Source organism: Streptomyces lunaelactis (genome assembly GCF_003054555.1).
In the GTDB taxonomy this organism is placed as follows: Bacteria; Actinomycetota; Actinomycetes; order Streptomycetales; family Streptomycetaceae; genus Streptomyces; species Streptomyces lunaelactis.
In genome coordinates this window covers 2,906,332-2,964,002 of record NZ_CP026304.1, presented here as the reverse complement: position 1 = coordinate 2,964,002, position 57,671 = coordinate 2,906,332, and the positions used below count along the sequence as shown (strand labels likewise).

Annotated in this window: 45 protein-coding genes, 2 tRNA genes and 3 pseudogenes (2 of these 50 only partly in view); 39 read left to right on the top strand and 11 right to left on the bottom strand. The window is 69.4% G+C overall.

What is annotated here, in order from left to right; genetic code table 11:
• On the bottom strand, positions 1 to 631 hold the 5' portion of the coding sequence (locus SLUN_RS13430; protein WP_257153719.1) for a hypothetical protein. The gene continues 44 nt to the left of window position 1, outside the view; the window shows 631 of its 675 coding nt (coding positions 1-631); the start codon lies at positions 629 to 631; the stop codon falls past the left edge of the window.
• Between the two features lie 199 nt (positions 632 to 830).
• On the opposite strand from SLUN_RS13430, the gene SLUN_RS13425 reads away from it, so the two are divergent.
• A complete protein-coding gene (locus SLUN_RS13425; RefSeq protein WP_170146574.1) occupies positions 831 to 2,462 on the top strand; it encodes a serine/threonine-protein kinase in 1,632 nt (543 codons plus the stop codon).
• Here the strand turns inward: SLUN_RS13425 and SLUN_RS13420 are convergent.
• Positions 2,426 to 3,910, bottom strand: a complete 1,485-nt coding sequence (locus SLUN_RS13420) for an amino acid permease (protein ID WP_108148712.1) — start codon at positions 3,908 to 3,910, stop codon at positions 2,426 to 2,428. The two genes, SLUN_RS13425 and SLUN_RS13420, sit on opposite strands and share 37 nt — an antisense overlap.
• Positions 3,911 to 4,105: 195 nt before the next feature.
• On the opposite strand from SLUN_RS13420, the gene SLUN_RS13415 reads away from it, so the two are divergent.
• Both SLUN_RS13415 and SLUN_RS13410 read left to right on the top strand, forming a co-directional pair.
• Positions 4,106 to 4,594: a ribose-5-phosphate isomerase gene (locus SLUN_RS13415; RefSeq protein ID WP_108148711.1), complete on the top strand. Its 489-nt coding sequence runs from the start codon at positions 4,106 to 4,108 to the stop codon at positions 4,592 to 4,594.
• Between the two features lie 2 nt (positions 4,595 to 4,596).
• Positions 4,597 to 5,406: an Fpg/Nei family DNA glycosylase gene (locus tag SLUN_RS13410; protein WP_108148710.1), complete on the top strand. Its 810-nt coding sequence runs from the start codon at positions 4,597 to 4,599 to the stop codon at positions 5,404 to 5,406.
• 18 nt (positions 5,407 to 5,424) lie between these two features.
• On the opposite strand, the pseudogene SLUN_RS13405 reads toward SLUN_RS13410, so the two are convergent.
• Positions 5,425 to 6,652, bottom strand: a pseudogene (locus SLUN_RS13405) (GNAT family N-acetyltransferase).
• Positions 6,653 to 6,758: 106 nt separating this feature from the next.
• On the opposite strand from SLUN_RS13405, the gene SLUN_RS13400 reads away from it, so the two are divergent.
• On the top strand, positions 6,759 to 7,904 hold the full coding sequence (locus SLUN_RS13400) for a PP2C family protein-serine/threonine phosphatase (protein WP_108148709.1): 1,146 nt from the start codon (positions 6,759 to 6,761) through the stop codon (positions 7,902 to 7,904).
• A 135-nt stretch (positions 7,905 to 8,039) separates the two neighbouring features.
• The gene (locus tag SLUN_RS13395; RefSeq protein ID WP_108148708.1) at positions 8,040 to 9,209 is read left to right on the top strand and encodes an amidase; all 1,170 of its coding nucleotides are present in this window, start codon (positions 8,040 to 8,042) and stop codon (positions 9,207 to 9,209) included.
• Here the strand turns inward: SLUN_RS13395 and SLUN_RS13390 are convergent.
• Positions 9,206 to 9,475, bottom strand: coding sequence for a DUF397 domain-containing protein (locus SLUN_RS13390; RefSeq protein WP_108148707.1), 270 nt, complete (start codon positions 9,473 to 9,475; stop codon positions 9,206 to 9,208). The two genes, SLUN_RS13395 and SLUN_RS13390, sit on opposite strands and share 4 nt — an antisense overlap.
• Positions 9,435 to 10,283 carry a helix-turn-helix domain-containing protein gene (locus tag SLUN_RS13385; RefSeq protein ID WP_108148706.1) on the bottom strand — a complete coding sequence of 283 codons (849 nt, stop codon included), beginning with the start codon at positions 10,281 to 10,283 and terminating at the stop codon, positions 9,435 to 9,437. Before SLUN_RS13385 ends, SLUN_RS13390 begins: the two co-directional genes overlap by 41 nt.
• Before the next feature lie 151 nt (positions 10,284 to 10,434).
• On the opposite strand from SLUN_RS13385, the gene SLUN_RS13380 reads away from it, so the two are divergent.
• Together SLUN_RS13380 and SLUN_RS13375 are read left to right on the top strand one after the other, a co-directional pair.
• Positions 10,435 to 10,809, top strand: a complete 375-nt coding sequence (locus SLUN_RS13380; protein WP_108154714.1) for an ATP-binding protein — start codon at positions 10,435 to 10,437, stop codon at positions 10,807 to 10,809.
• A 115-nt stretch (positions 10,810 to 10,924) separates the two neighbouring features.
• Positions 10,925 to 11,440, top strand: a complete 516-nt coding sequence (locus SLUN_RS13375; RefSeq protein ID WP_108148705.1) for an HD domain-containing protein — start codon at positions 10,925 to 10,927, stop codon at positions 11,438 to 11,440.
• A gap of 3 nt (positions 11,441 to 11,443) precedes the next feature.
• Here the strand turns inward: SLUN_RS13375 and SLUN_RS13370 are convergent, their stop codons facing one another.
• Positions 11,444 to 12,601 carry an acyltransferase family protein gene (locus SLUN_RS13370; RefSeq protein WP_108148704.1) on the bottom strand — a complete coding sequence of 386 codons (1,158 nt, stop codon included), beginning with the start codon at positions 12,599 to 12,601 and terminating at the stop codon, positions 11,444 to 11,446.
• Between the two features lie 423 nt (positions 12,602 to 13,024).
• Between SLUN_RS13370 and SLUN_RS13365 the strand changes: the two genes are divergently transcribed.
• The gene (locus SLUN_RS13365) at positions 13,025 to 13,219 is read left to right on the top strand and encodes a hypothetical protein (RefSeq protein WP_108148703.1); all 195 of its coding nucleotides are present in this window, start codon (positions 13,025 to 13,027) and stop codon (positions 13,217 to 13,219) included.
• Between the two features lie 326 nt (positions 13,220 to 13,545).
• Here the strand turns inward: SLUN_RS13365 and SLUN_RS13360 are convergent, their stop codons facing one another.
• Complete coding sequence (locus SLUN_RS13360) at positions 13,546 to 13,950, bottom strand: DUF3592 domain-containing protein (protein ID WP_254709822.1); 405 nt, start codon at positions 13,948 to 13,950, stop codon at positions 13,546 to 13,548.
• A 271-nt stretch (positions 13,951 to 14,221) separates the two neighbouring features.
• Here SLUN_RS13360 and SLUN_RS13355 point away from each other — a divergent pair.
• The 3 genes and pseudogenes from SLUN_RS13355 to SLUN_RS13345 form a co-directional block, all read left to right on the top strand.
• Positions 14,222 to 14,881 (top strand): annotated as a pseudogene (locus SLUN_RS13355) (replication initiator); the annotation flags it as partial.
• The gene (locus SLUN_RS13350; protein WP_108148702.1) at positions 14,878 to 15,081 is read left to right on the top strand and encodes an excisionase family DNA-binding protein; all 204 of its coding nucleotides are present in this window, start codon (positions 14,878 to 14,880) and stop codon (positions 15,079 to 15,081) included. The pseudogene SLUN_RS13355 and the gene SLUN_RS13350, both read left to right, overlap by 4 nt.
• Positions 15,081 to 16,221: pseudogene (locus SLUN_RS13345) on the top strand (tyrosine-type recombinase/integrase). The gene SLUN_RS13350 and the pseudogene SLUN_RS13345 overlap by 1 nt, the downstream one beginning before the upstream one ends.
• 74 nt (positions 16,222 to 16,295) lie before the next feature.
• Here the strand turns inward: SLUN_RS13345 and SLUN_RS13340 are convergent.
• Positions 16,296 to 16,366, bottom strand: a tRNA-Gly gene (locus SLUN_RS13340).
• Between the two features lie 153 nt (positions 16,367 to 16,519).
• Between SLUN_RS13340 and SLUN_RS13335 the strand changes: the two genes are divergently transcribed.
• From SLUN_RS13335 to clpX, 5 genes are all read left to right on the top strand, one after another.
• A tRNA-Pro gene (locus SLUN_RS13335) sits at positions 16,520 to 16,596 on the top strand.
• A gap of 195 nt (positions 16,597 to 16,791) precedes the next feature.
• Complete coding sequence (gene tig, locus SLUN_RS13330) at positions 16,792 to 18,195, top strand: trigger factor (protein WP_108148701.1); 1,404 nt, start codon at positions 16,792 to 16,794, stop codon at positions 18,193 to 18,195.
• Positions 18,196 to 18,435: 240 nt separating this feature from the next.
• Positions 18,436 to 19,041, top strand: coding sequence for an ATP-dependent Clp protease proteolytic subunit (locus tag SLUN_RS13325; protein ID WP_108154712.1), 606 nt, complete (start codon positions 18,436 to 18,438; stop codon positions 19,039 to 19,041).
• Positions 19,042 to 19,114: 73 nt separating this feature from the next.
• Positions 19,115 to 19,798, top strand: a complete 684-nt coding sequence (locus SLUN_RS13320; protein ID WP_108148700.1) for an ATP-dependent Clp protease proteolytic subunit — start codon at positions 19,115 to 19,117, stop codon at positions 19,796 to 19,798.
• A gap of 145 nt (positions 19,799 to 19,943) precedes the next feature.
• Positions 19,944 to 21,227 (top strand): ATP-dependent Clp protease ATP-binding subunit ClpX, encoded by a 1,284-nt coding sequence (clpX, locus tag SLUN_RS13315; protein WP_108148699.1) that lies wholly within the window; start codon positions 19,944 to 19,946, stop codon positions 21,225 to 21,227.
• A 69-nt stretch (positions 21,228 to 21,296) separates the two neighbouring features.
• Here clpX and SLUN_RS13310 read toward each other — a convergent pair whose 3' ends face one another.
• On the bottom strand, positions 21,297 to 22,256 hold the full coding sequence (locus SLUN_RS13310; protein ID WP_108148698.1) for a hypothetical protein: 960 nt from the start codon (positions 22,254 to 22,256) through the stop codon (positions 21,297 to 21,299).
• 136 nt (positions 22,257 to 22,392) lie between these two features.
• On the opposite strand from SLUN_RS13310, the gene SLUN_RS13305 reads away from it, so the two are divergent.
• The 23 genes from SLUN_RS13305 (at position 22,393) to SLUN_RS13195 (ending at position 56,489) form a co-directional block, all read left to right on the top strand.
• Positions 22,393 to 25,029, top strand: a complete 2,637-nt coding sequence (locus SLUN_RS13305) for a valine--tRNA ligase (protein ID WP_108148697.1) — start codon at positions 22,393 to 22,395, stop codon at positions 25,027 to 25,029.
• Positions 25,030 to 25,142: 113 nt separating this feature from the next.
• Positions 25,143 to 26,633: a bifunctional tetrahydrofolate synthase/dihydrofolate synthase gene (gene folC, locus SLUN_RS13300; RefSeq protein WP_108148696.1), complete on the top strand. Its 1,491-nt coding sequence runs from the start codon at positions 25,143 to 25,145 to the stop codon at positions 26,631 to 26,633.
• Positions 26,634 to 26,639: 6 nt separating this feature from the next.
• Positions 26,640 to 26,975, top strand: a complete 336-nt coding sequence (locus SLUN_RS13295) for a DUF4233 domain-containing protein (RefSeq protein WP_108148695.1) — start codon at positions 26,640 to 26,642, stop codon at positions 26,973 to 26,975.
• A 126-nt stretch (positions 26,976 to 27,101) separates the two neighbouring features.
• A complete protein-coding gene (ndk, locus tag SLUN_RS13290) occupies positions 27,102 to 27,515 on the top strand; it encodes a nucleoside-diphosphate kinase (protein ID WP_108148694.1) in 414 nt (137 codons plus the stop codon).
• Between the two features lie 255 nt (positions 27,516 to 27,770).
• Complete coding sequence (locus SLUN_RS13285) at positions 27,771 to 28,790, top strand: rod shape-determining protein (RefSeq protein ID WP_108154711.1); 1,020 nt, start codon at positions 27,771 to 27,773, stop codon at positions 28,788 to 28,790.
• A 144-nt stretch (positions 28,791 to 28,934) separates the two neighbouring features.
• Positions 28,935 to 29,990 (top strand): rod shape-determining protein MreC, encoded by a 1,056-nt coding sequence (gene mreC, locus SLUN_RS13280; protein WP_108148693.1) that lies wholly within the window; start codon positions 28,935 to 28,937, stop codon positions 29,988 to 29,990.
• A 13-nt stretch (positions 29,991 to 30,003) separates the two neighbouring features.
• Positions 30,004 to 30,675: a rod shape-determining protein MreD gene (gene mreD / locus SLUN_RS13275; RefSeq protein ID WP_108148692.1), complete on the top strand. Its 672-nt coding sequence runs from the start codon at positions 30,004 to 30,006 to the stop codon at positions 30,673 to 30,675.
• Positions 30,676 to 30,688: 13 nt separating this feature from the next.
• Positions 30,689 to 32,857 carry a penicillin-binding protein 2 gene (mrdA, locus tag SLUN_RS13270; RefSeq protein ID WP_108148691.1) on the top strand — a complete coding sequence of 723 codons (2,169 nt, stop codon included), beginning with the start codon at positions 30,689 to 30,691 and terminating at the stop codon, positions 32,855 to 32,857.
• Between the two features lie 3 nt (positions 32,858 to 32,860).
• A complete protein-coding gene (gene rodA, locus SLUN_RS13265; protein ID WP_108148690.1) occupies positions 32,861 to 34,063 on the top strand; it encodes a rod shape-determining protein RodA in 1,203 nt (400 codons plus the stop codon).
• A gap of 215 nt (positions 34,064 to 34,278) precedes the next feature.
• A complete protein-coding gene (locus SLUN_RS13260; protein WP_108148689.1) occupies positions 34,279 to 35,811 on the top strand; it encodes a CYTH and CHAD domain-containing protein in 1,533 nt (510 codons plus the stop codon).
• A gap of 51 nt (positions 35,812 to 35,862) precedes the next feature.
• Positions 35,863 to 37,788: a TIGR03960 family B12-binding radical SAM protein gene (locus tag SLUN_RS13255; RefSeq protein ID WP_108148688.1), complete on the top strand. Its 1,926-nt coding sequence runs from the start codon at positions 35,863 to 35,865 to the stop codon at positions 37,786 to 37,788.
• An 86-nt stretch (positions 37,789 to 37,874) separates the two neighbouring features.
• Complete coding sequence (locus SLUN_RS13250) at positions 37,875 to 38,408, top strand: GNAT family N-acetyltransferase (protein ID WP_108148687.1); 534 nt, start codon at positions 37,875 to 37,877, stop codon at positions 38,406 to 38,408.
• Between the two features lie 6 nt (positions 38,409 to 38,414).
• Positions 38,415 to 39,599, top strand: coding sequence for a hypothetical protein (locus tag SLUN_RS13245; protein WP_108148686.1), 1,185 nt, complete (start codon positions 38,415 to 38,417; stop codon positions 39,597 to 39,599).
• 126 nt (positions 39,600 to 39,725) lie between these two features.
• Positions 39,726 to 40,505 (top strand): TIGR03936 family radical SAM-associated protein, encoded by a 780-nt coding sequence (locus SLUN_RS13240; protein WP_108148685.1) that lies wholly within the window; start codon positions 39,726 to 39,728, stop codon positions 40,503 to 40,505.
• A gap of 232 nt (positions 40,506 to 40,737) precedes the next feature.
• Positions 40,738 to 44,682 carry an Rne/Rng family ribonuclease gene (locus tag SLUN_RS13235; RefSeq protein ID WP_108148684.1) on the top strand — a complete coding sequence of 1,315 codons (3,945 nt, stop codon included), beginning with the start codon at positions 40,738 to 40,740 and terminating at the stop codon, positions 44,680 to 44,682.
• A gap of 341 nt (positions 44,683 to 45,023) precedes the next feature.
• Positions 45,024 to 46,142: a DegT/DnrJ/EryC1/StrS family aminotransferase gene (locus SLUN_RS13230; protein WP_108148683.1), complete on the top strand. Its 1,119-nt coding sequence runs from the start codon at positions 45,024 to 45,026 to the stop codon at positions 46,140 to 46,142.
• Complete coding sequence (locus tag SLUN_RS13225) at positions 46,139 to 47,161, top strand: Gfo/Idh/MocA family protein (RefSeq protein WP_108148682.1); 1,023 nt, start codon at positions 46,139 to 46,141, stop codon at positions 47,159 to 47,161. Before SLUN_RS13230 ends, SLUN_RS13225 begins: the two co-directional genes overlap by 4 nt.
• Complete coding sequence (locus tag SLUN_RS13220; protein ID WP_175313080.1) at positions 47,151 to 48,716, top strand: glycosyltransferase family 4 protein; 1,566 nt, start codon at positions 47,151 to 47,153, stop codon at positions 48,714 to 48,716. Before SLUN_RS13225 ends, SLUN_RS13220 begins: the two co-directional genes overlap by 11 nt.
• Positions 48,713 to 50,350 carry a glycosyltransferase family 2 protein gene (locus SLUN_RS13215; protein WP_108148681.1) on the top strand — a complete coding sequence of 546 codons (1,638 nt, stop codon included), beginning with the start codon at positions 48,713 to 48,715 and terminating at the stop codon, positions 50,348 to 50,350. The genes SLUN_RS13220 and SLUN_RS13215 overlap by 4 nt, the downstream gene beginning before the upstream one ends.
• Positions 50,347 to 51,630 carry a nucleotide sugar dehydrogenase gene (locus tag SLUN_RS13210; protein ID WP_108148680.1) on the top strand — a complete coding sequence of 428 codons (1,284 nt, stop codon included), beginning with the start codon at positions 50,347 to 50,349 and terminating at the stop codon, positions 51,628 to 51,630. Before SLUN_RS13215 ends, SLUN_RS13210 begins: the two co-directional genes overlap by 4 nt.
• 190 nt (positions 51,631 to 51,820) lie before the next feature.
• Entirely contained in the window at positions 51,821 to 53,116 is a 1,296-nt protein-coding gene (locus tag SLUN_RS13205) for a glycosyltransferase (protein WP_175313082.1), read from the top strand.
• A complete protein-coding gene (locus SLUN_RS13200) occupies positions 53,113 to 55,260 on the top strand; it encodes a glycosyltransferase (protein ID WP_108148679.1) in 2,148 nt (715 codons plus the stop codon). The genes SLUN_RS13205 and SLUN_RS13200 overlap by 4 nt, the downstream gene beginning before the upstream one ends.
• A gap of 92 nt (positions 55,261 to 55,352) precedes the next feature.
• Complete coding sequence (locus tag SLUN_RS13195; protein WP_108148678.1) at positions 55,353 to 56,489, top strand: PLL family lectin; 1,137 nt, start codon at positions 55,353 to 55,355, stop codon at positions 56,487 to 56,489.
• Positions 56,490 to 56,542: 53 nt separating this feature from the next.
• Here the strand turns inward: SLUN_RS13195 and SLUN_RS13190 are convergent, their stop codons facing one another.
• A complete protein-coding gene (locus tag SLUN_RS13190; protein ID WP_108148677.1) occupies positions 56,543 to 57,139 on the bottom strand; it encodes an acyltransferase in 597 nt (198 codons plus the stop codon).
• Positions 57,140 to 57,194: 55 nt separating this feature from the next.
• Positions 57,195 to 57,671: the 3' portion of a hypothetical protein gene (locus SLUN_RS13185; protein WP_175313084.1), read on the bottom strand. 1,341 nt of this gene lie beyond the right edge of the window; only the last 477 of its 1,818 coding nucleotides appear in the window; the start codon falls outside the window, past its right edge; the stop codon is at positions 57,195 to 57,197.

Here is a 57,671-nt window from a genome sequence, read left to right as displayed (position 1 = left end):
CGCCGAGCGCGAAGAGCGCGAGGGCGGCGAGAGCGAGCGGCAGCGTGCTGCCGGCCGGCCCGGTGCGCGGCAGATCGTCCGCGGCCGGCGGCTTCTCGGGCCCGAAGGGCACATTGTCGGTGCCCAGGAGGAGGGGAGTGTCGGGCGCGTTCGGCGTCGGCTGCGAGGTACCGAAGGGGACGGGCCCCTGCTGCCAGATCAGCTTCTCGCTGGTGCCCTCGGTGACGGGCAGACAGATCTTGCCGGTCTTCTGCAGATCGAAGGTAGCTGCCACCTCGTACGAACGGTGCTTGCCGGCCGCGATGTTGTCGATGACGCAGGCGTAACCGCTGTTGGAGCCCTGGGGCAGCCGGCCCTCCGGAATCGGCACGCAGCCCTCGACCGCCGTGATCTTCATTCCGTCGAAGCCCACGACGGAGAGGGTGACCGGACCGCTGTCCTTGGTCCCGCCGTTGGCGACCGTCGCGGTGACGGTGGTCTTCTCGGTTGTGTTGTCGACCGTGATTTTCCCGGGCAGTTCGGTCGTGATCCTCACATCTGCGGGTGCGGCGGGCCCGGGCGTGCCCCCCTGGCTGCTCCCGGGCTCCGGATGGTCGGCGTATGCGCTGGACGGCAGAATCAGTACGCCCACGGCAATGGCCGCGACTATGGAGCCCGATACTGATCGCGATAGTGATCCCGAGCGTTTTCCGTGCATTCCCAGCCCCCTTGACGCGCGTCGTGCAGTGCGTAGAAGAAGGGTTCCACAAGATTGCGCGGAACTGTGCTGTCATGGGGGCAAGTTCATGCTTCTGTCCTGGTCGCAGTAGGTGCCGAGGGGGCGGACGGGAATGCCGGGTATTCCGGGGCTATTGGTGGCGGGGCGATACCGGCTGGACGAAAGCATTGGGCAGGGGGGAATGGGGCGGGTGTGGCGGGCGGCGGACGAAATGCTGGATCGTCCTGTCGCGGTCAAAGAGATGCGGATGGACGACGCGGACGCGGAGGACACCCGCATCCGCCGCGAACGCACCCTGCGCGAGGCGCGCGCCACGGCCCGGATCGACCACCCCAATGTGGTGCGGGTCTACGACGTGGTCGAGGAGAGCGACCGGCTGTGGATCGTGATGGAGCTGGTGGCGTCCCGCTCGCTGGAGCAACTCCTCGTAGAGGACGGCCCGTTGCCGCCGGGGGAGGCGGCGCGGATCGGCATGGGCCTGGTCGCGGCCCTGCGCGAGGTGCATGCCGTCGGGGTCCTGCACCGCGACATCAAGCCGGGCAATGTGCTGCTGGGAGCGGGCGGGAGGGTCGTCCTGACGGACTTCGGCATCGCGGCGATCCAGGACGCGGCGCAGCTGACGGTCGCGGGGATGCTGATCGGCTCGCCCGACTACATGGCCCCCGAACGGGTGGGCGGCCACCCGGGCCCGCCGTCGGACCTGTGGTCGCTGGGCGCGACGCTGTGCGCGGCGGTGGCGGGCAGGTCGCCGTTCACCCGCCCGACGACGCTGGCGACGCTGCACGCGGTGCTCTACGAGGAGCCGGAACTCCCGCCGGAGGCGGGCCCGTTGTCGGAGCTCCTGACCTCCTTGCTGCTCAAGAACCCGGCGGAGCGGCCGGGTCTTGAGGAGGTGTACGAGGCCCTGGAGCGGGTGGCGGCGCCGCGGATGCCGGAGCCCGCGCGCTACGTCCCCACGCTCCCGATCCCCACGCCCGAGGCCCCTGCTGCCCGCCCGGACCCGGAGCCCCCGGCCCCGGCGCCTCAATCGCCGGAAAATCAAGCCCGTCCGGCGATTGAGGACACGGCCGAAGGCCGTGGGCCCGGGGCCTGCCCCGGTTTCGGGAAGGGCGGGCAGGGAGCAAGAACGAACCGGCCCCGCACCCGCACCGGCCCCCGCACCCGGACCCTCATCGCCGCCACAACCCTCGCCGCCCTCACCCTCGGCACCGCCGCCGTCATCCTCCTCACCGCCCAGGACCCCGACGGCACAGGCGTCAGCAGCAGCAACACCCCCACCGTCGCCGGCACTTCTCACGCGCCACCACCCACGACCCCCCGAGCGAGCCCCGGCACCCGCAACGAGACGGGTTTCGCCTGGGCACCCCCCAAAGCCTGGACCCGCAGCGCCAAGAGCCCGTCCAACGTGCACTACCACTCGCCCGACGGACAGCAAGAAATCGCCGCCTCGTACGCACTCGTACGAGGCGGCGATCTCCTCACCCAATGGCAGCAGTTCGAGCGCGACAGCGCCGACGCCCCCGGCTACCGCAAGATCCGCCTGGAGCGCACCACCTTCCGCGGCCGCCCGGCGATCATCTGGGAGTACGTCTTCACCCAGGGCGGCACCCCCTGGCGCGCCCGCCAGGTCGGCTTCAACACCGGCGGCAAGTCGTACCAGCTCAACGTCTGGTACGCCGCCGCCTCACAGAGCGCCGCCCTGACCACCTACGACCGGGTGACCGAGTCCTTCACGCCACTCTGAACGCCGTCGTCGGACGCATCCGCACCGCCCTTGCCGAGCACCTGCCGCAACACCGCGATCCCGATCACCAGAGCCGCCACCAGCAGCGACAGCAGCACCTGATCACGCGCGTCGCCACCGTCGTAGACCATGTAGCCCAGCACGAACAGGATCATCGCGATCGTCAGCCAGGTCAGATACGGGAACAGCCACATCCGCACCACAAGCTTCTCCGGCATCTCCCGCAGGATGATCCCGCGCATGCGCAGCTGCGTGACGCAGATGACCAGCCACACGAACAGCGCGACCGCGCCGGACGAGTTCAGCAGGAACGCGAACACGGTGTCGGGCCACTTGTAGTTGAAGAAGACGGCCAGGAAGCCGAAGACCACGGAACCGAGAATGGCCGCCTGCGGCACGCCGCGCGAGTTCGTACGGCCGAAGGCCTTCGGCGCATCGCCGCGCTGCCCGAGCGAGAACGCCATCCGCGAGGCGGTGTACAGCCCCGAGTTGAGGCAGGACAGCACCGCCGTCAGCACGATCACGTTCATGATCTGCCCGGCGTGCGCGATACCGATCGAGTCCAGCGCCGCGACGTACGAGCCCTTGTCGATGATCGACTTGTCGTTCCACGGCAGCAGCGTCAGCACCACGAAGATCGAGCCCAGGTAGAAGACGCCGATCCGCCAGATCACGCTGTTCGTCGCCTTGGTGACCGCACGCTGCGGGTCCTCGGACTCGCCCGCCGCCAGCGTCACGATCTCGCTGCCCATGAAGGAGAAGACGACCATCAGCACACCGGTCAGAATCGCGCCCGCGCCGTTCGGCATGAATCCGCCGGCGTCCGTCAGATGCGCGAAGCCCGCCCCGGGGTTGTCCGAGCCCGGCAGCACGCCGAACACGGCCAGCACGCCGATCAGCACGAACGCGCTGATCGCGACGACCTTGATGCCCGCGAACCAGAACTCGAACTCGCCGTACGAGGCCACCGACGCCAGGTTCGTGACCGTCAGCACGACCATCACGATCAGCGCCCAGCCCCACTGCGGGACGTCCGGAATCCAGCTTTCGAGGATCTTCGCGCCGGCCGTCGCCTCGACCGCCAGCACCACGACCCAGAAGAACCAGTACAGCCAGCCGATCGAGAATCCGGCCCACCGTCCCAGCGCCCGGTCCGCGTAGGCGGAGAAGGAGCCGGAGGTCGGGTTGGCGGCGGCCATCTCACCGAGCATCCGCATCACGAAGACGACCAGCGCGCCCACGAGTGCGTACGACAGAAGGATGGCCGGGCCCGCCGCGGCGATTCCGGAACTGGAGCCGAAGAACAGGCCGGCACCGATCACACCGCCGATGGCGATCATGGACAGATGCCGGTTTTTGAGTCCGGCCTGGAGACCGTCGGAGGACTGCGGCTTACCGGGTGTACCGGGCTGCTCGCCTTCCTTCGTAAGGGTCTGCTGCGAGGTCATGGACGAATCCTTAAGTTTGGGGTGCACTCGGGTCACGAGCCCCCGCATTAAAAACCCGCAGCGGCGGGGTACGGAAGGTCCGACTCCGGATCGTTAGGTGAGGATCTTGTACGGAGCCTTTGGCGGGGGCCTGAAGTCCAGCGGGTCCCGACCCCGCTGACCGCTGCCCAGCCCCTCGCGTGCCACACTCGGACCATGCGCGTGTACCTCGGCTCCGACCATGCCGGCTTCGAACTCAAGAACCATCTCGTCGAGTGGCTCAAGGCCCATGGCCACGACCCCGTCGACTGCGGTCCCCATATCTATGACGCCCAGGACGACTACCCCCCGTTCTGCCTGCGTGCCGCCGAGAAGACGGCCGCGGACCCGGACAGCCTCGGCATCGTGATCGGCGGCTCCGGCAACGGCGAGCAGATCGCCGCGAACAAGGTCAAGGGCGTACGTGCCGCACTCGCCTGGAGCGAGCAGACCGCCGCGCTCGGCCGCGAGCACAACGACGCCAACGTGATCAGCGTCGGCGGCCGGATGCACACCCAGGAAGAGGCGACCAAGTTCGTCGAGATCTTCCTCACCACTCCGTACTCGGGTGAGGAGCGTCATACGCGCCGCATCGAGATGCTCTCCGCGTACGAGGCGACCGGCGAGCTCCCCCCGATCCCGGCCCACCACCCGCAGCAGGGCTGAGCGTGCCCGAGGGGCACACGATCCACCGACTGGCCGCCGACCACTTCGAGAGGTTCGGCGGCCGGCCTGTGCGTGCGTCCAGCCCGCAGGGGAAGTTCTCCGACAGCGCGGCGCTGGTCGACGGCCAGATCCTGGAGACCACTGAGGCGCACGGCAAGCACCTGTTCCTCGGCTTCGGCCCGCTCGGCTGGGTCCACATCCACCTGGGCCTCTTCGGCAAGGTGAACTTCGGGGACGCTCCCGCGCCGCCGCCCACCGACACGGTGAGGCTGCGCCTCGCCGGCCCCACCGCGTACGTCGATCTGCGCGGCCCCACGACCTGCGGGCTCATCACCGACGGCGAGAAGCAGGCGATACACGACCGCCTCGGCCCGGACCCGCTCCGTCCCGACGGCGATCCGGACGCGGTTTGGGCCCGAATCTCCCGTTCCCGTACGACGGTTGCCGCGCTGCTGATGGACCAGAAGGTCATCGCGGGCGTCGGCAATGTCTACCGCGCCGAGGTCCTGTTCCGGCACGGCATCGACCCGTACCGCGCGGGTAGGGACCTCGGTCGCACCGAGTGGACAGCCATCTGGAATGATCTCGTGGGGTTGATGCGCGAGGGCGTACGGAACAACCGCATCGACACGGTCCGCCCCGAACACACCCCTGAGGCGATGGGCCGCCCGCCGCGCGTCGACGACCACGGCGGCGAGGTCTACGTCTACCGCCGGGCGCTGCAGCCCTGCCATGTCTGCGGCGGCGAGATCCGCACCGCCGGTCTCGCCGCACGCAATCTTTTCTGGTGCGGGGTTTGCCAACGGGGTTAGTTTCCCCCGCCGCACGCCCTAGAAGCCGTGAGGCAACCACGGCGCGACGTCCGACGCGAACGCCCCCGACGCCTCGGCCACCGCGCCCGCCCGAACCTCCCGTACCCGCCCGCCCCGCCAGCGCCGACAGCGAGATCCCGCCCAGGTACGCCGAGCCCAACTCCCTTACGGACAGCGTCAGGTCGGCTTCGTCCTCCGTCCGCTTGCACGACGCCCCCTTCGCGTCGCCCGTCAGCCGCCACCGCCCCGCGTTCCACGGACAGAAGTCGTCCTCGACGTCCATGACGACATCCACCGGCGTCCGGTACGTCCGCGCCTCCAGCGCCGCCCCCACCTCCACCAGCCGCACATGCAGCGAGTCCCGCAGCCGGACATTGCAGCGCCGGATGTCGGAGACCAGGTGCTGCCAGGGGTCGTCCACCGGACGGTTCAGCATCCGCAGCTTCGAGGTCAGGTCGATGCCGAAGAGGAAACGCCACAGCGCGGCGCACCCCGCCGGATCCAGCGCTTCCAGATCCTGCAGGATCACCGTGCCGTTCGGACCGGCCGTGTCCCAGGACGGCTTGATCCGGAACAGGGTGTACCCCACGACCTCCCCGCCCCGCTCCGCGAGCACGCACTGCAGCGGCGACGCGCCCTCCCGGTCGGCCGGCGCGTCCAGGACCGGCAGCCGCTCCCAGCCGGGCCGGCGGGCGAGCATCCCGGGCCGCCCGGCGACCAGCCGCGCGTACACCGCCTCGCACTCCGCCCCCACGTCCGTGGGCTTCACCTGCCGCAGCCGGATGTCGTCCGTGCCCTCAGGCACCGCGAGCCGCACCCGCGCCGTGTCGATCTCCGCCCGCAGCTGCAAGGTCGCGGCCCCGTAGCCGAACCGTCCGTAGATCGCGGGCTCCGAGGCCGTCAGTACGGCGAGCGGTTCGCCCCACTTTCGTACGTCATCGAGCTGACGCCGCATCATCGACGTGAGCACCCCGCGCCGCCGGTGGGTCGCCGCCACGCTCACCATCGTCACGCCCGCCGCCGGCACCACGGCCCCGCCCGGCACCGAGAGCCGGAACGAGAACGCCCCGGCCGTCCCGACGCAGTCCTCCCCGTCCCAGACCCCGATCGAGCGCTCGTGCTCGGTCAGCGAATCCCAGAGCTCCCGCTCCTCCGGGGATTCGTCGACGCCGCCGAAGGCGAGTATCAACTTCCTGTACCAGTCGTCCCATTCGGACGGACGCAGCACCCTCAGCTCTGTCGTCATATGCCATGACTACCAGGGCTACGTCGTCTGGGCGACCCGATTTCGAACGCATTGTCACAGGGGTCCCCCTGCACGGGAGCCGAGTGGGTGGATAGGGTCCAGGCCAATGGCCCGTGGCTCTGCAGCAGACGCGTACACGGCCCGGTCGCGGAAAGCGGTGCACCGGGCACGTATCGCCCTGCGCAAGTCCGGGGTCGACTACTTCCGAGGTGACGGCTCCGACTGGATCGCCCTCGCCGGACTGCTGCTCACGATCCCCGCCTTCACCTGGGGCACGATCGTGTTGCCGGTCTGGGTCTCCCCGGCCGCCCTGGTCCTGCCCATCGTGGCCGGCGGTCTGCTGCTGCGCCCGGCGAGCCTGCTGGGTCTGTACGCGGGGGCGGCGGCGGCCCTGATCATCGAGGCGGTCGTCCTCGGCCCGTACACCGAAGGCCCCGCGAGGGTCACCCCCGGCACGGTCCTGACGGTCGCGGCCTGCGGCTTCTTCGGTCTGCTCATCGCCCAGTTCAGAGCACGCGTCGGCGTGCCCTGGCGGCGGGGCGGAACGATGCTCTTCGACCTCCGCGAACGCATCCGCGTACAGAGCGCCCTGCCGCGGCTGCCGGGCGGCTGGCACCGCGAGATGTCGCTGCGCCCGGCCGGCGGCCAGTCCTTCTCGGGCGACTTCGTGGTCGCGGCCCGTACGAACGGCGGCCGCACCCTCGAAGTCGTCCTCACCGACGTCTCGGGCAAGGGCATGGACGCGGCATCCCGCGCGCTCCTGCTGTCCGGCGCCTTCGGCGGCCTGCTCGGCTCGCTCCCGCCGCACGGCTTCCTTCCCGCAGCCAACGGCTATCTGCTCCGCCAGGACTGGGACGAGGGCTTCGCGACCTCCATCCACCTTGTCCTGGACCTGGACTCCGGCGACTACGAGCTCTTGTCGGCGGGCCACCTCCCCGCCCTCCAGCTGCACGCGGGAAGCGGCCGCTGGGAGGAGAAGGACACCGAGGGGCCGCTACTCGGTGTCTACGACGGCGCCCAGTTCGACCCGGTCAAGGGCTCGCTGCGCCCCGGCGACGTACTGATGCTCTTCACGGACGGCCTGGTCGAGGCGTCGGGCCGGGACATCAGCGAGGGCATAGACCGCCTTACGGGGGAGGCCGACCGCTACGTCCTCTCGGGCTTCGAAGGCGCGGCCTGGCATCTGATCGAGGCGGTGGCAAAGGACGTCAACGACGACCGCGCGCTGCTGCTCCTGTGCCGCGAGGCGTGAAACCCAGCCCGTGAAGCCCAGCCCGTGAAGCCCAGCCCGTCCGGCGATTGAGGACATGGCCGAAGGCCGTGCTCCGTCCGCGACGGACAGGTCCAAGAGATGCTGGGCGCCACGACCGCATCCTGAGGAGTCCCGGTGGCAGCAACGGACAACGCCGTCTGGCGCGAGCACGGCAACCCCCTGGTCACCGGCTCCGGCAGTGGCCCGCTGCCAGGCGTACGCCTGGCCGTCAAAGACGTGCACGCCGTCGCTGGGCACAAACTGGGCGCCGGCAACCCCGCCTGGCTGGCCGAGGCCGAGCCCCAGCCCGCCCACTCCTGGGCCGTCGCCGCCCTCCTGGCGGCAGGCGCCGACATCACCGGCATCGCCCAGACCGACGAATTCGCCTACAGCCTCAACGGCACCAACGCCCACTACGGCACCCCGCCCAACCCCGCCGCCCCCGGCCGCGTCCCCGGCGGCTCCTCCAGCGGCCCGGCCGCCGCGGTCGCCCTCGGGGAGGCAGACGCCGGTCTGGGCAGCGACACCGCAGGATCGATCCGCGTACCGGCCTCGTACTGCGGGCTCTACGGCCTGCGGCCCACCCATGGCGCCGTCCCCGCGACCGGAATGCTGCCGCTGGCCCCCTCCTTCGACACCGTCGCCTGGCTCGCGCGGGACGCGGACACGCTGGCGCGGCTCGGCGATGTACTGCTCCCTCGGGGTGGCGACGAAGCCCCGTTCCGTACGGCCCTGGTGGCCGCGGACCTCGTCGCGCTCGCCGACGCGGGCGTACGCGAGGCCTTCGGCCCGGCATCGGCCGGACTGGCCGAACGGCTGGGCCTGCGGATCGAGCAAGTCCCGTCCCTGGGCGGCGATCCGGCGGAGCGGGCAGTGGCCTTCGCGACGGTGCAGGCCGCAGAGGTGTGGGAGTGCGACGGGGAGTGGGTGAGCGCCCACCCCGGCACGCTGGGGCCGGGCGTAGAGGCCCGGTTCGCCCGTGCGGAGGCGGTGACTCCCGAGGAACGGGCGGGCGCGGAGTCGCTACTCCACCGGACGGCCCGCGACCTGCGCGCGGCGATCCCCGACGACGCGGTACTGCTCCTGCCCGCAGCGAGTGGGCCCGCGCCGCTGATCGACGAGGACCCCGAACGGAAGGCCGCCACCCGGCAAGGCACCTTCCGCCTCACCTGCCTGGCGAGCGGCGCGGGCCTGCCGTGCGTGGTGCTGCCCCGGATGGCGGTGGACGGACTGCCGGTGGGGCTTGCGGTGATCGGCGGTCGCGGGACCGACCGCGCGCTGCTCGCCCTGGCGGGCGCCGCTTAGTTGGTGGCGGCGAATTCGACGAACGCGGCGAAGGCCGCTGCCGCGACGGTGAGGGCCGGGCCCTCGGGGTTCTTGGAGTCGCGGACGGCGACGGCGGCGGGGCAGGCGGCGACCTCGACGCAGTCGCCTCCGCTGCTCCCGCTGTACGAGGACTTGGTCCAGGTGGCCTCGCCGAGGGTGGCGCACTCGACGCACTCGCCGCCGCTGTCGCCGCTGTAACTCGACTTACGCCACGCCGCGTTCGTCAGGTTCCGGCTCGGGCCCATATCGCTCCTCCATCACGCGGCTGATCAGTGCCGCCGAATCCTCAACAGAGAGGGCTGCGGCCTGCAGGCGAGCGTAACGGAGTGAACCCTCGTTGGCTGCCTCGGGGTTGGCGGTCGCGTGACCTGACACAAAGTCCTCGGTGTAGAGGAGATCCGGGTCCTGGCCGAATCGCATCAGCGTGAACGAGCCTGTCAACCCGGTGTGTTCACCGGCCGAGAAGGGCAGCACCTGCACGTTCACCCGGCGCTGGTCGCGCAGTTCCAAAAGGTGGCGGAGTTGGTTTCGCATGACCACCGGGCCGCCGATCGGCCGGTACAGTGCGGCCTCGTCCAGCACCACCCAGGTCAGCGGCGGGTGCTCCCGCGCCAGGACGCGCTGCCGCTCGATGCGGGCCGCGACCAGCTCGTCCAGGTTGTCCGGTGAGGGCGCAGCCAGCACGGCCCGCGCGTACGACTCGGTCTGCAGCAGGCCGTAGACGACCTGCGCCTGGTACGTGGAGATGTACGTCGCCCGCGACTCCAGCTCCGCGTACGGCTGAAACCAGGACGGAAGTTGGCTCCGAAGCACCAACCCCACCAGCCGCGACATCGCCCCCTCCGTCCCCAGCGCCGCGTCAACCCGCTCCGAGAACTCCCTGGTCGGGACCTTGCGCGCGGTCTCGATCTGGCCGACCAGGGAGCCGGTGCAGTAGATGATCGAGCCGAGTTGCTTCTGGTTGAGGTCGGCGGCTTCGCGTAACCGCCGAAGCTCCGCGCCGTAGTAGTCGAGCGGGGAGGCGCTCGGGTCGAGGTCTCGGATGTGCGTCATGACTCCCCCAACGGTACGCAGGGTTGCTCACAGGGTGTAGTCGAGCGTAACCGGGCGACGCCAGGGTTGGTGGCAGAACAAACCAACCTGTCCTGCCCCACCGGGAGTTATCGTGCACCAGATCGATGCCGCGCCATCAGCCACGTACCGGATGAGGTTCACCGTGGGTGAGCATTCGGCGCGACATCTCCGCCGGATCGTCCGCTCGTACTTTCACCTGTGGCGGCTGGAAGAGCTGACCGACGCGGCCGAGCTGGCGATCACCGAGCTGCTCGCGAATGTCGTTCGGCACGTCCCGGACAGACGGTGTGGGCTGCTGGTTCTGCGCCAGGAGTCAGGCGTACGGATCGAGGTCACCGATGCCGCGCCGGGGTTGCCCGCTCTCAGGGAGCCGGAAGACGGGCTCGCCGAGGACGGGCGGGGGTTGCTGCTGGTCGATGCGGTCACCGACCGCTGGGGTGTGGTTCCGCACGCACAGGGCGGCAAGACGGTGTGGTTCGAGCTATTCGGCCCGTCCGGCGATTGAGGACAACGGCCGCCATGGGCTGCGACGCAGCAAGCGCCGACACGACGAGGAGCGGCTGCGTAGACAGCCCGAACTCCCGGGCGGACGGGGCCGACCGGACCGTACAGTCTCGGACATGTCGCAGCAGATGCTGACCCTGGCCGAGGTCGAGGCGATCGCCCGCGAGGCGCACGCCACCCAGAAGGACAAGGCGGACCGCCCGTACACCGAGCATCTCGCCGCCGTCGCGGAAGGCGTACGCGTCCGGGGCGGGAGCGACGAGCAGATCGCCGCCGGCTGGCTGCACGACTCCGTGGAGGACGACGCGCTCTCCCGGGAGTGGCTGGAGGCGGCCGCGCTGCCGCAGTCGGTCAAGGACATGGTCCTCGCGCTCACGAAGCGCAAGGGCGAGTCGCTCGAGGACTACACGCGGCGCATTCTGGCCACTCCGGGCGCGCGCCTGGTCAAGGAGTCCGATCTCGCGCACAACGCGGACCCGGGGCGGCTGGCGGTGCTGGACGAGGCGACGCGGGTCCGCCTGGAGGCGAAGTACGCGAAGGTCCGGGGTCTGCTGGGGCTCACCCCTGGCTCCGCCCCGGACCCCGCTCCTCAATCGCCGGAGGGGCTGAAATTCCGCCCCTCCGGCGAATGAGGCTCAACGCCGGAGCCGCCCGAGCTCCGTCGCGTCCCGGCGGAACGCCCACCGCATATCCGGCTCGGTCACCCACCGCAGGCTCCGCCGCACCGGCGGCGTGCACAACAGCGTCACCGCTGCCGCCGCGATCAGCGTGAGCATGATCTCGCCGCCCGGGTCGCTCAGCCAGGCGTAGTCCTCGAAGACACGCCCGTAGTCGGCCGCCTTGATCAGCAGCCCGTGCAGCAGATATCCGCAGATCGTGCCCGCGCCCAGCACCGTGAACCAGGTCCTGCGGCGCGGCACCCAGGCCAGGAACCCGGCCGTGAGCAGCAGCGCGCAGCCGAAGAACGCCAGCGTCATGACGATCCCCGCCCACCACGGCACCCCCAGCTCCTGGGCGCTGCTGGAGCGGTAGAGCCAGCCGAAGTTCATATGGGCCGAGGCCCAGTACGCGAATACGCCGGCGCCCGCGAAGAGCGGCAGCGCCAGTAGCCGCGCCTCCCGCCGCCGCACCAGCTGGAAGTGCTCGGGCTTCAGGCACAGCCCCAGCACGAAGAACGGCAGGAACTGCAGCACGCGCTGGAGATTGAGGTCGGCCCCGATGTCCGGCGTCAGCGTGGCGAGCGAGGCCAGAGTGAGAGCGACCGGAACCGGCCACTTGATCAGCCGCCACAGGGGAGCCGTCAGCCGCCAGATGAACAGGGCGGCCAGGAACCAGGTCAGATAGAAGGGGTCGAGCAGGCTGATCGGCTGCTCGGGGGCGTCCTGCGCCCACCGTCTGAAGAGGGAGTAGACCACCTCGAAGACGACGTACGGCACGGCGATGCCGGTCAGCAGCCGTCTGAGCTGGTCGGGGCGGCCGGTGTAACTCCGGGAGAAGTAGCCGGAGATGAGGATGAAGGCCGGCATGTGGAAGGAGTAGACGAGGAGGTAGAGCGCCCGGGAGGCGCGACTGCCGTCCATCACCGGCTCCCATGCGTGCGCCACGGCCACGAGCACGATCGCCAGATACTTCGCGTTGTCGAAGTAGGCGTCTCGACAGGCGGACTTCGGAGCGGACTTCTCGGCAGGCGCGTCCACAACCTGTGTGTGCGCCTGCTGTGTCGTAGGGACGGGCTCCGACTCCCGGGCCGTGGGGAGCGGGGCCCTCTGATTTCCATGCGGAGCGTGGAACATCTGAGGCACCCTAGCCGCGCCGATTCGATTTAGTAAAACTCCTTCCGCACGTCTCCCATTCGAATCTGAAACAGCCGCCAACCGCCCGCTATGCCCTAGTTAATCCCCGTTAAATGGTGCATATCGTCACCCTCTTGCGGTGAAGTGAATTTCCTCACCGCAGGTCTTCGAATTTCTCGTGACCGAGGTGTGGGGGCATGGCAACGATCAGGACTGAATTCCGTCCCGTATTTCACTCCGCCGGGGGAGCCTTCCCTTGCCACCAGGCGTACGGGGGCGCACGGTTGGCGTGATCCCGTCGTCGATGATTCGTCAGCGGGCAGCATGTACGGGACTGTTGGTGGCACGATGGTCACGGCGGGGGTGTGCTGGGCCGCACGCTCCCAGGCCGGCAAGGCGGACCGACCGAGGGTGTGATCAGTTGTGGCCATTTCACTGTCTGTAGTGCTGCTGTTGGCGATCATCCTGGTTGTGCTGATCCGCGGCGGCTCGATCAAGGCCGGACCCGCCATAGTCGCGGCGCTGTTCGGCTTCTTCCTCGCCTCGACGGGCATGGCGCCGTCGATCAACAGATTCCTGGACTCGATAGCCGACACCATCAACCAGATCAGCTTCTGACTTGGTGTGACCGCAAACGCCTCAGGCCCGGCTCGGGTGATCAACCACCGAGCCGGGCCTGAGGCATGTGGAGCGGGCGACGGGAATCGAACCCGCGTAGCTAGTTTGGAAGACGCCGTATGCTGGTGGCCGCTGAGCTGGGAGGTCGCTGACCTGCGGGGGAGCGGTCGTCTCGCCCTGGTTCCCCGTAGTTCCCCGCTCGACTCCGACCGATCGGGCACGCAAGGGGCACGTTGCCGCAACGCACAGCCAACGACGGAGAGAAGCCCCGGGCTCAGCCTGGGGCTTCTCTTCTTGGACGCTGAGGTTGATGTCGACTGGTGATGTCAAGGGTCTTGGCGCCGTTGCCGCGCTACGTAGACCGCCCCTACGACCGAAAGCACGAGGAAGAGCAGTGCGGCCCCACCCGACATCACCGCCAGCACGGCTGCCCCGCCGCCCCCTACATCGTCTTCACGGGCGGCCACCTGCGGGTCGTCGGCCTGGTATCGGACGATCATCCGGTCGCCGACAGAGCTCTTGCCGCCGCCGCTGCCCACAGGCAGATCTGATACCACGGTCTGTCCGTCGACCTCGAATTCGACCTGGCAGTGGCCGATCATGCACGAGCCGTTCCTGTGCAGCGTTGCGGAGGCCCGTTCGCCGTCCTGGAGTGAGCGGAGATGCTGGGCCGCCGGAAACATCACTAGTGCTGATAGCGCGCCCAGCAGCAGCGCGAGTACCAGCGACATCAGCAAGGCCGTGCGGGGTCCCAGGGTGCTAGGGGCCATGTTCCGCTGGTACACGCTGGAAGTGCCCGCGTTTGATGTGCCGTCCAAATCCTTCGCCCCCGTTTCAGTTCGTGTCGAAGTGATATGCCACGTCTCACACGTGGACTGCGCTTCGCGTCCGTGTCCCTGAACAGGGTAAATGGGGGATTGCTCGGCATCGCGATTTGATGTCGGCACACCGGGCATGGCCCGCCTGCCTGCCGTCGGCAACGGAGGTCGGTGGAGCGGCTTTGGGCCCGACTCGCCGCCCCCGTCCTGGGCGAGCGTGCAGCTGCTCGACGACTCGATCCGCGCGGCTGCCGCCCACTCCTACACCTCGATCACCGTCCCGGTCGCCGGGGACCAGCCCTGCCGGCCTTTCCGCTGGGGCCGCCAGCTCGACATTCGACCCGTCCGCGCCTTCGACGACGGCTCCGACATCACCGAGCAGGCGGTTGCCTCCTACGTCGCCAAGTACGCCACCAAAGCCGCCGAGTCCACCGGCAGCCTCGACCGTCGCATCGGCAACCGGGAAGTCCTCGACCTCCTGGACGTGCCCGACCACCCCCGCCGACTCATCGAGGCCTGCCTCGACCTCGCCCCGCTCTACCCGGATCGGAAGCTCGGGGCCTGGGCGCACATGCTCGGCTTCCGCGGCCATTTCTCCACCAAATCCCGCCGCTACTCCACCACCCTCGGCGCCCTCCGCCAGATCCGCGCCGACTACCGCGCCGCCCATGAACAGGACGCGCTCGGAGACCCGGACACCGTGCTCGTCCTCGGCTCCTGGCAGTACGCCGGGCACGGCCACACCCCCGCGGAGTCAGCTCTCGCCGCCTCCATCGCCCGCGATATCCGACTCAACCGCGAAACCGCCCGCGAAGCCCTCGCCTCGGAAGGAGACCGGTCGTGAGTGACCACCTGCTGACCGTCGAGCAAGTCGCCGAACGCCTCGGCACCACCGCCCGCTTCCCTCGGCGGCTCATCGAGGAACGTCGGATCGAGTACGTCAAGGTGGGCCGACACGTCCGCATCCCCGAACGGGCGATCGTGGCGTTCATCGAGGCCAACACCGTTGCGCCCTCAGCCCGTCGACTGCGGAGCGTGGCCTGATGGCAGCCAAGAAGCGGCCCTTCGGCCGTGTCCGCAAACTGCCCTCGGGCCGCTACCAAGCTCGTTACCTGGCACCGGACGGCATCGACCGCCCGGCGCCGCACACCTTCCGCACGAAGCGGGAAGCGGATGACTGGCTGGCCGAACGTCAAGCCGAGCTGCGCGCCGGGGACTGGGCCGACCCCGACGCCGCCAAGGTGCCCTTCGGCACGTACGCCGCTACCTGGATCACCGAGCGGGGCATCAGCGCTTCGACCGCTGACCTGTACCGGTCGCTGCTCCGGAACCATCTCGCGCCGACCTTCGACCGCGTCGTCCTGGCCGACATCACTCCGGCCATGGTCCGGGCCTGGCGCGTCGCTCGGCTGGACGCGGGTGCTGGGGCTTCATCGGTGGCCAAGTCGTACGCGCTTCTGCGGGCTGTGCTCATGACGGCCGTGGAAGACCGGCTGATCCGGCGCAACCCCTGCCGGGTCAAGGGCGCGAGTGTCGCTCCCACTCCTGAGCGGCCGACGGCGACCGTTCAGGAGGTCTACGAGATCGCGGGGGCGGTGCAGCCTCGGTACCGCGCCCTCGTCCTCCTGGCGGCCTTCACAGGGCTCCGCTGGGGCGAGCTGATCGGCCTCTGCCGCCGTGATCTCGACCTCGACGCGGGCACCCTCCGCGTGCGCCGGAACGTCGCCGAACTCCACAGCGGCAAGCGGCTGTTGAAGGAACCTAAGAGGCGCTGCGGGCAAGCGCACCGTGGCGATCCCGGCCGTGATCGTGACTGATCTTGCTACGCATCTTGCCGTATTCGCCGAGCCGGGCCCGGACGGCCGCGTCTTCATCGGGGCCAAGAAGGCGACACCTCGCCGCAACCACTTCAACAAGCTCTGGCGCAAGGCGTGCGACCAGGTCGGGATCAAGGGCCTGCACTTTCATGATCTCCGGCACACGGGGAATACCCTCGCTGCCGCGACCGGGGCGAGCACACGTGAGCTGATGACCAGAATGGGCCACAGCACCGCCCGCGCCGCGCTGATCTACCAACACGCAACAGCCGAGCGAGAGCGGCTGATTGGCCAGGCCGTGAGCGCGGTTGTCGAGCAGGCACGGAAGCAAGATCCCAAGCCGAACGGGCACGCAACGGGCACATAGGCCCGAACGAAGATCGGCAACGCATCAGGGCCAGGCTGGAGGATGAACCTCCGACCTGGCCCTGAGCCGTTGAGAGCGGGCGACGGGAATCGAACCCGCGTAGCTAGTTTGGAAGACTAGTGCTCTACCATTGAGCTACGCCCGCAAGCATCGCACCGCAGGTCACGAGGGCCGCGGTACGAGGAGCATCGTAGCGGGTCCCTGCCCGGTGCCGCACACCCCATTCCGCGCGGCAACCACTCCCGGAGAATGCGGCAGCCGTATGGCCTGCGGGCATGTACCCTACGTGTCGCACCGACGGGGTGTGGCGCAGCTTGGTAGCGCGTCCGCTTTGGGAGCGGAAGGTCGTCGGTTCGAATCCGGCCACCCCGACCATCACCACCACCGCGCTTCAAGATCGCATTGTGGGGCTCATCCTGCTTGCGGCTACTATGCAAGCTGCGTGCCCGTGTGTCCGACGCGTCCGGCGTAAAGCCGGCGAGCCGGACGGAGAGCCGGGCCGAATCCGCTGAGCCGCCTCCAGTGCGGCGGACGCAGAACCCCAGAATCAGCCACCAAGGAGACCGAACCGTGAAGAGCGCCGTGGAGACCCTGAACCCGACTCGGGTTCGGCTCACTGTCGAGGTGCCCTTCGAGGAGCTCAAGGACAGCCTCGACGCGGCGTACAAGAAGATCAACCAGCAGGTCACGGTCAAGGGCTTCCGGAAGGGCAAGATCCCGGCCCGAGTGATCGACCAGCGGTTCGGCCGTGGTGCGGTGCTGGAGGAGGCCGTCAACGACGCCCTCCCGAAGTTCTACACCGAGGCGGTCAACGACGCCGAGCTGAACCCGCTCGGCCAGCCCGACGTCGACATCACGGAGCTGAAGGACGGCGAGACGCTGAACTTCACCGCCGAGGTCGACATCCGCCCGACCATCGAGATCCCGGACTACTCCGGCATCGAGGTCACCGTCGACGCCGTCGAGGTCAGCGAAGAGGACGTCGACAAGGCCGTCGAGGAGCTGCGCGGCCGCTTCGCCTCCACCAACCCGGTCGAGCGCGCCGCCGCCGAGGGTGACGTCGTGACGATCGACCTCGAGGCCAAGGTCGACGGCGAGGTCCTCGAGGACGGCGTCGCCGCCGGCGTGCAGTACACGATCGGCTCCGGCGAGCTGCTCGACGGCATCGACGAGGCCGTCACCGGCCTGGAGGCCGGCGGCGAGGCCACCTTCACCTCCGAGCTCAAGGGCGGCACCGCCGAGGGCAAGGAGTCCGAGGTCACCGTCAAGGTCACCGCCGTCGCCGCCCGCGAGCTCCCCGAGCTCGACGACGACTTCGCGCAGATGGCGAGCGAGTTCGACACCCTCGAGGAGCTCAGGGCGGACAGCCGCAAGCGCCTCGAGAACATGAAGCAGTACGACCAGGCCACCCAGGCCCAGGAGCGCGTCCTGGACGAGCTGCTGAAGCTGGCCGAGGTGCCGATCCCCGAGAAGCTGCTCGAGGACGAGGTCAAGACCCGCAAGCACAACCTCGAGCACCACCAGCTCGGCCAGATGGGCCTCGACATCGAGAAGTACCTCGAGATCCAGGGCAAGACGGTCGAGGAGTTCGACGCCGAGACCACCGAGCAGGCGGTCAAGGGCATCAAGACCCAGTTCATCCTCGACGAGCTGGTCAACAAGGAGAAGCTGAACGTCAACCAGGAGGAGCTCACCGAGCACCTCATGCGGCGTGCTGCCACCTCCGGCATGAGCCCCGACGAGTTCGCCAAGGCCGTCGTCGAGGGCGGCCAGGTGCCGATGCTCGTCGGCGAGGTCGCCCGCGGCAAGGCGCTCGCCGTCGTCGTCGAGGCCGTCAAGGTCACCGACACCAACGGTGAGGTCGTCGACCTCGCGGACGACGAGGACGAGACCGAGACCGCCACCGAGACGGTCGAGGCCGTCGTCGAGGGTGACACCGAGGGTGACGCGGCCGCGGAGAAGACCGAGGCCTGAGCCTCGCGCTGACTCCTACGACGGGCCCCGGACGCACCTTGCGCCCGGGGCCCGTCACTGTAGTCACGGGTCCCAACTACCTTGCGCTCCGAGCGAACAGTTCGGGAACCGGGATGGCGCCCGCCCACCAGCGCGTTAGGGTCCATGAATACGAGGGCAGGGGAGTCCCCGCCTCCAGTACGAAGACGCTGAGACGGCCGGAGCCGTCAGAGACGAGCAGGTGGATACGTGACGAATCTGATGCCTTACGCCGCCGGTGAGCCGTCCCTCGGTGGTGGCCTCGGTGACCAGGTCTACAGCCGACTGCTCGGCGAGCGCATCATCTTCCTCGGCCAGCAGGTCGACGATGACATCGCCAACAAGATCACAGCTCAGATGCTCCTCCTGGCCGCCGACCCGGAGAAGGACATCTACCTCTACATCAACAGTCCCGGTGGCTCGGTGACCGCGGGCATGGCCGTCTACGACACCATGCAGTACATCCCGAACGACGTGGTCACGATCGGTATGGGCATGGCGGCCTCGATGGGCCAGTTCCTGCTGACCGGCGGCACCGCGGGCAAGCGCTTCGCGCTCCCCAACACCGACATCCTGATGCACCAGGGTTCCGCCGGCCTCGGCGGCACCGCATCGGACATCAAGATCCAGGCCGAGTACCTGCTTCGTACGAAGAAGCGCATGGCGGAGATCACCGCCCAGCACTCCGGCCAGTCCGTCGAGACGATCATCCGTGACGGCGACCGCGACCGCTGGTACACCGCGGAAGAGGCCAAGGCGTACGGCCTCATCGACGAGATCATCTCTGCCGCCTCGGGCGTTCCGGGCGGCGGCGGCACCGGCGCCTGACCTCGCGAGCACTCACGCTCCCGAGCCGGGCAGTCCGCACCCCAGCCACCCCAGCCCACAGAACGCCACCAGGATGGTGAACACCGACATGAGCAACTTCTCCGCCGCCGCCAGCGGCCTCTACACCGGCCCGCAGGTGGACAACCGCTACGTCGTGCCGCGCTTCGTGGAGCGCACCTCGCAGGGTGTGCGCGAGTACGACCCGTACGCCAAGCTCTTCGAGGAGCGCGTGATCTTCCTCGGCGTGCAGATCGACGACGCCTCCGCCAACGACGTCATGGCGCAGCTGCTGTGCCTGGAGTCGATGGACCCGGACCGCGACATCTCGATCTACATCAACAGCCCCGGCGGCTCCTTCACCGCGCTGACGGCCATCTACGACACGATGCAGTTCGTGAAGCCGGACATCCAGACGGTCTGCATGGGCCAGGCGGCCTCCGCCGCGGCCGTGCTGCTCGCCGCCGGTACGCCCGGCAAGCGGATGGCCCTGCCGAACGCCCGCGTGCTGATCCACCAGCCGTCCTCGCAGACCGGCCGTGAGCAGCTCTCCGACCTGGAGATCGCGGCCAACGAGATCCTGCGTATGCGTACGCAGCTCGAGGAGATGCTGGCCAAGCACTCCACCACGCCGATCGAGAAGATCCGCGACGACATCGAGCGCGACAAGATCCTGACCGCCGAGGACGCGCTCGCGTACGGCCTCGTCGACCAGATCGTCTCGACCCGTAAGAGCACGGCGGCCGCAGCGGCCGCCTGACCGGTCCGGCGCCCTTGGCGCGGTGCACGACAATGTGAACCACGCCAAGGGGGGCCCGAACGGGGGCCCAGGCAAGGTACCGTCGGATATGAGGCACCAGGAGTCGGCTGAACCAAGCTGCTCCCAGGCGAAGGGGAAGCACCTCGTGGCACGCATCGGTGATGGCGGCGACCTGCTCAAGTGCTCGTTCTGCGGAAAGAGCCAGAAGCAGGTGAAGAAGCTCATCGCAGGCCCCGGTGTGTACATCTGCGACGAGTGCATCGATCTCTGCAACGAGATCATCGAGGAGGAGCTCGCAGAGACCTCCGAGGTGCGGTGGGAGGAACTTCCCAAGCCGCGCGAGATCTACGAATTCCTCGAGGGGTACGTCGTCGGGCAGGAGCCCGCGAAGAAGGCCCTCTCGGTAGCGGTGTACAACCACTACAAGCGCGTCCAGGCCGGCGAGAACGGCGGCGGCACGAGCCGCGATGACGCGATCGAGCTGGCGAAGTCCAACATCCTCCTGCTGGGCCCCACGGGCTCCGGGAAGACGCTGCTGGCCCAGACCCTCGCACGCATGCTGAACGTTCCGTTCGCCATCGCCGACGCGACGGCGCTGACGGAGGCGGGTTACGTCGGCGAGGACGTCGAGAACATCCTGCTGAAGCTGATCCAGGCGGCGGACTACGACGTCAAGAAGGCCGAGACCGGGATCATCTACATCGACGAGATCGACAAGGTCGCCCGCAAGAGCGAGAACCCGTCGATCACCCGCGATGTGTCGGGCGAGGGCGTCCAGCAGGCCCTGCTGAAGATCCTGGAAGGCACGACCGCCTCGGTCCCCCCGCAGGGCGGCCGCAAGCACCCGCACCAGGAGTTCATCCAGATCGACACGACGAACGTGCTCTTCATCGTGGGCGGCGCGTTCGCCGGCCTGGAGAAGATCATCGAGTCGCGTGCGGGCGCGAAGGGCATCGGCTTCGGCGCGACGATCCGCTCGAAGCGCGAGATCGAGGCGAGCGACCAGTTCCAGGAGGTCATGCCGGAGGACCTCGTGAAGTTCGGGATGATCCCGGAGTTCATCGGTCGCCTGCCCGTCCTGACCTCGGTCCACAACCTCGACCGCGAGGCGCTCCTCCAGATCCTGGTCGAGCCGCGCAACGCGCTGGTGAAGCAGTACCAGCGCCTGTTCGAACTCGACGGCGTGGAGCTGGACTTCGACCGCCCGGCGCTCGAGGCGATCGCCGACCAGGCGATCCTGCGCGGCACGGGCGCGCGGGGTCTTCGGGCCATCATGGAAGAGGTCCTGATGTCGGTGATGTACGAGGTGCCGTCGCGGAAGGACGTCGCGCGGGTGGTCATCACGGCGGACGTGGTCCGCAACAACGTGAACCCGACGCTGGTGCCGCGGATCGTGAAGGACGACGGCCGCCACGAGAAGTCCGCGTAGCGGTTCGGTAGTTACGCGGAAGGGGCGCCCGGCCGGTTCAACCGGCCGGGCGCCCCTTCCGCTGTGTCACTACAGCTTGACGCGGACCTCGTTGCGCAGCTTGGCGGTGAGGCTCGCCGCCTCGTCGGGGGAGCTGGCCTTGCCACCCATGGCGGAAGCAACGTTGAAGGGGATCACCATGGCCAAGGTGCTGTGGTCACCCCATGCGCACAAGGTCGTCGTGATTTCCTTGGGGCCCTCGGTGCTGCCGGAAGAGCCGCTGCCGGGCTTCGTCTTGATGTCCTGGCACTTCAGCACGGCGCCCTTGAGCTCAGCCGGCTTGTACTCCTTCGGACTGCCGACAAGCTGCGCTTCGTCGCTCTTGTCCTTCTTGGACTCTTTCTCCATGTAGGCGAAGAAAGCGTCGACCACTGCCTCAGGGTCTTCGATCTCGCCGTAGACGCCGCCAAACGTCAGGAACTTCTGGGACAGCGGGTTTTCCTTGCTCCCTGCCTGGTAATTGGCCTCGACCTCCTTGGCGTTCTTCACGCCCCAGGTCTCGGCATCCTTGAGGTCTTCGTCGTCGGACGAACTGCTGTCCCCGTCGGCCTTCTTGTACTCGCTGAGTACGGTCGCCGGAGTCGTCAGCTTGTGCGGTCCGTCGTCCGCGACATCGCTGCCACTGCCGCCCAGCAGCAGATACGCGCCGCCGGCGATCACCGCGAGCGCCACGACCGAGGCCACGACGATCAGGCCGGTCTTCTTCTTCGGCGCGGCCGGCGGGGGCGGGACCTGGCCGCCGCCGTACGGCTGCTGGCCGTACGGGCCCGGCTGCTGGGGCTGGCCCCACTGGCCCTGCTGGCCCTGCTGCGGCGGAACGCCCTGCGGAGCCTGCTGCGGGTATCCGTAGCCGGGTTGCGGAGGCTGCTGCGGGTACCCGTAACCGGGCTGCGGGGCCTGCGGCGGCTGCTGGCCGTAGGGACCCGGCTGACCGTACGGTCCGGGCTGCTGGGGCTGCTCACCGTACGGGCCCGGCTGGTTGTAGCTCATTACTGCGTTCCCCTCCAGATGCTTATGTGGTTCGAACATCCTGACCCAGCCACCTACGGCATGGGGCAGCAGGGGTCACACCGTTACCGAACATTCCAGTTTCAGTACGGCCCCGTGACACCTCTAAACTGGGCCCGTGACCGAGAACTCTCAGCAGCAGCAAGCCGGCAACCCCACGGTGCCTACTCAGAGCCTGCCGACCCAGTACGCGCCGGCCGAGGTAGAGGGGAAGCTGTACGAGCGCTGGGTAGAGCGCGGTTACTTCGCGGCGGACCCCAAGAGCGAGAAGCCGCCGTACACCATCGTCATCCCGCCGCCGAATGTGACGGGCAGCCTGCACCTGGGCCACGCCTTCGAGCACACGCTGATCGATGCCCTCACCCGCCGCAAGCGGATGCAGGGTTACGAGACGCTGTGGCAGCCCGGCATGGACCACGCCGGTATCGCCACTCAGAACGTCGTCGAGCGCGAGTTGGCGAAGGAGGGCAAGTCCCGCCACGACCTCGGCCGTGAGGCGTTCGTCGAGCGTGTCTGGCAGTGGAAGGCGGAGTCCGGAGGCCAGATCTCCGGACAGATGCGCCGGCTCGGTGACGGCGTCGACTGGAGCCGCGAGCGGTTCACCATGGACGAGGGTCTGTCCCAGGCCGTCCAGACGATCTTCAAGAGGCTCTACGACGACGAGCTGATCTACCGCGCCGAGCGGATCATCAACTGGTGCCCGCGCTGCCTGACCGCCATCTCGGACATCGAGGTGGAGTACCAGGACGACCAGGGCGAGCTGGTCTCGATCCGCTATGGCGAGGGCGACGCGTCGATCGTCGTCGCGACGACCCGCGCCGAGACGATGCTCGGCGACACCGCCGTCGCGGTCCACCCCGAGGACGAGCGCTACGCCCACCTCGTCGGTACGGAGATCGAACTGCCGCTCACCGGCCGCCGGATCCCGGTCGTCGCCGACGAGCACGTCGACCCCGAGTTCGGTACCGGCGCCGTCAAGGTGACGCCCGCCCACGACCCGAACGACTTCGAGATCGGCCAGCGCCACGGCCTGCCGAACCTCACCGTCATGGACGAGCACGCGGTCATCACCGCGCACGGCCCGTTCCAGGGTCTTGACCGGCTCGAGGCCCGGTCCGCGATCGTCGGCGCGCTGCGCGCCGAGGGCCGGATCGTGGCCGAGAAGCGCCCGTACACGCACTCTGTCGGCCACTGCTCGCGCTGCAAGACGACGATCGAGCCGCGGCTGTCCCTGCAGTGGTGGGTCAAGGTCGCCCCGCTCGCCCAGGCCGCGGGGGACGCGGTCCGCGACGGCCGGGTCAACATTCACCCCAAGGAGATGGAGTCCCGGTACTTCGGCTGGGTCGACAACCTGCACGACTGGTGCATCTCGCGCCAGCTGTGGTGGGGCCACCGCATCCCCGTCTGGTACGGGCCGAACGGCGAAGTCGTCTGCGTCGGACCGGACGAGCAGCCGCCGACGGGCGAGGGCTGGACCCAGGACACCGATGTCCTGGACACCTGGTTCTCCTCCGGCCTGTGGCCCTTCTCCACCCTCGGCTGGCCCGAACAGACCGAGAGCCTCGAGAAGTTCTATCCGAACTCCGTCCTGGTCACCGGGTACGACATCCTCTTCTTCTGGGTCGCCCGGATGATGATGTTCGGTCTGTACGCGATGGACGGCACCCCGCCGTTCCACACCATCGCCCTGCACGGCATGGTCCGCGACCAGTTCGGCAAGAAGATGTCGAAGTCCTTCGGCAACGCCGTCAACCCGCTGGACTGGATGGACAGTTACGGCTCCGACGCCGTGCGGTTCACGCTGGCCCGTGGTGCCAACCCGGGTGTGGACGTCCCGATCGGCGAGGACTGGGTCCAGGCCTCTCGTAACTTCGCCAACAAGATCTGGAACGCGACCCGCTTCGCGTTGATGAACGGCGCGACGGTGGAGGGCGAACTGCCGCCCGCCGAGCAGCTGTCGGCGGCCGACCGGTGGATCCTCTCCCGGCTCAACGCGACCGTGGCCGAGGTCGACGCGTACTACGAGGACTACCAGTTCTCGAAGCTGTCCGACGCCCTCTACCACTTCGCGTGGGACGAGGTCTTCGACTGGTACGTCGAGCTCTCCAAGACCACGTACTTCGCGGGCGGCGAGCAGGCGCGCGTCTCCGGTCGCGTCCTCGGCGAGGTCCTCGACGTCACCCTCCGGCTGCTCCACCCGGTCGTCCCCTTCGTCACCGAGACGCTGTGGACCACGCTCACCGGTCGCGAGTCCGTCGTCATCGCCGACTGGCCGAAGGACAGCGGCTTCCGGGACACGGCTGCCGAGCAGGAGATCGAGCTGGTCCAGCGGGTCGTCACCGAGGTCCGCCGGTTCCGCTCCGACCAGGGGCTGCAGCCGGGCCAGAAGGTTCCGGCCCGGCTCACCCTGGACGGGACCGCGCTGGCACCGCACGAGGCCGCCATCCGGCAGCTGCTCCGGCTGCAGCCGGAGGGTGAGGGCTTCAGCGCCACGGCCACCCTCCCGGTCGCGGGGGCCACGGTCGCGCTGGACCTGTCCGGCACGATCGACGTCGGCGCCGAGCGGAAGCGGCTGGCGAAGGACCTGGCCGCGGCCGAGAAGGAGAAGGCCCAGGCGCTGGGGAAGCTCGGCAACGAGGCCTTCCTCGCCAAGGCTCCGGACAACGTGGTCGACAAGATCCGTACCCGGCTCGCCAAGGCCGAGGAGGACATCGCGCGGATCACCGCGCAGTTGGACGGCCTGCCGCAGGAGTAGCCGTACACGAGGTTCGGACGTGAGGCCTCGGGGGTCCGTTCCCCCGGGGCCTCACGCGCGTTTTCCCGGTGGCCCGATTAGGCTGGCCGGGGCTCCTCCGTAGACTGGGACCTGTGAGTGAGCAGCCCGACCCTTTCGACGAGATCGTCGACGCCGAGACAGACCGTGACCCCGACCTGGCGGTGATCGAGGCCGGCAGCCGTACCCTGCGCGCGCAGGCCGGGTCGCTCCAGGGTGACGCCGTGCCCGCCCGGCCCGCAGACCCGGAGGTGGACAAGGCACTGCGCGAGGTCGAGGCGGACCTCGCGACGCGCTGGGGCGAGACCAAGCTCGAGCCCTCGGTCTCCAGGATCGCGGCCCTGATGGACCTGCTGGGCGAGCCCCAGCACGCATACCCCTCGATCCACATCACCGGGACGAACGGCAAGACGTCCACGGCCCGCATGATCGAGTCCCTGCTCGCCGCCTTCGACCTGCGCACGGGGCGCTACACCTCGCCGCACGTCCAGTCGGTCACCGAGCGGATCAGCCTGGACGGCTCCCCGATCGAGGCCGAGCGTTTCGTCGAGACGTACAACGACATCAAGCCGTACATCGAGATGGTCGATGCCCAGCAGGAGTTCCGGCTCTCCTTCTTCGAGGTGCTCACCGGCATGGCGTACGCCGCCTTCGCCGACGCACCCGTGGATGTCGCGGTCGTCGAGGTCGGCATGGGCGGCAGCTGGGACGCGACCAACGTCATCGACGGGTCGGTCGCCGTCATCACGCCCATCGATCTGGACCACACCGACCGGCTGGGCGAGACGCCCGCCGAGATCGCCGTCGAGAAGGCGGGTGTCATCAAGCAGGGCGCCGCGGTCATCCTGGCACAGCAGCCGGTGGACGCCGCGCAGGTCATGCTGAAGAAGGCCGTCGAGGTCGACGCGACGGTCGCCCGCGAGGGCATGGAGTTCGGCGTGGTCGCCCGCGAAGTCGCGGTCGGCGGCCAGCAGGTGACGCTGCGCGGCCTCGGCGGGGAGTACGAGGAGATCTTCCTCCCGCTGTACGGAGCCCACCAGGCGCACAACGCCGCGGTGGCGCTCGCCGCGGTCGAGGCCTTCTTCGGCATCGGCTCGGAGCACGCGCGCACGCTCGACATGGACACCATCCGCAAGGCCTTCGCCTCGGTGGCCTCGCCCGGCCGCCTGGAGGTCGTACGCCGCAGTCCCACGGTCGTGCTGGACGCCGCGCACAACCCGGCGGGCGCCCGCGCCAGCGCCGACGGCATCACCGAGTCCTTCGGCTTCTCCCGGCTGATCGGCGTGGTCGGCGCGAGCGGCGACAAGGACGTCCGCGGGCTGCTCGAGGCCTTCGAGCCGATCTTCGCCGAGGTCGTCGTCACCCAGAACTCCAGCCATCGGTCGATGAACGTCGACGAGTTGGCGGCGGTCGCGGTGGAGGTCTTCGGCGACGACCGGGTGGTCGTCGAGCCGCGGCTGGACGACGCGCTGGAGGCGGCGATCACGCTCGCCGAGGAGGAGTCCGAGTTCGCGGGCGCCGGTGTCCTGGTGACCGGCTCGGTGATCACGGTCGGCGAGGCCCGGCTGCTGCTGGGAAGGGGCTGACAACTGATGCGTACGCTCTGTGCGTCGACCCTGATCGGCGAATTCTTCGTGATCGGCTTCGCCGGTCTGGTCGCCATGAAGTCCGACGACATCTCCATGGCGACGGTCTGGACGGTCTGCGGCGCCGGCATGCTGCTCTCGGTACTGCTCTGCGGGATGATCAGCCGTCCCGGCGGGGTCCAGCTCGGGTGGGCGCTGCAGATCGCGCTGATCGTGAGCGGCTTCGTGGTGCCGACGATGTTCGTCCTGGGCGCGCTCTTCGCGGGCCTGTGGTGGGCGTCGGTCCACTACGGCCGCAAGATCGACGAGGCGAAAGCGCGGTGGGCCGCGGAGGCGGGGTGACCCTGAACCCGGGGCGGAGCCCCGGGAACAGCGCCCGGGAGCCCCGGGAACAGCCCCCGGCAGAGGCGCCCAGGTCCCACCGGTAGCCTCGGACTACCGCACACCCGTTTTGAAGGAGCCCGTACCGTGAGCCAGCGCACGCTCGTCCTGCTCAAGCCCGACGCCGTACGCCGCGGCCTGATCGGCGAGATCATCGGCCGGATCGAGGCCAAGGCCGGCTGGACCATCAGCGCGCTGGAGCTGCGCTCGCTCGACCAGGAGACCCTGGAGCAGCACTACGGCGAGCACAAGGGCAAGCCCTTCTACGAGCCGCTGGTCGAGTTCATGGCCTCCGGTCCGGTCGTCGCCCTCGTCGTCGACGGCGAGCGCGTGATCGAGGGCGTACGCCAGCTGGCGGGTCCCACCGACCCGATCGCGGCCGCGCCCGGCTCCATTCGAGGTGACTTCGGCACGATCGTCCGGGAGAACCTCATTCATGCCTCGGACTCGGAAGAGTCCGCCATTCGGGAACTCAAGATTTTCTTCCCCGGCCTTTCCTGACGCCGCGTCAGCCATACGTACGCATGACCTGGGGCGACCGAAGGAATTTCGGTCGCCCCAAGGCATATGACCGCGCAATGCGGGAACGCATCGCTGCGACACCTCGTCACCTATACAGAGGTGGACTCACCGCGCGGTGTCCGTGCAGGCGGCACTACGATGAAACCTCCACGCCACAGCGCGCCCACCTCGCCATCCTGAAAAGCCATCAACGCTCGATTTGGGAAGGCCAGACGCATCCTCATGGGGAACAACATGTCGTTCATCGGCCGTGACATGGCTGTCGACCTCGGGACCGCCAACACGCTGGTGTACGTCAGGGGCCGGGGGATCGTCCTCAACGAGCCGTCCGTCGTCGCCATCAACACCAACACGGGTGGCATCCTGGCGGTCGGCTCCGAGGCGAAGAAGATGATCGGCCGGACACCGGGCAACATCGTTGCCGTCCGGCCGTTGAAGGACGGCGTCATCGCCGACTTCGAGATCACCGAGCGGATGCTCCGCTACTTCATTCTGAAGATCCACAAGCGCCGGTACCTCGCCCGTCCGCGCGTCGTCGTCTGTGTGCCCTCCGGCATCACGGGCGTTGAGCGCCGCGCGGTCATCGAGGCATCGACGCAGGCGGGCGCCCGACAGGTGCACATCATCGAGGAGCCCATGGCCGCGGCCATCGGCTCCGGACTCCCGGTTCATGAAGCCACCGGCAACATGGTCGTCGACATCGGTGGCGGTACCACCGAGGTCGCCGTCATCTCACTCGGCGGAATCGTCACAGCACAGTCCATCCGCGTCGCCGGCGACGAGCTGGACAACGCGATCATTCAGCACATCAAGAAGGAGTACTCGCTCCTGCTCGGTGAGCGGACCGCCGAGAACATCAAGATCACCATCGGCTCGGCGTTCGACATGGGCAAGGACGAGCACACCGAGATCCGCGGCCGTGACCTCGTCTCCGGTCTGCCGAAGACCGTGGTGATCTCCGACGCCGAGGTCCGCAAGGCGATCGAGGAACCGGTCAACGCGATCGTCGACGCCGTGAAGACCACCCTCGACAAGTGCCCGCCCGAGCTCTCCGGCGATGTCATGGACCGCGGCATCGTCCTCACCGGCGGCGGCGCGCTGCTGCGCGGCCTCGACGAACGGCTGCGCCGCGAGACCGGAATGCCGATCCATATCGCCGAGGATCCGCTGGACTCGGTGGCCCTCGGAGCCGGCAAGTGCGTCGAGGAGTTCGAGGCGCTCCAGCAGGTACTGGACGCCCAGCCCCGCCGCTAGCGAAACTCAAGGATCGGCGAGATCCTCCCCCTACGCCCCGGCGGGCGTGGGGGGACCCCCTGTATGGGTCCGCTGCCAACCCGTACGGCGGATCGTTGATATACAGAGATCAACATTCCTACGAGGAAGGCACGGCCGCCGCACGTGAGGGACACACGAGAGAGCCGGCTGCTCCTGGTGCTGCTGATCGCCATCGCGTTCGCATTGATCACGGTGGATATCCGCGGCGGCGAGGGGTCACCGGTCGACGGCGCCCGGCAGGCCGCCGCCACGGTCTTCGGACCCGTCGAAAAGGGCGTCGCGACAGCGGTCGACCCGATCGGCAACGCCATAGGGGCCGTTCGCGACTCCGGCGAACGTCACGACCGCATCAGCACACTGGAGCGTGAGAACGCCGCTCTCAAGCAGAGGCTCGGCAGCGACGACCGCAACCGCAGCCGGGTGCGCGAGCTCGACACCATGCTCAAGACGGCCGGCGCCGGCCAGTACGGCATCAAGGGTGCCGAGGTCATCGCCATAGGAGCGGCCCAGGGCTTCTCCTGGACGGTGACCATCGACATCGGCGCGCGCGACGGCATCAAGCGCGACATGACCGTCCTCAACGGCGACGGACTCGTCGGCCGGGTCACCACCGTCGGCCCGGACACCGCGACCGTACTGCTCGCCAACGACCCGGACTTCACCGTCGGCACCCGGATGGAGAAGACCAACGAACTGGGCTTCGCCACCGGCCAGGGCGACCAGCCGCTCCTGGTGCAGCTGCTCAACGGCAAGGCCAAGGTCAAGAAGGGCGACCGCCTGGTCACCTTCGGCTCGCAGGCCGACAAGCCGTTCGTGCCCGGTGTCCCGGTCGGCGAGGTCGTCAAGGTCGACCCTTCCGGCGGCGACCTCACCCGGAACATCTACGTCCGTCCGTACGTCGGCTTCACCAAGCTCGACATCGTCGGCGTCGTCGTCGAGGCGCCCCGCTCCAATCCGCGCGACACGGTCCTGCCGCCCAAGCCCGCAGCGCCCAAGCCCACCCCGACGGTCACCGTGACGGTCACGCCCTCGCCGAACGACGGCCTGGACGAGGCTCAGAACGAGAACCAGGCCCAGGGGCAGGCCAACAGCACCGGGCAGCCACTGGATCCGGGCACCGCCACCGGCCAGGCCCAGGATCCGGGCACCGCCGACGGCCAGACCGACGACGAGCAATAGGAGCTGATCCGTCATGCGTTTCAACCGGATGCTGCTCTCCACGACCCTCGTCGTGGTCGCCCTCGTCATCCAGGTCTCCGTCCTCGCCCGCCTCCAGCTCCCCGGCGCCGTCCCCGACCTCCTGCTGCTCGTCGTCCTCGGACTCGCCTTCGTGTACGGGCACATGGCCGGCGCCTTCATCGGCTTCGGCGCCGGCCTGCTCGCCGACCTCGCCCCGCCCGCCGACCACGCCGCCGGCCGTTACGCACTCGTGCTCTGCATCATCGGCTACCTCGCCGGCCTGGTCCGCCCCGAGAACGGCCAGCTCAGGTCAGCCACCGGACCGATGGTCGTGGTCGTCGCGGCCGCCATCGGCTCGACACTGCTGTACGCGGGCGTGGGCGCCCTCGTAGGCGACACCGCCGCCCGCCATGTGGGCCTCGGCAGCCTGCTGTTCACCGCAGCCGTATACGACCTGCTGCTCGCGCCCTTCACCGTGCCGTTCATCATGGCGCTGGCCAGACGCGCCGATAACGATCCGCTCGCCGAAACCAAGAGGGGCGGCGGTGGCGGCGACGTCGCCTCGGGCTGGCTCACCTCCGGCACCGGACTGCGCATCGGCAACCAGCGCGGCGGCCTGCGGGCGAAGGCGGCCCGGAGGCAGGCGGTACGCGCCGGACGTATCAAGGGAGTCAAGCGACTGTGACCGAGGGGGCAGCGTGAGCAACATTCCGGAGACGGGGCGGACCCCCCGGGTCCAGATCCGGCTCGTCGTCATTCAGGTACTCGTCTTCTCCCTCCTCCTCACCCTCGGCGGACGCCTCTGGTATCTCCAGATCCGCAATGGTGACGAGTACACCGACGAGGCGAAGAACAACCACGTCCAGCAGGTGGTCCAGCCGGCCGTCCGCGGCGCGATCCTCGACGCCCGCGGCGTTCCGCTCGCCGACAACGAGACCCGGCTCGTGGTCTCCGCGTCCCGCACCGAGCTGATGAAGATGAAGGACGACGGCAAGGGCGTCCTCACCCGGCTCGCCGGTGTCCTCGGCATGAAGCCGAAGGACGTCACGGACAAGGTCAGGCTCTGCGACGCCAAGACCCCGCAGCCCTGCTGGAACGGCTCCCCGTACCAGCCGATCCCGGTCACCGACGAGGCCACCACCCAGCAGGCTCTGCAGATCCGTGAGCGCGCCGAGGACTTCCCCGGCATCACTGCCGAGCCCACCGCCGTACGCCGCTACACGGCGCCCGGCAAGACCAACACCGCGCAGGTCCTCGGCTATCTCTCGCCCGTCACCGACGAGGAGATCACCAAGGCCAAGGACAGCGACTCGCCCTTCCTCCGCTCCGACCAGATCGGCCGCTCGGGCATCGAGCGCACCTACGACAAGGAGCTGCGCGGCAAGGCCGGCGTCACCCGCTACGAGGTCGACAACCTCGGCCGCGTCATCGGCCAGGCTGCGAAGGACGAGGCCCAGCCCGGCGCCAACCTCGTCACCTCGATCGACGCGCGCGTGCAGGCGGTCGCCGAGTACGAGCTCAACGGGGCGATGAAGGCCGCCCGCCTGGAGTTCGACAAGAACACGGACGAGAACTACAAGGCGGACGCCGGCGCCGTCGTGGTGATGGAGAACAAGACCGGCCGGATCATCTCGATGGCATCCCAGCCGACGTACGACCCCAACTCCTGGGTCGGCGGCATCTCCGGCAAGGACTACGCCAAGCTCACCGGCAAGGACTCCAACTACCCGCTGCTGAACCGTGCGATCCAGGGCCAGGCGGCACCCGGCTCGATCTTCAAGGTCATCTCCTCGACGGCCGCGGTCAACGCCGGGTACCCCTTCGACGGCGACTACCCGTGCCCCAGCTCGTACTCCGTCGGCGGCCAGGTCTTCAAGAACTTCGAGTCCAAGGGCTACGGCAGTATCGGCCTCGGCCGGGCCCTGGAGGTCTCCTGCGACACCGTCTTCTACGGCCTCGCCCACCAGGAGTGGCAGAAGGACGGCGGCACCAAGCCCAAGAAGAAGACCAACGACTGGTTCTACAAGACCGCCCACCAGTTCGGTCTCGGCAAGGAGACCGGCATCGACCTCCCCAACGAGGTCAGGGGCCGCGTCCCGGACCGCCAGTGGAAGCAGAGCTTCTGGGAGGCCAACAAGGACGGCTGGTGCAGGCAGGGCAAGAAGAACGGCGACTACGTCGAGAAGATCGCGTACGAGAACTGCCTCGAAGGCAACCGGATGCGCGCCGGTGACTCCGTCAACTACTCGATCGGACAGGGCGACATCCTGGTCACGCCGATCCAGATGGCCACGATCTACGCCGCCATCGCCAACGGCGGCACGCTCTACAACCCCACCATCGGCAAGGCCGTGGTCGGCGCGGACGGCAAGACGGTCCAGGAGATCAAGCCCGCCTCGCACGGCAAACTGCCGTTCACGGGCGAGACCCGCGACCAGATAGACGAAGCCCTCGCGGGAGTCACGACCCGTGGTTCCGCCGCCTGGCGATTCGGCGGCTGGCCGCAGGACAAGATCCCGATGCACGCCAAGACGGGTACGGCGGAGGTCTACGGCAAGCAGACGACCTCCTGGTTCGTCTCGTACACCGAGGACTACACGATCATCATGACGATCGCCCAGGGTGGTACGGGATCCGGTGCGTCGGGCCCCGCCGTCCGCAACATCTACGAGGCGATGTACGGCCTCGACGAGGAGGGCGGCCAGGACCTGAAGAAGGCCCTGCTGCCCAAGCCGCAGACGGCACTGCCGAAGATCGAGGCGGACGGCTCCATCGACGCCCCGAAGATCGAGCCGTACGAGCCGGAGGAGAAGGAATCCCCGGACGAGACGGCGCAGCTCGCGGGCCCGCCCGCGCGGAGGGACTGAGACATGGCCGGCACCAATGGCTTCTCCGTCCCCGGGTACGGGCCCAAGCCGGGCGGACTGTGGTCCCTGCTGAGCGCCCGCGACTCCGTGATGCGCCGGCTCGACTGGCCGATACTGCTGTCCGCGCTCGCGCTGTCCTTCGTGGGCTCCCTGCTGGTGTGGTCGGCGACCCGTAACCGCACCGAGCTCAACCAGGGCGACCCGTACTACTTCCTGTTCCGGCACGCCCTCAACACCGGTATCGGCCTGGCGCTGATGGTCGGCACGATCTGGCTCGGGCACCGCACCCTGCGCGGCGCGGTCCCGGTCCTGTACGGGCTCTCCGTCCTGCTGGTCCTGCTGGTCCTCACCCCGCTCGGGGCGACCATCAACGGCGCGCACGCGTGGATCGTGATCGGCGGCGGCTTCTCCCTCCAGCCCTCGGAGTTCGTGAAGATCACGATCATTCTGGGGATGGCGATGATGCTGGCGGCCCGCGTGGACGCCGGTGACCAGCTGCACCCCGACCACCGGACGGTCGCCAAGTCGCTGGGCCTCGCGGTCCTGCCGATGGCGATCGTGATGCTGATGCCGGACCTCGGCTCGGTGATGGTGATGGCGGTGATCGTGCTCGGGGTGCTGCTCGCCTCGGGCGCCTCCAACCGCTGGATCCTCGGGCTGATCGGCGCGGGAGTCATGGGCGGTGTCCTGGTCACGATGCTCGGAGTGCTCGACGAGTACCAGATCAACCGCTTCGCGGCGTTCGCCAACCCGGAGCTCGACCCGGCCGGTGTCGGCTACAACACCAACCAGGCGCGGATCGCGATCGGCTCGGGCGGACTGACCGGCACGGGCCTGTTCAAGGGCTCCCAGACCACCGGCCAGTTCGTGCCCGAACAGCAGACGGACTTCGTCTTCACGGTGGCGGGCGAGGAGCTCGGCTTCCTGGGGGCGGGACTGATCCTGCTGCTGATCGGCGTCGTGCTGTGGCGTGCCTGCCGTATCGCACGCGGGACGACCGAGCTGTACGGCACGATCGTCGCGGCCGGGATCATCGCCTGGTTCGCCTTCCAGGCCTTCGAGAACATCGGGATGACGCTCGGCATCATGCCGGTGGCGGGGCTGCCGCTGCCGTTCGTGTCGTACGGAGGCTCGTCGATGTTCGCGGTCTGGGTCGCGGTCGGGCTGCTCCAGTCGATCAAGGTTCAGCGACCGATAACGGCTTAGGCCCTGTCCGGGCGATCTTCGAGGATCAGCCCGCGGCGTCAGATGCGGTGCATCGCAAGGCGGAGGATCGCTCTCGTACTGGACGTACTTGGGCGACTCCGACAACGCAGCGAGGTGCCGTAGCTGGCGTCGAGGGCCCGACAAGATCGCCCGGACAGGGCCTAAATGAACAGCTGGGGCTCCCGCGGAGACGTTTGGGCAACTAGATTCGGTTCATGGCGGATACGAAGCGCGAGATCGAGCGGAAATATGAAGCCACTCCCGAGACCAGGCTGCCGGACCTGACCAAGGTGTCAGGGGTGTCGGCCGTCGTCGACAAGGGCGTCGCCGAGCTCGACGCTGTCTACTACGACACGGCCGACCTGCGGCTTGCCGCCGCCTCGATCACCCTGCGCCACAGAACGGGCGGCGCCGACGCGGGCTGGCACCTCAAGCTCCCCGTCGCACCGGGCGTACGGGACGAGATCAGCGCACCGCTGTCCGAGCCGATCCCGCGGACCCTGGCGGCGCTGGTCCGGGCGCGCACACGGGACGCCGAACTCGTCCCCGTGGTACGGCTGCTGTCCTCCAGGGACGTGCGCCACCTGGTGGACGCGGACGGCGCGCTGCTGGCCGAGCTCAGCAGGGACGCCGTACGCGCGGAGCGTCTCACGGACGGCGGCCGCACCGCCCAGTGGGACGAGATCGAGGTCGAGCTCGCTGACGACGCGGACCCGGCCTTCCTCGACGCGGTCGAGAAGAAGCTCCGCAAGGCGGGCGTGCTCCCGGCCGAGTCCCCGTCCAAGCTGGCCAGGGCCCTGGCGGAGACCGCCCCCAAGGGCGAGCGCGCCCGGAAGGCCGTGGCCCCGCCCGAGCACGCCCCCCGGACCGCCGGCGAGCACATCCTCGCCTACCTGCGGGAACAGGCCGACGCCCTCATCTCGTACGACCCCGCCGTGCGCCGCGATCTGCCCGACTCCGTCCATCAGATGCGGGTCGCCACCAGGAGGATGCGCAGCGCGTTCAAGACATACGGAAAGGTCGTCGACCGGAGCGTCACCGACCCCATCGGCGAGGAGCTCAAGTGGCTCGCGGCCGAGCTGGGCGTCGCCCGGGACCAGGAGGTGCTCACCGAGCGGCTCAAGTCGAGGATCGACGCACTGCCCAGGACCCTGCTGCTCGGCCCGGTACGCGGGCGGCTGCGCCTGTGGAGCGTCGCCCATGGCTCGGGCGCACGCCGCAAGGCCGTCGCCGTGCTCGACAGCAAGCGCTACCTCGCGCTCCTGGAGTCGCTGGACGCACTGCTCGCCGACCCGCCGCTGCTGAAGGCGGCGTCCGGCGAGCCCTCCAGGGTGATCCCCAGGGCGGTTCTCAAGGACTACGACCGGCTGGCCGCCCGGACCGGCCACGCGCTGGAGCTCCCGCCCGGCGAGGCGCGGGACCTGGCCATGCACGACGCCCGCAAGGCCGCGAAGCGCGCCAGGTACGCGGGCGAGGCGGCGACACCGCCGCTCGGCAAGGCGGCCAGGAACTTCGCCAGGCGGATGAAGGCCGTCCAGACGGTCCTCGGCGACCATCAGGACAGCGTCGTCGCCCGCGAGGCGCTGCGGAATCTCGCGATCCAGGCCCATGCGGCAGGGGAGTCGGCCTTCTCCTGGGGACTGCTCTACGGCCACGAGGAGGCGCAGGCCGCCGAGCGCGAGGCGGAGCTGCCCGGCGTGTGGGCCAAGGCGTCCGTCCCGAAACTTCGGGCGGATCTGACCGGCTGAGCACCGGGGTACGCTGGATGGTCACCTTGCCCGCTCACGAGAGACACCACGATGCCTGTCGAGTCGGTCTTCCCACGCCTGGAAGCGCTTCTCCCGCACGTCCAGAAGCCGATCCAGTACGTCGGCGGAGAGCTCAACTCCACCGTCAAGGACTGGGACGCCTGCGATGTCCGCTGGGCGCTCATGTACCCCGACGCGTACGAGGTCGGACTGCCCAACCAGGGCGTCATGATCCTCTACGAGGTACTCAACGAGCGTGAGGGGGTGCTGGCCGAGCGCACGTACAGCGTCTGGCCGGACCTCGAAGCGCTGATGCGCGAGCACAAGGTCCCGCAGTTCACCGTGGACGCGCACCGCCCCGTGAAGGCCTTCGACGTCTTCGGGCTGAGCTTCTCCACCGAGCTCGGCTACACCAATATGCTCACCGCCCTCGACCTCGCGGGCATCCCGCTCGAGTCCAGGGACCGGACAGTCGACGACCCGATCGTGCTGGCGGGCGGGCACGCCGCCTTCAACCCCGAGCCGGTCGCGGACTTCATCGACTGCGCGGTCATCGGCGACGGCGAGCAGGCGGTCCTGGAGATCACCGAGATCGTCCGCGCCTGGAAGGCCGAGGGCCGTCCCGGCGGCCGCGACGAGGTGCTGTTCCGGCTCTCGAGGACCGGCAGCGTCTACGTCCCGCGCTTCTACGACGTCGAGTACCTGCCCGACGGCCGCATCGCCCGGGTCGTCCCGAACAAGTCGGGTGTCCCGTGGCGGGTGTCCAAGCACACCGTCATGGACCTCGACGAGTGGCCGTACCCCAAGCAGCCCCTCGTGCCGCTCGCCGAGACCGTCCATGAGCGGATGTCCGTCGAGATCTTCCGCGGCTGCACCCGCGGCTGCCGTTTCTGCCAGGCCGGCATGATCACGCGCCCGGTGCGGGAGCGGAGCATCACCGGCATCGGCGACATGGTCGAGAAGGGCCTCAAGGCGACCGGCTTCGAAGAGGTCGGACTGCTCTCGCTCTCCTCCGCCGACCACAGCGAGATCGGCGAGATCGCCAAGGGCCTCGCCGACCGGTACACCGAGGACAAGATCGGCCTGTCCCTGCCGTCGACCCGTGTCGACGCGTTCAACGTGGACCTCGCCAACGAGCTGACCAGGAACGGCCGTCGGTCGGGTCTCACCTTCGCCCCCGAGGGCGGCTCGGAGCGCATGCGCAAGGTCATCAACAAGATGGTCTCCGAGGAGGACCTGATCCGTACGGTCTCGACGGCGTACGGCAACGGCTGGCGTCAGGTGAAGCTGTACTTCATGTGCGGCTTGCCCACCGAGACCGACGAGGACGTGCTGCAGATCGGCGACATGGCGGTCAAGGTCATCGCCGAGGGCCGCAAGATCTCCGGCCAGAACGACATCCGCTGCACCGTGTCGATCGGCGGCTTCGTGCCCAAGCCGCACACGCCGTTCCAGTGGGCCCCGCAGCTGAGCGCCGAGGAGACGGACGCGCGGCTGCAGAAGCTGCGCGACAAGATCCGCGGCGACAAGAAGTACGGCCGCTCGATCGGCTTCCGCTACCACGACGGCAAGCCCGGCATCGTCGAGGGCCTGCTCTCGCGCGGCGACCGCCGCATCGGCTCGGTCATCCGCGCCGTCTACGAGGCCGGCGGCCGCTTCGACGGCTGGCGCGAGCACTTCAGTTACGACCTCTGGATGGCCAGCGCCGAGAAGACGCTGCCCGCGTTCGGGGTGGACGTCGACTGGTACACCACCCGTGAGCGCACGTACGAGGAGGTCCTGCCCTGGGACCACCTGGACTCCGGTCTCGACAAGGACTGGCTCTGGGAGGACTGGCAGGACTCGCTCGACGAGACCGAGGTCGAGGACTGCCGCTGGACGCCGTGCTTCGACTGCGGTGTCTGCCCCGCCATGGACACTTCCATTCAAATCGGGCCCACCGGCAAGAAGCTCTTGCCTCTCACCGTGGTCAAGTAGCGCCGGTACGAAGGCTCGTGGCGACGGCCCGGCCGCGTGGGGGAACCCCGTGGCCGGGCCGTCGCGCCACCCGGCACAATGGGGCGATGCCCCAGCTCATCGCCCCCGACGTCCGCTTTCACGCCTCATTCCTCGGCGCGATGAAGGAGTTCCTCGACGAGGGCTCCGACCCGAACGCGGTGCTCGCCCACGAGGTCGAGGAGTTCGGCGGCAGCTGGCAGGAGCCGGACGTCTTCGCCGCGTATGTGGCACGGCAGCACGCCGAGTCGCTGGAGGACGGCCCGCGCCCCGAGGGCTGGGTCCCGAACACCAACCTCTGGTACGTGGACGGCGATACGTATCTCGGGCGGCTCGCCATACGCCACCGTCTCACCCCGTTCCTCCTCGAGCTCGGCGGGCACGTCGGCTATGCCGTGCGACCGAGCGCCCGGCGGCGCGGGCACGCCGGCGCGATGCTGCGCGACTCCCTTCCGTACGCGCGCCGGCTCGGCATCGATTCCGTCCTCGTCACGTGCGACATCGACAACCACGCCTCGCGCAGGGTGATCGAGGCGAACGGCGGGGTACTGGAGGACGAGCGCGGGCTAAGACGCAGGTACTGGATCCGGACGGGCCTGTGACGCGTCATGTCTGACATGGAGTTCGAGAAGTCGCCTCAGCCTTACGGGAATCATCAGGCGCCCGCGCAGTACGAGCCCGGCGAGGGCTGCCTGACCACGCTCATCCGTATCCCGGTGCGGATCGTGGTGCTGCTCGTCGTCCTTCCCGTACGGATGGTCTGGGACCTCCTTGTCGTCTGCGGCCGTGCGGTCGAGCGCGTGTTGCTGAGGCCGCTGGGCCGGGCGCTGGCCTGGGTCTTCGAGAACGTGATCACTCCGCTCGCTCTCGCGACGGCGTGGCTGGCCGTCTTCCTCGGCAAGGCGCTGTTCGTGTGGCCGTGGGTCGCGCTGTGGACATATGTCGTGGTGCCGGTGGTGACGTACGGGCTTGTGGTGCCGCTGGTGTGGATCTATCGGCAGCTGCTGACGCCGCTCGGCCACGGGCTGGCCCGGCTGGTCGAGAACCTGCTGCTCGCGCCGCTCGGCTGGATCTACCGCCGACTGCTCACCCCGCTCGGGCTCGGTACGACCTGGCTTGCCGTCTTCCTCGGCAAGGCGCTGTTCGTGTGGCCGTGGGTCGCGCTGTGGACGTATGTCGTGGTGCCGGTGGTGACGTACGGGCTCGTGGTGCCGCTGGTGTGGATCTATCGGCAGCTGCTGACGCCGCTCGGCCACGGCATCGCGTGGCTCGTGAGCACGGTGTGCCGCGGACTGTGGGCGGCGGTCGTCTGGCTCGTCGTGACGCTGCTCGTCACGCCCGTCGTCTGGGTGCACCGCCACATCCTCGCCCCGGTCGGCCGGGAGATCGCCGCGGCGATCGGCGTCGCCTGGCGCATCGCCGGATACATCTCGCGGGCCGTAGGCCGGGCAGTCAAGTGGCTCGCCTGGAACCTGATCGGGCGGCCGGTGCGCTGGACCTACCAGAACATCTGCACCCCCGTGGGGCACGTGGTGCGGGACGCCATCTGGCGTCCCGCGAAGAAGGCCGCTGTCGAGACGGGCCGGGCCGCCGGTGCCGCGCTCCGGGCGGCCGGCGAGGTCGTACGGCAGGCCAGGCGGGACGCCTGGCGGGCGCTGGTCGGCGGGCCCCCGGCGCCGAAGGGCGTGGAACCGGGTGTGCGGCGGGCGCGTAGGCTGGGTGATACGCAACAAACACAGACTGTTCCCGGCGCGGCGGCCGAGCCCGAGATCTCCCTGCACAAGCAGGTGTGAGCCGGGCGGGCCCCCAGGGAACACCCCCGCACGTCCGAGGGCGGCGCGCCACCCGCGTCCGCCCCGCACCGAGGAGAAGAACCACTGGGCAAGCGACAGCCCGAAGGCCCGCCGCCCGCACCCGCGGTGCAGCGCATCCGACTGCGCTACACCAAGCGCGGCCGCCTCCGGTTCACCAGCCACCGTGACTTCCAGCGCGCCTTCGAGCGGGCGCTGCGACGTGCCGGGGTGCCCATGGCGTACTCGGCGGGCTTCACCCCGCACCCCAAGGTGTCGTACGCCAATGCCGCACCCACCGGCACGGGCAGCGAGGCCGAGTATCTGGAGATCGCCCTCACCGAGCACCGCGACCCCGACAAGCTGCGCGAGCTGCTCGACGAGTCGCTGCCGGCCGGGCTCGACATCACGGACGCCGTCGAGGCCCGCACCTCGGGTCTCGCCGACCGGCTCACCGCCTCCGTGTGGGAGCTGCGGCTGGACGGTGTCGCGTTCGATGACGCCGAGAAGGCCGTGTCCGCTTTCCTCGCCGCCGAGACCGTAGAGGTCGAGCGGAAGGCGAAGAACGGCATTCGGCACTTCGACGCACGGGGCGCCGTGGTGGAGCTGCGGGTCCTTCCTCCACAGGCTGATAGGCCGGTGGCCAGTGCCTGTGCGATACTGCGCCTGGTGGTACGGCACCTGACACCTGCTGTACGACCCGACGACGTCCTGTCCGGTCTCCGAGCTGTGGCCGACCTGGCGCCGCCGGTCCCCGCAGCGGTGACCAGGCTGGCGCAGGGGCTCTTCGACGAGGAGTCCGGCACGGTGACCGACCCGCTCGCGCCCGACCGCGAGGCAATTCCGGCCGCTACACCCACGGCCGCCGGAATCGCCGCCGCGAGGGCCTCGGAAGGTCCCGCCGCGTAAGGACAGTCGTTGTAGCGCAGCCCTGGTACTCGGGAGCCACCTGGGTCGGGCCGCGCACCGAACAGAAGACTTTCGCCAGGCCGTGCGTACATCGCGTACGGAACCGGCGAGCCATACATCAGCTCCCGTGCGGCGCCCGCGCCCCGGACGGCGGCACCGTGCACATCACGCGGGCCGCGGCCGGACCGGAATCAGGCGCGGCGCCCGGGAGCGTGACGGGAGAACCACCCGCATGCTCGAGCCGAAGGATTCCGGCACCGCCGGAGAGACCGAGAACAACTCGCCCAGCGACACGCTGCCCCCGCGCCGCAGGCGCAGGGCCGCGTCGCGTCCCGCAGGGCCGCCGAGCGCGGCCGCGGGTACGGCCGGCGTCCCCGCTGACGTCACCGAAACCACCGAAGCAGCCGAGCCCCTCGCGCCGGCCGCCGTGGCCGTGGAGAGCACGGAGTCCGCCGAGCCGGAGGCCGAGGCCGTCGCGCCGCGTGCCCGTCGCCGTGCGACCCGTAAGGCGACCGCGCCCTCTGGTGCGCCGCAGTCGGCGGATGCCGACGAGATCGCTGTTGCCGATGAGGCCGCTGCCGAGCCGGAGGCCGAGGCCGCCGCGCCGCGTGCCCGTCGCCGTGCCACCCGTAAGGCGACCGCGCCCTCTGGTGCGCCGCAGTCGGCGGATGCCGACGAGACCGTTGTTGCCGATGAGGTTGCCGCTGAGCCGGAGGCCGAGGCCGCCGCGCCGCGTGCCCGTCGCCGTGCCACCCGCAAGGTGGCCGCCCCCGAGCCGGTCGAGTCCACCGAGGCTCCCGCCGCCGAGGACGAGACCCCGGCCGAGGCCCCCGCACCGCGTGGTCGTGCCCGCCGCAGGGCGTCCGCGCCCGCCGGTGCGCCGCAGGCAGCCGAGGCCGAGAGCACGCAGAGCGTGGAGGCCGCCGAGCCGGAGACCGAGGCCGCCGCGCCGCGTTCCCGCCGTCGCGCCACCCGCAAGGTCACCGCGCCCGCCGCCGCGCCCCAGGCCGTCGAGGCCGACGAGGCCGTCGCCGAGACGGGCGAGCGCCTGCCCACCGGCGCCGTCGCGCAGATCACCGCCGACGAGGCCGAGGTCGCGGCCGCCGAGAGGGCGGCGACCCGGGGCCGTACGCGCCGCCGCGCCGTCTCGCCCGAGTTCACCGCTCAGCCGGAGAAGGCCGCGAGGGCCGACAAGGGCGAGCAGGCCGAGAAGAGCGAGGCGCCCGCGCGCGGCCGCCGTGCCGCACGGCCCGCCGTGGCCGTCTTCCAGGCGCCCGTCTTCGCCGAGCCGATGTTCCAGACCCCGGAGACGGCCGCTGCGGCTGCCGCCGCTGCGGTGGAGGAGCCGGAGGAGGACGAGGAGCTCGTCGAGCCCGTCGCCGAGACCCCCGCCGCCCCCGAGCCCGCCGGGCGTCGCCGTCGCCGCCGCCGTGGTGAGCCGGCAGAGCCCGTCGAGGCTCCCGCTCCGGTGGCCCAGGAGGCCGAGCCCGAGGCGGAGACCGAGCCCGAGGCGGAGCAGCCCGCCGAGGGCGAGGAGTCGGACGAGTTCGAGGACCGTCCGTCGCGCCGCCGCCGCCGTGGTGGCCGCCGCCGTCGCCGTGGCGAGCCTGCCGACGCCGACGAGACCTCGGAGGAGCAGGCCGACGAGGCCGCCGCCGAGGACACGCAGGACACGCAGGACGAGGAGGACGAGGAGGACGAGCACGAGACCCCCTCGGCCGCCGGCACCAGCAGCAGCCGTCGCCGGCGCCGCCGTCGCCGTCGCAGCGGTGAGTCCGGGCCCGAGGAGGAGCCGGGTGCGAGCGACCCGGAGCGCACGGTCGTCAAGGTCCGCGAGCCCCGCCCGGCCCGCGAGAAGCCCGAGCCGTCCGACGAGGTGCAGTCCATCAAGGGCTCGACCCGTCTGGAGGCGAAGAAGCAGCGCCGCCGCGAGGGCCGCGAGCAGGGCCGCCGCCGCGTGCCGATCATCACGGAGGCCGAGTTCCTGGCCCGCCGTGAGGCCGTCGAGCGTGTGATGGTCGTCCGGCAGAACGGCGAGCGCACCCAGATCGGTGTCCTCGAGGACAACGTGCTCGTCGAGCACTACGTCAACAAGGAGCAGGCGACTTCGTACGTCGGCAATGTCTACCTGGGCAAGGTGCAGAACGTACTGCCGTCCATGGAGGCCGCCTTTGTGGACATCGGCAAGGGGCGCAACGCCGTCCTGTACGCCGGTGAGGTCAACTTCGAGGCGCTGGGCATGGCCAACGGCCCGCGCCGTATCGAGGTCGCGCTCAAGTCCGGCCAGTCGGTCCTCGTCCAGGTGACCAAGGACCCGATCGGCCACAAGGGCGCCCGCCTCACCAGCCAGGTCTCGCTTCCCGGCCGCTACCTCGTCTACGTGCCCGAGGGCTCGATGACCGGTATCAGCCGCAAGCTGCCCGACACCGAGCGCGCACGGCTGAAGACCATCCTCAAGAAGATCGTCCCCGAGGACGCGGGCGTCATCGTCCGTACCGCCGCGGAGGGCGCCAGCGAGGACGAGCTGCGCCGCGATGTCGAGCGGCTGCAGGGGCAGTGGGAGGACATCCAGAAGAAGGCCAAGAGCGGCGGCAGCTCGAACGCGCCCGCGCTGCTCTACGGGGAGCCGGACATGACCGTCCGGGTCGTCCGCGACATCTTCAACGAGGACTTCTCGAAGGTCATCGTCAGCGGTGACGAGGCGTGGGAGACCATCCACGGATACGTCGGTCACGTCGCCCCCGACCTGACAGACCGGCTGAACAGGTGGACCTCCGAGGTCGACGTCTTCGCCACCTACCGGATCGACGAGCAGCTGATGAAGGCGCTGGACCGCAAGGTCTGGCTGCCGAGCGGCGGCTCGCTGGTGATCGACAAGACCGAGGCCATGGTCGTGGTCGACGTCAACACCGGGAAGTTCACCGGCCAGGGCGGCAACCTCGAGGAGACCGTCACCAGGAACAACCTGGAGGCGGCCGAGGAGATTGTGCGTCAGCTGCGGCTGCGCGACCTCGGCGGCATCGTCGTCGTCGACTTCATCGACATGGTGCTCGAGTCCAACCGCGATCTGGTCATGCGGCGGCTGCTCGAGTGCCTCGGCCGGGACCGTACGAAGCACCAGGTGGCCGAGGTCACCTCGCTCGGCCTGGTCCAGATGACCCGTAAGCGGGTGGGCCAGGGTCTGCTGGAGTCCTTCTCCGAGACCTGTGTCCACTGCAACGGCCGTGGCGTGATCGTGCACATGGAGCAGCCGACCACCGCCGGTGGCGGTGGCGGCGGCAAGCGCGCCAAGAAGCGCGGCCGCGGCGGTGCGGCCGGTACGGACCACGTCCACGAGCACGAGCAGGCGGAGGACCTGGCGGAGGCCGAGACCGAGGCGGAGGTCGCCGCCGAGGTGGCCGCCCCGGTTGCGTTGGCCGAGCCCGAGTTCGTCCCCGACGAGGAGCTGTACAGCAGCGCCGCCGAGGCGGAGGCGGCCGCTACCCGCGGTCGTGGCCGCCGGCGGGCGACCCGTAAGGCGACGGCCCCGGCCGGTGCGCCGAAGGCCGCAGAGGTCAGGGCCGAGGAGCCCAGGGCCGAGGAGCCGAAGGCCGAGGCCCCGGCCCCGGCCGCCGAGCCGGAGACGCCCGCGGAGGAGGCGGCCCCGACGGGCCGTGGCCGCCGTCGGGCCACCCGCAAGGCGACGGCTCCGGCCGGCTCCCCCGCGTCCTCGACGCCGGCGGTCGCCGAGATCACGGTGCCGGAGACCGCCGCCGGGCCCGAGGCCGCCAAGGCCGAGGCGCCCGTCGCGGCCCCCGCCGCCGAGGAGGCGCCCGTCGCGGCGCCGCCGCGTGCGCGCCGCCGGGTGACCCGTAAGGTCACCGCTCCGGCCGGTTCGCCCTCAGGCGCGGAGGAGGCCGCGGTCGTCGTGGTCGCCGCCTCGACCGAGTCCGAGCCGAAGGCCGATTCCGAGGTCGCATCCGAGCCGCAGCCGGAAGAGACCGAGGGTGCTGCTCCGGCCAAGAAGGCGGCCCGCAAGACCGCCAAGAAGGCCACCGCGAAGAAGGCCGCGGCCAAGAAGACGACGGCCAAGAAGGCCGTGGCGAAGAAGACGACGGCCAAGAAGGCTTCCGCGAAGAAGACCGCGGCCGCCGATCAGCAGACTCCGCCCTCGGTGTCGGCGTCAACCGACGGCTGAACGACTGAACAGTCGATGAGCCTTCAGTGAACGGACCGTGTCCCACCCCGCAGTGCTCGGGGTGGGACGCGGTTTTTGTCTCCCAATCGATGCGGAGCTCCGTTAACAGCCCCGAAATTCCCTAGGAAATCCCTGATAATGTGACGGCGGTCGCTGCCGGTTGTGGTCCCGTTCCGGAGACTACGGTGGGTGACCGGCCCGGTTCGGGACAAGACCGGTCCCAGAATCCTCGGTAGGGCGTCGGCTTCGCGCCGGAGGGGTTTGCGCGGCCTTCGTGAGACGTCCGCACGGCCCCTGATCCTCTGCCATAAAGAGCTCAGCGGTGTTCAAGGAGGACGTCCATGACGAGCAGCAACCAGCAGCCCATTCCCGCTGCCCGCCCGGTCATTGGTGAGGAAGAGATCGAGGCCGCAGTACGTGTACTGCGCTCCGGCAGGGTCGTACAGGGCCCCGAGGTAGCCGCGTTCGAGGAGGGCTTCTCGGAGCTCGTCGAGGGGCGCCACTGCGTGGCCGTCAACTCGGGTACCTCCGCGCTGCACCTCCTTCTGCTGGCCCTTGGCATCGGTCCGGGTGACGAGGTGATCGTTCCCTCGTTCTCGTTCGCGGCTTCGGCGAACGCGGTCCGCCTGGTCGGCGCCGACGTCGTCTTCGCCGACATCGAGCCCGGCAGCTACGGCCTTGACCCGGCGGCGGTCGAGGCCGCCATCACCCCGCGCACCGCCGCGATCATGCCGGTGCACCTGTACGGCCACCCGGCCGCGATGGACAAGATCATGCCCATCGCCGCCAAGCACAAGCTGGCCGTGGTCGAGGACGCCTGCCAGGCGCACGCTGCCGCGCTGAACGGCACCCCGGTCGGCGCCTTCGGTGCCGGCGGTACGTTCAGCTTCTACCCGACCAAGAACATGCACTCCCTCGAGGGCGGCATGATCTCCACGGGCGACGCCGAGACGGCCCGCACCCTGCGCCTGCTGCGCAACCAGGGCATGGAGCAGCGGTACGCCAACGAGATCGTCGGCGCCAACATGCGGATGACCGATGTCGCCGCCGCCGTCGGCCGCGTACAGCTCTCGAAGCTGGGCGGCTGGACCGAGCAGCGCATCGCCAACGCCGGCTACCTCACCGAGCACATCACCGCGCCGAACGTGCAGACCCCGACGGTCGCCGAGGGCGCGCGCCACATTTACCACCAGTACACGATCCGGATCACCGGGGACCGCGACGCCGCGATGGCGAAGCTCACCGAGGCGGGTATCGGCAACGCCGTGTACTACCCGACCCCGATCCACCGTCTGAAGCCGTACTGGGAGCCGGACCAGAAGGCCGGCCGCAACTGGGACCTGCCCGAGACCGAGCGTGCGGCCGCCGAGGTCGTCTCGCTTCCGGTGCACCCTTCGCTCGCCGCGGAGGACCTCGAGCGCATCGTCGCCGCCGTGAACGACCTTGGAGAGAACCTGTGACCACTCGGGGACTGCGGGCCGGCCTGGTCGGCCTCGGCTCGATGGGCCGCCACCACGCCCGCGTACTCGCCGGCCTGGAGGGCGTCGAGCTCGTCGCCGTCGTCGACCCGATGGGCGACAAGAACGGCTGGGCGCAGGGCGCCCCCGTGCTGTCGACCGTCGACGAGCTGATCTCGCTCGGCATCGACTACGCCGTCGTGGCCTGCCCGACCGCCCTGCACGAGGAAGTCGGCCTGAAGCTGGCCGAGGCCGGTGTCAGCGCGCTGGTCGAGAAGCCGGTCGCGGACACCGTGGACGGCGCCCGCCGCCTCGTCGAGGCCTTCGAGTCGCGCGGTCTGGTGGCCGGCGTCGGCCACATCGAGCGCTACAACCCGGCGCTGCGCTCCCTGCGTCAGCGTCTGGAGGCCGGCGAGCTCGGCGACGTGTACCAGGTCGTCACCCGCCGCCAGGGCCCCTTCCCGCACCGCATCGCCGATGTCGGCGTGGTCAAGGACCTCGCCACCCACGACATCGACCTCACCGGCTGGGTCACCGGCCAGACGTACACCTCGATCTCGGCCCGTACGGTCTCCAAGTCGGGCCGTCCGCACGAGGACATGGTCTCCGCGGTCGGTCAGCTCTCCGACGGCACCATGGTCAACCACCTGGTCAACTGGCTGAGCCCGCTCAAGGAGCGGTTCACCTCGGTCACCGGTGAGAAGGGCTGCTTCATCGCGGACACCCTCACCGCCGACCTGACCTTCTACTCCAACGCCGCCCAGACGACCGAGTGGGAGGCTCTGCAGGCCTTCCGCGGAGTCGCCGAGGGCGACATGATCCGCTACGCCATCCCGAAGCGTGAGCCGCTGCTGGTCGAGCACGAGCTCTTCCGGGACGCGGTCCTCGGCAAGTCCCAGGACATCTGCACGCTCCGCCAGGGCCTCCGTACGGTCGAAGTGGCGGCAGCCGTGCTGGAATCCGCCCACAGCGGCACCACCGTGCAGCTCAAGACCGGGGACGATACGGCAGATGGCGTCTGACAGCACTGAGGCGACGGCCCGTCCCGGCAGCCGCGGCCGCATCGTCATGCTCGTCGACAACAGCGTGCACGGTGACTCGCGGGTCCAGAAGCAGGCAGCCTCCGCCGCGGCGGTCGGCTGGGACGTGATCCTGCTGGGCAAGTACTCCGGCAAGGGCGAGGACAACTGGAAGCTCGGCGACGCCGAGGTCCGGCTGATCAATATGCGGGCGAAGCTGTCCGTCAAGCCCAGGGATTTGCGCAACGCTCCGCTGCGCCGCCCGCTGGCCTACTCCTCCGAGCGCGTGGCGGACTTCCGCGTGCAGCTGGTGAAGGCCTGGCGTGCGGACCTCCGGGTCCGCGGCGACGAGCTGAAGGTGGCCGACGGCCGCTCCAAGCTCGGCACCCAGGCAGCGAAGACGTGGCTGGCGGTTCCGAAGCTGGCGTCCAAGGCGACCTCCCGCTGGGTTTCGCTGCGCAGGCGTGAGACCAAGCGGCTCGGCAGGATCAGACGCACCCGCTCCGCGCCGCTCGACAAGCTCACCACCGAGTTCTGGCTGAAGACGATGGGCAACCGTGCCTGGCGTCGGCTCGACCCGGGTGTGTGGGACTTCGAGCTGTCGTACGGTCCGGTCATCGACGAGCTCAAGCCGGACATCATCCACGCAAACGATTTCCGGATGCTCGGCGTAGGCTCCCGGGCCGCTCTCAGGGCCAGGGGCGCCGGCCGACCGGTCAAGCTGGTGTGGGACGCGCATGAGTTCCTGCCGGGCGTACGCTCCTGGGCGAACAAGCGCAAGCTGCCCGCGATGGTCGCGTACGAGCGTGAGCACGCCAAGTACGCGGACGCCGTGATGACCGTCTCGGGCGGTCTCGCCGATCTGCTGCAGAAATCCCACAAACTCGCCGAGCGCCCGGCCGTGGTCCTCAACGCCCCCGACGCGGCGGCGACCCACAGGGAGACAGACGAGCAGGTACCGGACATCCGCGAGCTGTGCGGCATCGACAGCGATGATGTACCGCTGCTGGTCTACAGCGGTCTGGCGGCGGCGCAGCGGGGTCTCGGCATCATGGTCGAGGGGCTGCCCGAGATCCCGAAGGCCCATGTGGTCTTCGTCTGCGGCGATCCCGAAGCTCCGTATGTACAGGGGCTGCTCCGGCGGGCAGAGGAACTCGGCGTGCAGGAGCGGGTCCATGCCGTGCCGTACGTACCGCACTGGCAGGTCGTGCCGTTCCTGTCCGGCGCCAACGTGGGGGTCATTCCGATCCACCACTGGCCGAACCACGAGATCGCGCTGATCACGAAGTTCTTCGAGTACTCGCACGCACGGCTGCCACTCGTCGTCAGCGATGTGAAGACGATGGCCGAGGTCGCCTCGGAGACCGGTCAGGGCGAGGTCTTCAAGGCCGAGAACGTCGCGGACTATGTGCGCGCCGTCAAGGCCGTGCTGGCCGACCCGCAGAAGTACAGCGCTGTATACGACACCGAGGGCCTGCTCGAGGAGTGGACCTGGGAAGCCCAGGCCAAGGTCCTCGATGAGGTCTACACGCGACTGCTTCAAGGGGGCGGGAGATGACAAGAACCCCTGACGTCAGTGTCGTGGTGGCGGTCTACAACACGATGCCGTATCTCACCGAGTGCCTGACGTCGCTGGTCGAGCAGAGCATCGGCCTCGACCGGCTGGAGGTCGTCGCGGTCGACGACGGCTCGACCGACGACAGCGGTGCCGAACTGGACCGCTTCGCCAAGAAGTACCCGGACACCATCAAGGTGCTCCACCAGGCGAACTCCGGTGGCCCGGCCGCACCCAGCAACAGGGCGCTGGAGGTGGCCACCGGACGTTACGTCTACTTCATCGGCGCCGACGACCACCTCGGCAAAGAAGCGTTGGCGCGGATGGTGGCCTGTGCCGACGAGCACGAGTCCGACGTGGTGATCGGCAAGATGGCCGGCACCAACGGCCGCTATGTCCATCAAGCGCTCTTCAAGAAGAGCGACCCGGACATCAGCATGTTCGACTCGGCGCTGCCGTACACGCTCGCCAACACCAAGCTGTTCCGCCGTGAGCTGGTGGAGAAGCACAAGCTGCGGTTCCCCGAGGACCTGCCGGTCGGCAGCGACATGCCGTTCACCATCGAGGCGTGCGTCAAGGCCCGCAAGATCTCGGTGCTCGCGGACTACACGTACTACTACGCGGTCAAGCGCGTGGACGCGAGCAACATCACCTACAAGTCCAGCCATCTGTCACGGCTGCGCTGCACGGCGGAGATCCTGCACCACGCGGCGGGCTTGGTCGAGGCGGGTCCCAAGCGGGACACGCTCTTCGAGCGCCACTTCAACTGGGAGATCTTCAAGCTCGTCAAGGACGACTTCCCCGCGCTGGACGCGCAGACCAGGCAGGAGGTGTGCGCCGGGATCGCCGAGCTGGCCGACGAGTACCTCACGGACCCGCTGCGCGACGCGCTGCCGGTCATGAAGCGGGTCAGGATCGTGCTGGCGCAGCGTGGCGCGGTGGACGAACTGGCCGCGGCGATCGAGTCCGAGGAGGAGAACGGCCCGCCGTCGTTCCACCTGGAGGACGACCGGGCCTACGCCCGCTACCCGGGCTTCAGGGACCCCCTGCTGAACATCCCCGACCGGGTCTTCGAGGTGACCGGCGAGTCCGCGGCCGCCCAACTCGCGTCGGGCACCGAGCTGGTCTCGGCCGAGTGGGAGCAGGACGGCGACAATCTGTCGCTGGCCATCGCGGTACGCCTCGGGCTCACCGGCGACACCGAGTCCGCCGCCGTCCGCCTCGTCCAGGGCGCGATGCCGAAGAGCGCGGACAAGGCCGGCGGCCGCAGGCTGCCCGCCGGCCATGAACTCCCTGCCCCGGTGGGGAAGTTCACCCAGGAAGTCACGGCTGACGGAGCCGGCACGGTCATCCGTGCACGGATTCCCGTCCAGCCCCACCAGGCCACGCTCGGCGTGCGCGTCTACCTGGACGTCGCAGGCTGGACGTATGAGATCCCGGTGCGTGGCAAGGACCTGCCGATGCCGCTGGCCCGGCGTTGGCGCAGCGGCACCCCGTACCGAGTGGCGGCGCGCGTGAATGCCAAGGGCCGGATGGTCGTCCAGACCGGCCTGCTGTTCCCGCCCGCGAACGCGAATAGATGGTGGTCGCGTGTGCGACCCCTGCTGGTCCGTGTGAAGAGGAAAGTAACCCGATGAATATCTGTGTAGTAGCGCTCGGCAAGATCGGGCTTCCGCTCGCCGTGCAGTTCGCGGCCAAGGGCCACAAGGTCATCGGCGCCGACGTCAACGAGAAGGTCGTCGAGCTCGTCAACGCCGGCACCGAGCCGTTTCCCGGCGAGTTCGACCTCGACCGGCTGCTGAAGGAGACCGTCGGCGCCGGGCTGCTCAGCGCCACCACCGACACCGCGGCCGCCGTCGCCCAGTCCGACGCCGTCGTGGTCGTCGTCCCGCTCTTCGTGGACGCCGAGGGCACGCCGGACTTCGGCTGGATGGACTCCGCGACCAATGCGATCGCCAAGGGCCTCAAGCCCGGCACCCTCGTCTCGTACGAGACCACCCTGCCGGTCGGCACCACCCGCACCCGCTGGGCGCCGATGCTGGAGGAGGGCTCGGGCCTGACCGCCGGCACCGACTTCCACCTGGTCTTCTCGCCGGAGCGGGTGCTCACCGGCCGCGTCTTCGCCGACCTGCGCCGCTACCCCAAGCTCGTCGGCGGCGTCGACGAGGCCTCGGCGAAGCACGGTGTCGAGTTCTACGAGCAGGTGCTCGACTTCGACGAGCGCGAGGACCTCGCGCAGCCGAACGGAGTCTGGGACCTGGGCACCGCCGAGGCCTCCGAGCTGGCGAAGCTCGCCGAGACCACCTACCGCGACGTCAACATCGGTCTGGCGAACCAGTTCGCCCGGTTCGCCGACAAGAACGACATCGACGTCAAGAAGGTCATCGAGGCCTGCAACTCCCAGCCGTACAGCCACATCCACCAGCCCGGTATCGCGGTCGGCGGCCACTGCATCCCGATCTACCCGCGGATGTACCTGTGGAACGACCCGGAGGCCACCGTCGTCCGCTCGGCGCGCGAGGCGAACGCCGCCATGCCGGAGTACGCCGTCGACCTGCTGGCCGCCGCCTACGGCGACCTGGACGGCGTGGGCGTGCTGGTGCTCGGTGCCGCCTACCGCGGCGGCGTGAAGGAGACGGCCTTCTCCGGCGTCTTCCCGACCGTCGAGGCGCTCAAGGCGCGCGGGGCCGTCCCGTTCGTCTCGGACCCGATGTACACCTCCGAGGAGCTGGCCGCGCACGGCCTCACCCCGCACGAGGGCCAGGTCGTCACGGCCGCGATCCTGCAGGCCGACCACGCCGAGTACCGCGAGCTGGCCGCCTCCGACCTGCCGGACGTCCGCGTCCTGGTCGACGGCCGCCGCACCACGGACCCGGCCCGCTGGGAAGGCGTCCGCCGGGTCGTCATCGGCGGCTGACTTCGTTGCACGTCCGTACGCGTGGTGCCCTTGGCGGCAGGGGCCGAGGGCACCACCTGTTGGGAGGCGAGTAGTCCAATCATGCTAGCGTTTGAGGGTGTCTCTCTCCCTTCCTCCAAAGCGTTCTCGCAAACATCTGATCTATCTCGCGATCGGGTTTCCGCCCGCTGCGAAGAGCTGTGCCTACCGGATGCGCGAGACAGCGAACCAGTTCGTCGATCAGGGCTGGGACGTCACCGTGGTGACCATTCAGCAGAAGTCGTGGGAACGTGACTTCGGTCTCGACCACACCCTCTCCGAGCGCGTCGACCCCCGGGTCCGCATCGTCGAGCTGCCTCTTGTACGGGAAGATCTGGAGACGGACCTCCGCAAGTTCTCCGAGTCCCGCGCGCTGCACCCGGGCGGCTGGGCCGCGAAGTACCGGGAGAAGGGCATGAAGCTCTTCCCCGAACCGATTTACGGCGGCTGGCGACCTGACCTCGAGAAGGCCGTGCTGCGGCTGCATCGCGAGAAGCCTGCCGATCTGGTGCTCGCCACCTGTGTTCCGTACGTCACCATGTCGGCCGCGCTGAAGCTCTGGGAGACCCACCGCGTCCCGTACGCCATCGACTTCCGCGACGGCTGGTCGGTTGACGTGGTCGACGGCGGCGAGGCGTTCACCAAGGACTCGGTGTCCGGGAAGTGGGAGCGCAAGGTCCTTGAGAACGCCGTATCGCTGTGGCTGGTCAATGACCCCATCGCCGAGTGGTACCGCGACCGGTACCCGGACCTCGCTTCGCGGATCCACGTCGTACGCAATGGCTATGACGCGGACAGCGTCCCGGCCGAGACGCGCAAGCCCGACCACGAGACCGGACTGGTCTTCGGGCACCTGGGCGTGGTCACCTCGCCGCCGCAGTTCCTCAAGGCCGTGATCGACGGCTGGCGGATCGCCCGGGATCGCGATCCGCTGATGGCCCGCTCCCGGCTGGAGATCCGCGGCCAGATCGGGTCCGGCGCACATCGCGAAGCGAATGCCCACATAGAGCTGATCCGGCAGGCCGAGGGGGACGGAGTCAGCTTCGGGGGCCCGGCCCCCAAGGCCGAGGTGCCGGAGATCTTTGCTTCCTGGGACGTACTCCTGCTCATGATCATGGGGGGCAAGTACATGACGTCGGGGAAGGTGTACGAGTACATGGCGACAGGCCTGCCGGTGATGTCCGCGCACAAGGTGGAGCACGACGCGACCACTGTGATGGACGGGCACCCGCTGTGGACCGGTGCAGCGGGGTTCGACACGGACAAGCTCGCCAACCTGTACTCGACGGCCGCGCGGATCGCCTTCGAGGCGACCGACGAGGAGCGGGCCGAGGCCCGTACGCATGCCGCGCAGTACGCGAGGGATGCCCTGATGGGCCCGGCGGTGCGCCACCTCGCGGAACTGGTTGAGTCAGGACGTTCGTCCGGGTCCGTGAGGACCAACGAGGTGGAGGGCCTCCCCGCATGACCCAGGTGCTCCTGATCGCAGGCCACGTTCCGCAGCCTGCGCTTCTCAAGGCGTCGCTCGAGAAGTTCCGGGCGGCCGGTGCGACGGTCCGGCTCGCCGGCCTCTTCGAATCTGCTGACATCGACTCCGACGGCCTGACACTGGCCGGGATCCGGTCACTGCCCGAGGGCGCGGAGGCCGCGCACGGCGAGGCGTTCGTCCGGCGCATCTCCAAGGGCGCTGCGCCCCGCCGTGTCTGGCGGCATGTCGAGCGCGACCGCTGGGTGCGCGGCCACGCCCGCAAGGCGCAAGTGCTGGTCGCCCTCGACGCCGGCGCCGTCTACACGGTCTGGCGGCTGTCCCAGCGCAACCGCAGGGCCGACGCGGTCTTCGGTATTGCGCCCGCGCTCAAGGCGGTCGCGGACCGCCAGGCGCGCCCCGGACACTACGCCTTGCGAGACGCGTTCCACACGCTGCCGTCCGCGGTGATCGCAGCCCGGCGCACCAAGCGGTTGGCCCGCTTGGGCGCCAACGGCCTGTACCACCGCGCCACTTCGCCCACCGTCATGCGTAACGCGGTCGGCGCGAAGGTCTGGCGGTCCGCTGTCTCCGCGCCGCGCTTGCCCGACGGGGTCCGCGCCAGGCTGGCCAAGCGGGTCAGCCACAGCATGGCCAAGGGCGGCCGCAGAGCCGGCTCGGTGATAGTGCTGCACTCTGCCGCCGAGCGGATGGCCGACCGCGCACTCCAGGCTGAGCTGCTCGTCGATGCCGCACGCCGGGACATCGGCCGAGGCCATGACGACCTCAAGGGCCGGGCGCGCGCCGTCAAGGCCGCCCTCGCCCTCGCCGACGAGCGGTACAAGAAGGGCGACCCCAAGCGCGCCGCCGAGCTTCTGTCATCGGCTCTGACGCTCGCCTTCCACCGGGCGATTCACTTCGACGGGCTGTCGTCCCCCCTCATGACCGATACGGCCGGGTACCTGGCGCCGTTCCGGGACAGCACCGCCTTCGCCGCGCTGTCCGCGCCGCGCGGGCGTGAGCTGCCTGCCGCGACGCCGCCGGCCGACCGCCCGATGCGGCTGCTCGTGACGACGTACTCGAACGCGAACTTCCTCCAGCCGATCATGGACCGATACGCCGGCCACCCCGGTGTGGAGATCCGCTTCCTCGACCTCAAGGAAGACGACGAGATCCGTCCGCTGGCCCGTGGTGGCCAGCGGATGATGGAGCACCTCCTCGGGGGCCAGCGCCGCTTCGGCACCCAGGTCGAGCACGCCCTGCGCCCACATCTGGACTGGGCGGACACCGTCTTCGTCGACTGGGCCACCAACGCCTCCGCGATCTTCTCGTTGGTCGACCCGGGCACGACACGCATGGTCGTACGGCTGCACAGCTATGAGGCCTTCACTTTCTGGCCGCATCTGGTGGACTTCACCCGCGTCGACGATGTGGTCTTCGTCGGCGACCATCTGCGCGATCTGACCGTGGACTTGCTGCCGCCGCTGAGTGAGCCGGCCGCTCCCGAGCTGCACGTCATCGCCAACGCGATGTTCCTGGAGCGCTTCCAGCTGGAAAAGGCGAGCCCGGATGCCCGCTTCACACTCGGCCTTGTCGGTGTGAGCGCTGTCGCGAAGGACCCGCGCTGGGCCCTGGACGTTCTGCGGATCCTGCGCGGGCACGACGAGCGCTACCGCATGGTCGTCGTGGGCGACGGCCTTGACCGCAAGGCCAGTCGGGCCGCTCGCGACTACGACGACCTTCTCCAGCGGGACCTGGATGAGCTGACAGCGACAGGTGCGGTGGATCTCATCGGCCGCACCGACGACGTTCCCGGGGCGCTCACCAAGGTCGGTGTGATACTCAGCAGCTCGGTTCGCGAGTCCTTCCACTGCGGCCTTGTTGAGGGCGCCGCCAGTGGGGCGCTCCCGGTGGTCCGTGACTGGCCGTTCTTCGCAGACAAGGCGAACGGCGCCCGCACGCTGTTCCCGGCCGACTGGATCGTCACGACGCCGGAGGAGGCCGCCGAGCGGATCCTGGCGCTGACCGGCTCGGAGGAGAATTGGCGCACGGCGACGGCGAGCGCGGCGAAGCATTCGCTGTCGACGTGGGACTGGTCAGTGGTGGGCCTGGAGTTCGACAGGCTGTTGCTGTCCGACGAGGTGTAGCCCGTACGAGGCCGGCGCGGTGCCTGCCCAACCTGCACGAATGCTAGCGACGCGCTCTGCGGCACGGAAAAAGGAAAGGTCGGGGCTGAGTCATGGCGGTCTGGTCCGCACGGAAATCCAAGGGTCAGCTCGATGCGCCGCAGCGCCGTAATGCCGCCGCGACACCGCCTTCGGACACAACCCTCCCGGCGACCACCGGCTGGCTGCTGAGAGGCAAGGACGGCAGGCTCACGGCGTACGCCCCGACGACCGAAGGCGTCCTGCGGTGGACCGAGACTCGCCCCGGCGGCCCGGAATGGTCCGGCCCCGACCTGATTCCCGCTCCCGGCGTGCTGCCGTATCTCTCCATAGCCCAAGGTGCCGACGGTTATGTCCATCTGCTGGGTCTGCGGCGCGCTCGCCTGGCGGACGGCCGCACCGGAGTCGATGTGGTGCACGCCCTCCAGTACCAGTCGGGCCTCGCGGTGCGCGACTGGCACCCGCTCGGCACCCCGTATCCGAGAGACCCGGACCTGGCAGAGCAGATAGGTCTCCCCTCGGGAGTAGTGAACGCGCAGGGCTCGCTCCATGTCTTCGTCCGTAACGCATGCGCAGGCGTCTGCGGGCGCAGCCAGGGGTCGTCGGGCAGGTGGGGCAAATGGGCTGATCTCAAGGGCAAGGGGGTGCTCGGTACGGTCTCCGCTTCGACCACTTCCGAGGGCCTCATGGAAATCCTGGCCACGACGGCGGACGGCATCATTCGCTGGGAGCAGGAGACGGCGGGCATGGACTTTCAGCGCGCCGAGGACATACCGGCCGGCGCTGCGCCCGACTCCCTCACCGCGGAACGCACAGGCGGCAATCGGCTCACCCACTTCTGGCACGACGCGGACGACCACATGGCCCGCGCCTGGCGCCCGTCCACCAAGGAGCCGATCACTCTCGGCACCGGTACGGGCACCGGTCCGGTCGCCCTGCTGCGTACACCGGTCGAAGGCAACGACTGCACGATCCTCGCCCGCCGTGACGCCGCCACCGGTCGCCCTGCCCTCGCCGCCTACCCGACCGAACACGAGTCCCTCGAATGCTCCTGGACCCTCACGGGAGAACCGTGCGCAGGCGCTCCGGCGCTGGCGATCGACGGCCGGGGCAGGATCGTGATGGCGGCGTTCGGTACCGACGGGACGCTGCGGGTGGCCCGGCAGAAGGCGGAGTCGGGCCTTGCCCTGGAGGCCTGGGCTCGCGTCTGAGGGCCTTTCTCAGATGGCCGAGGCCCTCAGACCGTGCCCGTGTGTCCCGGGCTTCAGCCTGCCCGCTCGGCGAGCAGGTCGTCCTTCTCGTCGTACAGCTCGCCGGTCTGCGGGCACTCCCACAGCCCGGCCTCACGCTCGACCAGCTTGACCCCGGCCTTGCCGACCCAGCCGATCTGCCGCGCGGGCACGCCGACGACCAGCGCGAAGTCGGGCACGTCCTTGGTGACGACGGCGCCCGCCGCGACCATGGACCAGCGCCCGATCCGTACCGGCGCCACACATACCGAGCGCGCGCCGAGCGAGGCGCCATCGGCGATCTTCACGCCGACGGCCTCCCAGTCGCCGCCGCGCTTCTGGGTGCCGTCGGGGGCCACCGAGCGCGGGTTGTGGTCATTGGTGAGCACCACGGCGGGCCCGATGAAGACACCGTCGCCGAGCTCGGCGGGCTCGTAGACCAGCGCGTAGTTCTGCAGCTTGCAGTTGTCGCCCATCCTGACGCCGGTGCCGACGTAGGCACCACGCCCGATGACGCAGCCCTCACCGAGGCGGGCGCCCTCGCGGATCTGAGCGAGCTCCCAGACGCTGCTCCCGGCGCCGATCTCGGCGCTCTCGTCGACCTGGGCGGTGGGCTGGACCCTGTAATTCACTGTTCTGCCTTCCGGTGCGCGGCTTAGCCCGGCGAGCATACGGCCCCGCGCGGGTTCAGCGCCTTTGGGCCCAGGCCGTCCGGAGCTGCAGCGCCAGGTACACCGCCGCCGCCGTCGGGACGATCGTGCGGTACCAGCCCACGTCCGGTGACCACCAGGCGAATGCCGCCGCCGGGACGAGGAGCACCAGCCCCGCCATACGCAGGACCCACCAGCGCCTCGGGCGGGGAACCGGGAAGGCGGGGGAGCCCAGGTCGGTCGACATGGTGTCCCTGATGCCCTTGAACACCCCGCGGCGGGCGAGGAGTTGGGCACCGTCGAGCCCGGCCAGTATCTCGTCGCGCTCGCCGAAGCCGGCCGGGATCGGGGGCAGCCCGAGCGCGGCCACCAGCTCCGACTGGCGCTCGGCCGGGCTGTTCGTGCCGCGCAGCAGGGTGACCAGCGGGCGCGGGTCCGGGACCGGGAAGACGGCGGCGAGTGCCTGCGCCGTGGCAGCGGCCTCGGCGTGGTCGGTGACCGGGGCGGTCGGGTC

What these genes read in the sequence shown, in the direction of transcription:
- SLUN_RS13210 (WP_108148680.1), top strand. Translation starts at nt 50,347, where the DNA reads ATGAATATCTGTGTAGTAGCGCTCGGCAAGATCGGGCTTCCGCTCGCC.
- SLUN_RS13310 (WP_108148698.1), bottom strand. Translation starts at nt 22,256, where the DNA reads ATGAGCTACAACCAGCCGGGCCCGTACGGTGAGCAGCCCCAGCAGCCC.
- SLUN_RS13420 (WP_108148712.1), bottom strand. Translation starts at nt 3,910, where the DNA reads ATGACCTCGCAGCAGACCCTTACGAAGGAAGGCGAGCAGCCCGGTACA.
- SLUN_RS13220 (WP_175313080.1), top strand. Translation starts at nt 47,151, where the DNA reads ATGGCGTCTGACAGCACTGAGGCGACGGCCCGTCCCGGCAGCCGCGGC.
- SLUN_RS13400 (WP_108148709.1), top strand. Translation starts at nt 6,759, where the DNA reads ATGGCCCGTGGCTCTGCAGCAGACGCGTACACGGCCCGGTCGCGGAAA.
- SLUN_RS13195 (WP_108148678.1), top strand. Translation starts at nt 55,353, where the DNA reads ATGGCGGTCTGGTCCGCACGGAAATCCAAGGGTCAGCTCGATGCGCCG.
- SLUN_RS13375 (WP_108148705.1), top strand. Translation starts at nt 10,925, where the DNA reads ATGTCGCAGCAGATGCTGACCCTGGCCGAGGTCGAGGCGATCGCCCGC.
- SLUN_RS13295 (WP_108148695.1), top strand. Translation starts at nt 26,640, where the DNA reads ATGCGTACGCTCTGTGCGTCGACCCTGATCGGCGAATTCTTCGTGATC.
- SLUN_RS13215 (WP_108148681.1), top strand. Translation starts at nt 48,713, where the DNA reads ATGACAAGAACCCCTGACGTCAGTGTCGTGGTGGCGGTCTACAACACG.
- SLUN_RS13245 (WP_108148686.1), top strand. Translation starts at nt 38,415, where the DNA reads ATGTCTGACATGGAGTTCGAGAAGTCGCCTCAGCCTTACGGGAATCAT.
- SLUN_RS13230 (WP_108148683.1), top strand. Translation starts at nt 45,024, where the DNA reads ATGACGAGCAGCAACCAGCAGCCCATTCCCGCTGCCCGCCCGGTCATT.
- SLUN_RS13235 (WP_108148684.1), top strand. Translation starts at nt 40,738, where the DNA reads ATGCTCGAGCCGAAGGATTCCGGCACCGCCGGAGAGACCGAGAACAAC.
- SLUN_RS13205 (WP_175313082.1), top strand. Translation starts at nt 51,821, where the DNA reads ATGCGCGAGACAGCGAACCAGTTCGTCGATCAGGGCTGGGACGTCACC.
- SLUN_RS13415 (WP_108148711.1), top strand. Translation starts at nt 4,106, where the DNA reads ATGCGCGTGTACCTCGGCTCCGACCATGCCGGCTTCGAACTCAAGAAC.
- SLUN_RS13320 (WP_108148700.1), top strand. Translation starts at nt 19,115, where the DNA reads ATGGTGAACACCGACATGAGCAACTTCTCCGCCGCCGCCAGCGGCCTC.
- SLUN_RS13390 (WP_108148707.1), bottom strand. Translation starts at nt 9,475, where the DNA reads ATGGGCCCGAGCCGGAACCTGACGAACGCGGCGTGGCGTAAGTCGAGT.
- SLUN_RS13250 (WP_108148687.1), top strand. Translation starts at nt 37,875, where the DNA reads ATGCCCCAGCTCATCGCCCCCGACGTCCGCTTTCACGCCTCATTCCTC.
- SLUN_RS13260 (WP_108148689.1), top strand. Translation starts at nt 34,279, where the DNA reads ATGGCGGATACGAAGCGCGAGATCGAGCGGAAATATGAAGCCACTCCC.
- mreD (WP_108148692.1), top strand. Translation starts at nt 30,004, where the DNA reads ATGCGTTTCAACCGGATGCTGCTCTCCACGACCCTCGTCGTGGTCGCC.
- SLUN_RS13360 (WP_254709822.1), bottom strand. Translation starts at nt 13,950, where the DNA reads ATGTCGCTGGTACTCGCGCTGCTGCTGGGCGCGCTATCAGCACTAGTG.
- rodA (WP_108148690.1), top strand. Translation starts at nt 32,861, where the DNA reads ATGGCCGGCACCAATGGCTTCTCCGTCCCCGGGTACGGGCCCAAGCCG.
- SLUN_RS13285 (WP_108154711.1), top strand. Translation starts at nt 27,771, where the DNA reads ATGTCGTTCATCGGCCGTGACATGGCTGTCGACCTCGGGACCGCCAAC.
- SLUN_RS13255 (WP_108148688.1), top strand. Translation starts at nt 35,863, where the DNA reads ATGCCTGTCGAGTCGGTCTTCCCACGCCTGGAAGCGCTTCTCCCGCAC.
- SLUN_RS13325 (WP_108154712.1), top strand. Translation starts at nt 18,436, where the DNA reads ATGCCTTACGCCGCCGGTGAGCCGTCCCTCGGTGGTGGCCTCGGTGAC.
- SLUN_RS13370 (WP_108148704.1), bottom strand. Translation starts at nt 12,601, where the DNA reads ATGTTCCACGCTCCGCATGGAAATCAGAGGGCCCCGCTCCCCACGGCC.
- SLUN_RS13425 (WP_170146574.1), top strand. Translation starts at nt 831, where the DNA reads ATGCCGGGTATTCCGGGGCTATTGGTGGCGGGGCGATACCGGCTGGAC.
- SLUN_RS13200 (WP_108148679.1), top strand. Translation starts at nt 53,113, where the DNA reads ATGACCCAGGTGCTCCTGATCGCAGGCCACGTTCCGCAGCCTGCGCTT.
- SLUN_RS13385 (WP_108148706.1), bottom strand. Translation starts at nt 10,283, where the DNA reads ATGACGCACATCCGAGACCTCGACCCGAGCGCCTCCCCGCTCGACTAC.
- SLUN_RS13380 (WP_108154714.1), top strand. Translation starts at nt 10,435, where the DNA reads ATGAGGTTCACCGTGGGTGAGCATTCGGCGCGACATCTCCGCCGGATC.